General features: G+C 36.5%; 51 protein-coding genes (1 of these 51 running past the window's edge). 26 read left to right on the top strand and 25 right to left on the bottom strand.

The features are described 5' to 3' along the window. Together hemW and L2586_RS22185 are read left to right on the top strand one after the other, a co-directional pair. Positions 1-360, top strand: partial view of a radical SAM family heme chaperone HemW gene (gene hemW / locus L2586_RS22190; RefSeq protein WP_235295160.1) — the 3' end only. Its footprint begins 753 nt before the window's first position; only the last 360 of its 1113 coding nucleotides appear in the window; the start codon falls outside the window, past its left edge; it ends in the stop codon at positions 358-360. 452 nt (positions 361-812) lie between these two features. Then, positions 813-1331, top strand: a complete 519-nt coding sequence (locus L2586_RS22185) for a T9SS type A sorting domain-containing protein (protein WP_235295159.1) — start codon at positions 813-815, stop codon at positions 1329-1331. Positions 1332-1511: 180 nt separating this feature from the next. Here the strand turns inward: L2586_RS22185 and L2586_RS22180 are convergent, their stop codons facing one another. Continuing rightward, positions 1512-2279, bottom strand: coding sequence for an energy transducer TonB (locus L2586_RS22180; RefSeq protein WP_235295158.1), 768 nt, complete (start codon positions 2277-2279; stop codon positions 1512-1514). A 152-nt stretch (positions 2280-2431) separates the two neighbouring features. Between L2586_RS22180 and L2586_RS22175 the strand changes: the two genes are divergently transcribed. The 3 genes from L2586_RS22175 (at position 2432) to L2586_RS22170 (ending at position 6857) form a co-directional block, all read left to right on the top strand. Continuing rightward, the gene (locus L2586_RS22175; RefSeq protein ID WP_235295157.1) at positions 2432-3862 is read left to right on the top strand and encodes a hypothetical protein; all 1431 of its coding nucleotides are present in this window, start codon (positions 2432-2434) and stop codon (positions 3860-3862) included. Positions 3863-4271: 409 nt separating this feature from the next. After that, complete coding sequence (locus L2586_RS24890; protein ID WP_394804428.1) at positions 4272-4484, top strand: glycosyl-4,4'-diaponeurosporenoate acyltransferase CrtO family protein; 213 nt, start codon at positions 4272-4274, stop codon at positions 4482-4484. 66 nt (positions 4485-4550) lie between these two features. Beyond that, positions 4551-6857, top strand: coding sequence for a hypothetical protein (locus tag L2586_RS22170; protein ID WP_235295156.1), 2307 nt, complete (start codon positions 4551-4553; stop codon positions 6855-6857). Between the two features lie 117 nt (positions 6858-6974). On the opposite strand, the gene L2586_RS22165 is transcribed toward L2586_RS22170, so the two are convergent. Continuing rightward, complete coding sequence (locus L2586_RS22165) at positions 6975-8150, bottom strand: hypothetical protein (RefSeq protein WP_235295155.1); 1176 nt, start codon at positions 8148-8150, stop codon at positions 6975-6977. Positions 8151-8265: 115 nt separating this feature from the next. On the opposite strand from L2586_RS22165, the gene L2586_RS22160 reads away from it, so the two are divergent. The 7 genes from L2586_RS22160 to L2586_RS22130 all read left to right on the top strand — a co-directional run bounded on the left by L2586_RS22160 (position 8266) and on the right by L2586_RS22130 (position 17723). Then, the gene (locus L2586_RS22160; protein ID WP_235295154.1) at positions 8266-8721 is read left to right on the top strand and encodes a DUF1801 domain-containing protein; all 456 of its coding nucleotides are present in this window, start codon (positions 8266-8268) and stop codon (positions 8719-8721) included. A gap of 87 nt (positions 8722-8808) precedes the next feature. Next, positions 8809-9675 (top strand): type II CAAX endopeptidase family protein, encoded by an 867-nt coding sequence (locus tag L2586_RS22155; protein ID WP_235295153.1) that lies wholly within the window; start codon positions 8809-8811, stop codon positions 9673-9675. A 275-nt stretch (positions 9676-9950) separates the two neighbouring features. After that, the gene (locus L2586_RS22150; RefSeq protein ID WP_235295152.1) at positions 9951-12458 is read left to right on the top strand and encodes an alpha-amylase family glycosyl hydrolase; all 2508 of its coding nucleotides are present in this window, start codon (positions 9951-9953) and stop codon (positions 12456-12458) included. Positions 12459-12671: 213 nt separating this feature from the next. Then, on the top strand, positions 12672-13985 hold the full coding sequence (fucP, locus tag L2586_RS22145; RefSeq protein ID WP_235295151.1) for an L-fucose:H+ symporter permease: 1314 nt from the start codon (positions 12672-12674) through the stop codon (positions 13983-13985). Positions 13986-14184: 199 nt separating this feature from the next. After that, complete coding sequence (locus tag L2586_RS22140; protein WP_235295150.1) at positions 14185-14838, top strand: hypothetical protein; 654 nt, start codon at positions 14185-14187, stop codon at positions 14836-14838. Positions 14839-14842: 4 nt separating this feature from the next. Then, positions 14843-15205: a nuclear transport factor 2 family protein gene (locus L2586_RS22135; protein ID WP_235295149.1), complete on the top strand. Its 363-nt coding sequence runs from the start codon at positions 14843-14845 to the stop codon at positions 15203-15205. A 154-nt stretch (positions 15206-15359) separates the two neighbouring features. Further along, positions 15360-17723: a PDZ domain-containing protein gene (locus tag L2586_RS22130; protein ID WP_235295148.1), complete on the top strand. Its 2364-nt coding sequence runs from the start codon at positions 15360-15362 to the stop codon at positions 17721-17723. Positions 17724-17757: 34 nt separating this feature from the next. Here the strand turns inward: L2586_RS22130 and L2586_RS22125 are convergent, their stop codons facing one another. The 3 genes from L2586_RS22125 to L2586_RS22115 form a co-directional block, all read right to left on the bottom strand. Then, positions 17758-18447, bottom strand: a complete 690-nt coding sequence (locus L2586_RS22125; protein ID WP_235295147.1) for a hypothetical protein — start codon at positions 18445-18447, stop codon at positions 17758-17760. Positions 18448-18583: 136 nt separating this feature from the next. Next, entirely contained in the window at positions 18584-19240 is a 657-nt protein-coding gene (locus L2586_RS22120) for a LolA family protein (protein WP_235295146.1), read from the bottom strand. Between the two features lie 514 nt (positions 19241-19754). Continuing rightward, positions 19755-22232: an FtsK/SpoIIIE family DNA translocase gene (locus L2586_RS22115; RefSeq protein WP_235295145.1), complete on the bottom strand. Its 2478-nt coding sequence runs from the start codon at positions 22230-22232 to the stop codon at positions 19755-19757. Between the two features lie 344 nt (positions 22233-22576). On the opposite strand from L2586_RS22115, the gene L2586_RS22110 reads away from it, so the two are divergent. The 6 genes from L2586_RS22110 (at position 22577) to L2586_RS22085 (ending at position 27599) form a co-directional block, all read left to right on the top strand. Next, positions 22577-23719: a saccharopine dehydrogenase family protein gene (locus L2586_RS22110; RefSeq protein ID WP_235295144.1), complete on the top strand. Its 1143-nt coding sequence runs from the start codon at positions 22577-22579 to the stop codon at positions 23717-23719. A gap of 91 nt (positions 23720-23810) precedes the next feature. After that, complete coding sequence (locus tag L2586_RS22105) at positions 23811-24221, top strand: VOC family protein (RefSeq protein WP_235295143.1); 411 nt, start codon at positions 23811-23813, stop codon at positions 24219-24221. A gap of 56 nt (positions 24222-24277) precedes the next feature. Then, positions 24278-25048, top strand: a complete 771-nt coding sequence (locus L2586_RS22100) for a HipA family kinase (protein ID WP_235295142.1) — start codon at positions 24278-24280, stop codon at positions 25046-25048. Continuing rightward, positions 25026-25409, top strand: coding sequence for a DUF3037 domain-containing protein (locus tag L2586_RS22095; RefSeq protein ID WP_235295141.1), 384 nt, complete (start codon positions 25026-25028; stop codon positions 25407-25409). Before L2586_RS22100 ends, L2586_RS22095 begins: the two co-directional genes overlap by 23 nt. Beyond that, positions 25406-26554 carry an MFS transporter gene (locus L2586_RS22090; RefSeq protein ID WP_235295140.1) on the top strand — a complete coding sequence of 383 codons (1149 nt, stop codon included), beginning with the start codon at positions 25406-25408 and terminating at the stop codon, positions 26552-26554. Before L2586_RS22095 ends, L2586_RS22090 begins: the two co-directional genes overlap by 4 nt. Positions 26555-26591: 37 nt before the next feature. Next, entirely contained in the window at positions 26592-27599 is a 1008-nt protein-coding gene (locus tag L2586_RS22085) for a DUF3500 domain-containing protein (protein ID WP_235295139.1), read from the top strand. Between the two features lie 176 nt (positions 27600-27775). Here L2586_RS22085 and L2586_RS22080 read toward each other — a convergent pair whose 3' ends face one another. Then, positions 27776-28588, bottom strand: a complete 813-nt coding sequence (locus L2586_RS22080) for a phosphodiester glycosidase family protein (protein ID WP_235295138.1) — start codon at positions 28586-28588, stop codon at positions 27776-27778. 120 nt (positions 28589-28708) lie between these two features. Between L2586_RS22080 and L2586_RS22075 the strand changes: the two genes are divergently transcribed. Next, positions 28709-29251, top strand: a complete 543-nt coding sequence (locus L2586_RS22075; RefSeq protein WP_235295137.1) for a hypothetical protein — start codon at positions 28709-28711, stop codon at positions 29249-29251. 534 nt (positions 29252-29785) lie between these two features. On the opposite strand, the gene L2586_RS22070 is transcribed toward L2586_RS22075, so the two are convergent. Together L2586_RS22070 and L2586_RS22065 are read right to left on the bottom strand one after the other, a co-directional pair. Next, positions 29786-30700, bottom strand: a complete 915-nt coding sequence (locus L2586_RS22070) for a 3-keto-disaccharide hydrolase (RefSeq protein ID WP_235295136.1) — start codon at positions 30698-30700, stop codon at positions 29786-29788. 321 nt (positions 30701-31021) lie between these two features. Further along, complete coding sequence (locus L2586_RS22065) at positions 31022-31603, bottom strand: sigma-70 family RNA polymerase sigma factor (protein ID WP_348535556.1); 582 nt, start codon at positions 31601-31603, stop codon at positions 31022-31024. Between the two features lie 246 nt (positions 31604-31849). On the opposite strand from L2586_RS22065, the gene uvrA reads away from it, so the two are divergent. The 3 genes from uvrA to L2586_RS22050 are packed head-to-tail and all read left to right on the top strand — an operon-like array spanning position 31850 to position 36166. Further along, complete coding sequence (gene uvrA / locus L2586_RS22060) at positions 31850-34693, top strand: excinuclease ABC subunit UvrA (protein WP_235295134.1); 2844 nt, start codon at positions 31850-31852, stop codon at positions 34691-34693. Between the two features lie 20 nt (positions 34694-34713). After that, complete coding sequence (locus L2586_RS22055; protein ID WP_235295133.1) at positions 34714-35712, top strand: DUF6624 domain-containing protein; 999 nt, start codon at positions 34714-34716, stop codon at positions 35710-35712. Then, positions 35693-36166, top strand: coding sequence for a peptide-methionine (S)-S-oxide reductase (locus L2586_RS22050; RefSeq protein WP_235295132.1), 474 nt, complete (start codon positions 35693-35695; stop codon positions 36164-36166). The genes L2586_RS22055 and L2586_RS22050 overlap by 20 nt, the downstream gene beginning before the upstream one ends. A 15-nt stretch (positions 36167-36181) precedes the next feature. Here L2586_RS22050 and L2586_RS22045 read toward each other — a convergent pair whose 3' ends face one another. After that, the gene (locus L2586_RS22045) at positions 36182-37735 is read right to left on the bottom strand and encodes an FG-GAP repeat domain-containing protein (protein WP_235295131.1); all 1554 of its coding nucleotides are present in this window, start codon (positions 37733-37735) and stop codon (positions 36182-36184) included. Between the two features lie 385 nt (positions 37736-38120). Between L2586_RS22045 and L2586_RS22040 the strand changes: the two genes are divergently transcribed. Further along, positions 38121-38711, top strand: coding sequence for a TetR/AcrR family transcriptional regulator (locus L2586_RS22040; RefSeq protein ID WP_235295130.1), 591 nt, complete (start codon positions 38121-38123; stop codon positions 38709-38711). 50 nt (positions 38712-38761) lie between these two features. Continuing rightward, positions 38762-39604, top strand: coding sequence for an alpha/beta hydrolase (locus tag L2586_RS22035; RefSeq protein ID WP_235295129.1), 843 nt, complete (start codon positions 38762-38764; stop codon positions 39602-39604). Positions 39605-40088: 484 nt separating this feature from the next. Here L2586_RS22035 and L2586_RS22030 read toward each other — a convergent pair whose 3' ends face one another. The 5 genes from L2586_RS22030 to L2586_RS22010 are packed head-to-tail and all read right to left on the bottom strand — an operon-like array spanning position 40089 to position 44895. Further along, entirely contained in the window at positions 40089-40769 is a 681-nt protein-coding gene (locus L2586_RS22030) for a class I SAM-dependent methyltransferase (RefSeq protein WP_235295128.1), read from the bottom strand. Positions 40770-40792: 23 nt separating this feature from the next. Then, complete coding sequence (dacB, locus tag L2586_RS22025) at positions 40793-42211, bottom strand: D-alanyl-D-alanine carboxypeptidase/D-alanyl-D-alanine endopeptidase (protein WP_235295127.1); 1419 nt, start codon at positions 42209-42211, stop codon at positions 40793-40795. After that, positions 42189-43205: a succinylglutamate desuccinylase/aspartoacylase family protein gene (locus L2586_RS22020; RefSeq protein ID WP_235295126.1), complete on the bottom strand. Its 1017-nt coding sequence runs from the start codon at positions 43203-43205 to the stop codon at positions 42189-42191. Before L2586_RS22020 ends, dacB begins: the two co-directional genes overlap by 23 nt. After that, positions 43198-44088, bottom strand: a complete 891-nt coding sequence (locus tag L2586_RS22015) for a RimK family alpha-L-glutamate ligase (protein ID WP_235295125.1) — start codon at positions 44086-44088, stop codon at positions 43198-43200. Before L2586_RS22015 ends, L2586_RS22020 begins: the two co-directional genes overlap by 8 nt. Positions 44089-44115: 27 nt before the next feature. After that, positions 44116-44895 carry an SGNH/GDSL hydrolase family protein gene (locus tag L2586_RS22010; protein WP_235295124.1) on the bottom strand — a complete coding sequence of 260 codons (780 nt, stop codon included), beginning with the start codon at positions 44893-44895 and terminating at the stop codon, positions 44116-44118. Between the two features lie 39 nt (positions 44896-44934). Here L2586_RS22010 and L2586_RS22005 point away from each other — a divergent pair, with 39 nt between their 5' ends. Beyond that, on the top strand, positions 44935-46230 hold the full coding sequence (locus L2586_RS22005) for an MFS transporter (protein ID WP_235295123.1): 1296 nt from the start codon (positions 44935-44937) through the stop codon (positions 46228-46230). Here L2586_RS22005 and L2586_RS22000 read toward each other — a convergent pair. The 11 genes from L2586_RS22000 to L2586_RS21950 form a co-directional block, all read right to left on the bottom strand. Further along, positions 46227-46892 carry an NAD(P)H-binding protein gene (locus L2586_RS22000; RefSeq protein ID WP_235295122.1) on the bottom strand — a complete coding sequence of 222 codons (666 nt, stop codon included), beginning with the start codon at positions 46890-46892 and terminating at the stop codon, positions 46227-46229. The two genes, L2586_RS22005 and L2586_RS22000, sit on opposite strands and share 4 nt — an antisense overlap. Before the next feature lie 61 nt (positions 46893-46953). Further along, complete coding sequence (locus L2586_RS21995) at positions 46954-47319, bottom strand: hypothetical protein (RefSeq protein ID WP_235295121.1); 366 nt, start codon at positions 47317-47319, stop codon at positions 46954-46956. Positions 47320-47359: 40 nt separating this feature from the next. Then, positions 47360-48721, bottom strand: coding sequence for a vanadium-dependent haloperoxidase (locus L2586_RS21990; RefSeq protein WP_235295120.1), 1362 nt, complete (start codon positions 48719-48721; stop codon positions 47360-47362). A gap of 42 nt (positions 48722-48763) precedes the next feature. Further along, positions 48764-49252: a hypothetical protein gene (locus L2586_RS21985; RefSeq protein ID WP_235295119.1), complete on the bottom strand. Its 489-nt coding sequence runs from the start codon at positions 49250-49252 to the stop codon at positions 48764-48766. 26 nt (positions 49253-49278) lie between these two features. Beyond that, positions 49279-49674 carry a group III truncated hemoglobin gene (locus L2586_RS21980; protein WP_235295118.1) on the bottom strand — a complete coding sequence of 132 codons (396 nt, stop codon included), beginning with the start codon at positions 49672-49674 and terminating at the stop codon, positions 49279-49281. Between the two features lie 42 nt (positions 49675-49716). Then, positions 49717-50151 carry an RrF2 family transcriptional regulator gene (locus L2586_RS21975; RefSeq protein WP_235295117.1) on the bottom strand — a complete coding sequence of 145 codons (435 nt, stop codon included), beginning with the start codon at positions 50149-50151 and terminating at the stop codon, positions 49717-49719. Positions 50152-50276: 125 nt separating this feature from the next. Beyond that, a complete protein-coding gene (locus L2586_RS21970; protein ID WP_235295116.1) occupies positions 50277-50924 on the bottom strand; it encodes a hypothetical protein in 648 nt (215 codons plus the stop codon). A 4-nt stretch (positions 50925-50928) separates the two neighbouring features. Beyond that, on the bottom strand, positions 50929-51435 hold the full coding sequence (locus L2586_RS21965) for an RNA polymerase sigma factor (RefSeq protein ID WP_235295115.1): 507 nt from the start codon (positions 51433-51435) through the stop codon (positions 50929-50931). Between the two features lie 190 nt (positions 51436-51625). Continuing rightward, complete coding sequence (locus L2586_RS21960; RefSeq protein ID WP_235295114.1) at positions 51626-54079, bottom strand: outer membrane beta-barrel protein; 2454 nt, start codon at positions 54077-54079, stop codon at positions 51626-51628. Positions 54080-54157: 78 nt separating this feature from the next. Then, positions 54158-55909, bottom strand: a complete 1752-nt coding sequence (locus L2586_RS21955) for a S41 family peptidase (RefSeq protein WP_235295113.1) — start codon at positions 55907-55909, stop codon at positions 54158-54160. Between the two features lie 5 nt (positions 55910-55914). Then, complete coding sequence (locus L2586_RS21950) at positions 55915-56484, bottom strand: YceI family protein (protein WP_235295112.1); 570 nt, start codon at positions 56482-56484, stop codon at positions 55915-55917. Between the two features lie 195 nt (positions 56485-56679). Here L2586_RS21950 and L2586_RS21945 point away from each other — a divergent pair, with 195 nt between their 5' ends. Then, the gene (locus L2586_RS21945) at positions 56680-57534 is read left to right on the top strand and encodes a winged helix-turn-helix domain-containing protein (RefSeq protein ID WP_235295111.1); all 855 of its coding nucleotides are present in this window, start codon (positions 56680-56682) and stop codon (positions 57532-57534) included. Positions 57535-57671 lie beyond the last annotated feature (137 nt).

The raw sequence follows: 57671 nt of genomic DNA, 5'->3' as shown, positions 1-57671 counted from the left end.
TGGAAATCGAAGCCATACTTGGGAATCGGTCCTAGTGCGCATTCCTTTAATGTTGGTTCAAGGTCAATGAATATCGCTCATAATGCAAAGTACATCAGTGGAATTACGAGTGGAACTCCAGATTTGGAAACAGAAATAATTGATGCAACGACGAGATATAATGAGTATGTGATGACGCGTTTGAGGACGATTTGGGGAATTGACTTAGTTGACATAGAGGAGTTTAGAGATTACTTTTTAGAGAAGGTTGCAGTATTGTTGCGAAGGAACTGGGTAGAAGAGAAGGGAGGAGTCTATATTTTAACTTCAGAAGGAAAGCATTTTGCAGATGCAGCGGCGATGGAGTTGTTTGCGGAATAGCTGTGAGTTGTGAGCGAAAAAAACACTTCATGGTCTCACTTCCAGCTGAGGCTATGAAGTGTTTTTTATACAAGGTTTAGTAAGAAATTGTTTTCATTTGCTTCTTGAGAAAAAGACCAGTTATATTTCCGCCAGCAGCAAATTCATACTTGAAATGCAACAGATCTTAGCCCTAATTCATCTGAAATTTTCTTGTTCACACAATTTAGTTTGCTAATCTGGGTTTTATATCTAAACCAAAGAAACGCTATTATGCGCCGACTTTTCCTAATAATCACTTGTGCTTTTCTATGTTCTATTTCAGTAAAAGCTCAATGTTTCGTTAATATCCATTTTGTAAATTCTTTCGCAGGTAAAATATATAACCCAGGCGATACGGTTAAGCTAAATATGGGGTGTTTATTCATCCAATTTTAAATGATTTCGAAGGCCAATTGGATCTTTATTTTTCAATGAATAATGGAGAAGAATGGGTAATTCAAGATTCAATTTTGCATGGTCCTAATTTTCTAGTAAATACTTTAGATACCGCTAGTATGGAAACATTTGAAGAAATCTTAGCCAGCGGAAATTACGAGACTATGACTTATGATTTCATATGCCCTGTTACTATTTCTGATAGTTGTTTAATATTGTTCCATCCGAAAGAATATTTATGCGACAATGGGATAACCGAAATTTTCTCAATAAGTAATAGTTCATCTTTAAGACAAGTTTCTAAAATAATAACCAATGAAATTGAAATCTTTCCAAATCCTGCGAGGTCTGAGGAATACTTAAATATCAGAGCAGTTAGTCCCTCTTCTTATGATGAAGTTCAAGTCTTAAGTGTAACAGGCAGGGTATTAAAAGCTGTAAAGAGTGATAGTAGTAGAATCCCGTTAAGCGGATTTTCTAATGGAATTTATTTTGTCCGACTTCTTAAAGATAAGTACGTAATAAGCATACAGAAATTAATATTGACACAATAGGAGATAGTGGTTCTTAAGAAAAAGAACTGCAAACTTGTCCTCTAGCCAGCGGATTCTTATTTTTAATAATCCCAAAAAAACCACATTGATAGCCTCAACAGGAAGTGAGACCATCAAGTGGTTTTCAAAATTGATAACCTACAACTAGAAATGATACGATCTAGTGGTCTCGCCGTATTATTAATTCGTGCTCAACTTAAAATGTACAGGAATATACATCTTAACATTCACCTGCCTCTTATTCTGTTCACCAGGCACTAATTTCGGTAGCTTCTTAAATACTTTGAGAACTTCCAGGTCCAATATTTTTTCCGTAGACCTTTCTACTTTAATCTCAGAAATCTCTCCTTCTGATGTCACAATAAAAGAACCAATCACCGTCGCTTCTATCCCATTCTCACGCGCCAATGCTGGATATTTTAGATTATTGCGAATCGTAGTCATCAACTTTTCAGTAGTACATGCAAGCTGCTCTTCATAATTTTCAAACTTGTCCAAACAATCCTGAAATAAGGGCATTCTCTCAGCCATAGTTACAAAACCGCTGGCCTCGATTTCCGGCATCACTTCCCCCGCTTCTTCTGGCAATGGAAGTTGGACTGCTCGTTCCTGTTTGTAAGTAGTGATATCTTCGTCTGTAACATCATCGGAAATAATATCCGTATCGACGAGCTCGGGCTTAAAAATTTCTAATGGCTTTTCAAGGACAAGCTCACTCACTTTTTCTAAGGTCTGAAATTGTCTGAATTTCGGTGGCTTTTCAACGTATACTTCCACTAGCTGCTCGATTTCATCGGGTTCTATGGTGAACGAGTCTGGATCATAATGGACCGGCTGACTTTCATAATTAAATGCATAGATTACAAAAAGCAAAGCTATAATTATCCCAACTTGAAAACGTGCAAATCTGTTTTGTGACCATTCACGGCCTGTATAAATCTTCTTCATCTGATATGAGTTTATGGTTAAATAATGAAGAAGTCGCGACTTTCTTCTCAGATGAATTCTAGTTAAATTTTGGTGTGAACAAAACAACTCTAAGTGAAATGAGGTATTATTACTGAGGCTTTTATATTTTTAGGTCAATTTAATATTAAACTATGATTCGATTAATTTGTGCGCTTTCTTTAAGCTTAATAATATTCTCTTGTACACCGAAAGTGGCAAAGGTAGTAGAAGAAGCACCAGTGGAACAGAAGCCAGTGTATGAAGGAAATTGTCCAAGTTTTGCAGATATAACACCCGCAGAGAAAGATGAAGCAGAGACTGCATATGTATTATACAAGGATTTTTTGAGGACGAAGAACTACGACGAATCTTATAAGTACTGGCAGACAGCAATGAGGTTAGCGCCGAGATCTAATGGCCGTATTCAATATCAATTCGATGATGGACTTAAGATTTTTAAGCATTATCATGATACAGCTACAGATAGTGTGGTAAAGAAAGAATGGGCGGACAAGGCCATGGCACTTTATGACCAGCGTGTAGAGTGTTTTGGAGATGAATATTACTTGGCAGGAAGACAAGCCTTCGATATGTTTTATAATTATCGAGCATTTAATGATGATCAAGAAATTTATGAGCTATTCAAAAAAGCCATTGATGGCCAAGGAGATAGCACTGGATATTTCGTCGTTAATCCATTTACGAAATTACTGGTAGAGAATATTTTCAATGAAAAAATCACCATGGATGAAGGAAAGAAATATGCTAATAAGATTCTAGATATCATTGAATATGGAAATGCGAATTGTGAAAAAGATAAAATCTGTGATGCTTGGAAAATCATTAATGATTATTCACCAGCTCGATTGGAAGCATTAGAGGGATATAAAGGTTTCTATGATTGTGAATACTATACTAATAAATATTACCAAGAGTTTCTAGATAGTCCAGAAGATTGTGAAACGATCGTCGGGGTGTATGTGAAGCTTAAGTATGGTGGATGTTCGGAAAGTAGTGAAGCATTCCAAGCGGTAAGTGCAGCACGCCAAGCTTTGTGCATGAAACAACAAGAAGCTGTAGCGGCAGGACCACTAAGAAAAGCTTATGATGCTTATAATGAAGGTGATTTTAAAGCAGCCGTAGATTTATTTAAAGAATATGTAGATGGATCAGATGATCCAGAGAAGAGAGCAAAGTATAATCTATTAATTTCGAAACTTTACTATCGTGATTTAAAGAATTTTTCACAGGCAAGAAAATATGCATTGGCAGCAGCAGCTGATAAACCGAACTGGGGAGAACCATATGTTTTAATTGGTAAATTGTATGCGAGCAGTGGGCCACTTTGTGGTCCTGGAACTGGATTCGATAGCCAGATAGTAACATGGCCAGCTATTGATAAATGGCAATATGCGAAGAAAATAGATCCGACCGTTGCGGATGAAGCAAATAAGTTAATCAGAACTTATACTCAATATATGCCAAAGAAGGAGGATATTTTCTCGAGAAGCATAAAAGCTGGAAGTTCGTATAAAATTGGATGTTGGATTCAAGAAAGTACAATAGTTAGGACTGCCAACTAAGAACTAAATATTAAGTATTGTAACTTCATTATTTTTTAGGTCAATGTAGACGCCATCTCCGTTTCAGATATATAAATGAGCAAAATTAACCATTGCTTACCTAGTCTTCTCATTCTTACACTAAAGGACCCCGCATTGAATTTTAAATTAAAAAGTATGTTGCTAATCTTATTCTATGTAGAGAATAAAAGATACTTGACCGAGGCCTATTCTTAGCGAAGTCATCCCTATTTTGATCTGTGATTTCTAATTAAAATTCGGAATTAAATATTGACAAAGACCCCCATTCTGAAAAGCCAAGGAAATATTTCTTAAACTTACAGCATGATTAAAAAAGTCCTTCTCTCTTTAGCTTCGACCTTTTTGATATGGCAATCATACGGTCTTCTTATAAGTTTAGGACATATGGATGTGCAGTCCTGGGGAATTTGGACATTTAATTCCTTTCCTTTTAATTTGCCTTATCAGCATTTACTTATTAGTAATCGGTCTCATTAAATTAGCCGTCTTTACGCTTTTGATTAATATTGTAGGTAATCTTTATCCAATTATTCTCCAACGTCACCATCGAATGAGGATAGAAAAAATTAGAAAACGCCAGAAAAACAAAACTTTAGTTTAATGATATTTTCTATAATTTAAAAGATTGATTTTAGAAAAAGAAACTTAATATAGAAAACACGTTACCATGAAAAATAAAACACCATTGAATATAAAGGTGAGAAGTCAGTTTCTGCTGCTTTTCTTGCCATTTTTGATTTGCAATTGCTCGAATGAAAAGGGAATCAGTTTCAGTACAGATTACTTTAAAATCGAAATCAATGATGATGGCTTTATTACAAGTATGAAAAATATTTCCAAGGAGCTAAATAGAGAATTTAGTCCATTGGAAAAACCTTCACCATTAATGCAGCTTTATGATGGAAAAGAAAAAATTTACCACCAGCCCATTAGTGCCGACTTCAGTAAATTTAATAAAACGCTTACACTTGCCTATTCGAATGGTTCAGTAGCTGAGATTAACGTTTCTCCTGAAGAAAAATATTTCAAGTTTACCCTCAAGTCTCTCTCACCTCGAAATGGTATAGATGGCATACAATGGGGCCCATATCACACGAATATCACTAATTTATTCGGTGAAATAATTGGAGTTGCACGAGATACAAGTGAGGCTGTTAATTACAGCATCGGAATGTTAGCCCTCGATGATAATACCTTGGGCGGGACTTCAGAAACAATAGCAGATGCAGCTCCTTTTCAGTACGTCATACATTCTCCTGATTCAGAACTTTATCCGCTTCCAGATTCCTTACACGAAGGACAGGTTTTTACGCTGGGCGGAAATGGAATTAGCGATGTTGCCTTTTATGCACATAAAGAACCGTATTATAGAATTGTGTATGGTAATTCAGCGATCGTCGATGAGCAAGGAAGGATATCGATTAACTATCATTCTAGAGATAGAACTTTCGAAAGGGAAGTTTACTATTCCTTAATACCTAACATGGCTGCGAATACGCCGAATCACTTGGAAGTTCAACCATTACCTGGCATCGATTATATCGGATCTTCAATTGCTTTGTATGGAAGCCCAGATAGCACAGTTTTGATGGATGTGATTCATGACATTGTAAAGGCGGAAGACTTGCCTTATCCTACGATTAATGGAAAATGGGTAAAAGATCCGACTGCATTTGTTCCAGATGCTTTTACAAGTGGCAATCTGAATGACAGCATCATCTCATATACATCTAGGTTAGGTTTTAAAACGATTAGTTTATATGATCAAGGTTTTTTAAGACCAGATCGAGGTAATCAAGGCTATATCGATGGAAAGGATTTTGAGAATAAACCAATTAAGTTGACAGCTGGAAATAAATCACATAAGGAGTTTTCGGAGTTGGCCGCTGCCCATGGAATTAGTATAGGAAGAACGCCGATTACGAATGCGCTAGCGCCCGGAACCAAAGATGCAAGTCCAGTTCCTAGTGACAGTTTGTGTTATCAGCAAAAACGTATATTGACGAAGGATATGAGCACGACGGATACCTTGATTTTCGTGGATGATCCTACACACTTGGAAGAGATCGCGAGTTGGGAAGGGCACGCGGAGAATTTGAACATGATTAAAATCGGTAAAGAATTGATCTTCTACCTTGGTGTCTCAACAGAGGAACCGTATAGACTTTTAAATGTGAAGCGAGGATACTGGGGGACGACTCCTACGACTCACAAGGAAAATGATACCATCTATAAGTTACAAGTAACATTGAATTATGGGTACGATGGCCTAATTCCTAATATGGAACTGCAAGATAAAATCGCTGAGTATTATGCTGATGTTTGTTATCTGAATGGGTTAGGATACTATGATTTCGACGGGCAGGAATTTCTGTTTAACAACGGACATGGTTACTACTCTACGAAACGGTTTTTCCGCAAAATGTTTGAAAGAGCCGACGAATTAGGCTTGCCATCTATTCGATTTACTGGTGCAACCTTGTCAGAAGGTTCTTGGCACTACCAAAGTATCTGGAATGTCGGAGGTGGAAAAAACTTATATGATGCAGATACCAGAGAGTGGGGAAGTGCTACTAGTCAGGGTAAAGATTTACGTGATGTTACTTATGCTAATTTCTTTCCCGTGGGAATGGGAAGTAATTTCCCAATTAATTCGGATGCGACGGTGGAACAATATGAGCATATTCAGGCAATATCAGTTGGTATGGGAACAACTTACAGTCTGATTCTAAATCAAAAAGAAGTAGAAAGTTGCCCTCAGAAAGACGCGATCTTCGAAGTAATAAGAACATGGGAAGATGCTCGAGCTGCGGATGCATTTCCAAGGAATTTGAAAAGACGATTGGCCGATCCTTCTTTTACATGGAGATTGAAAGCTGGGAAAAGTAAAGATACTTGGGTACTCACTGAACTAAAAGATGGACAAATGGTGGAGGAAATTAACTTGTACAGGGGGAGTATTGAAATAAAATAAAAAGAATTATTTGAATCGCCATAGATTAAAGGCAGATGAGGAATAAGCTATGCGTTTATTTCTTATCTGCCTCTTTTGTTTCTATGAGCTATTGAGAAGAATTAACTAGCCCAATACTTAAGGGCAAGGTCTTGCTTCCGTAGTTAGAACTCCCATTTCGTTAATGTAGAGTAAATAACAATTTCCATCTCGACCTTTCATTAATATGCCTTCTGCATCTTCGGTATATAATACTCCTAGATCTACGATGACTTTATTTAATGGAGTATCGCATAAATCACCCACGCCATCGTTATCGTAATCTGCTTGATCTGGATTATATGTGTTGACACAATTATCAATGGAATCATCGACATTGTCATTATCTACATCACTTGTACTTGTTGGAGTTCCGAAGACCCTATTATTTCCATTGGCATCATTAAATGCAATAAAGTAGTCCCAGAATTCATCTATGATTGCTGAATAATTAGCGGAAATAAGCGGATGGATGCTGCTAGGGACGGTATAGGTATTAGGTGCTTTTTCACCAAATATACCCATGTAAGTAGCTAAGCCTGCTAGAAAATAGATGCTTTCTCGCCCGTGTGGAGCATTGTCTTCGTATAGCAAGTTAACTGTAATAGTGTCGTAAGGCGCAGAATTCATCAACTCTGCGATGACTGGTCCTACAGGGATCATTTTTACTTGGTCTGCAGGGTGTGAAGTAATAACGAGATCATGAAGATCTATCCACCAATCATGGAAGTCACCTAGCAGATAGGTGTTATATGCTGTGTATTCTGCAGCAGTGGGTTCGAAAGGTGTTTCAGCTGTAAAGGGAGCCATATCTGGCCAATTTTCATAGATGAAAATATCATCGCCTGGCTGGTAATTATGAATGGAATCAATTAGTCTTTCTGATGCTGTTAATACTGATGAAGGTAAGGTGTAGTAAACTTCATCTGGTGGTAGATCTTGGACATAATTAAAAACGGTGAACATGAAATTATTCAAATTTGCTGCTGCGAATGTTTCAGAAGAACTATCCCAAGAACTAGGAATGCCAGGACTGCCCCAATTCGATTGTGGATTAAAATTAGCAAAGTCCCAAATGGAACCAAATTGACCAGTTGACTCGTAGGTGTGACCTGCTTCTGTAGCAAACTGATGGATCCAGTAAGCTATTTTTGTTTGTTGAGTAGGAGATGAGTGGTCCATTAAGCTATGTCCTAGCATATGCGACTCAACGGTAGTTTGGGCGTAAGAATTAATAAAAAACAAAAAGATAGCAAAAGAGAATTGGAATTTCATTTCAGTAACTTTTGACGTTGAATGATTCATAACTACATTAAAAATCTAAAATATAAATAAAAATCCGTGCTGCAATGATTACCTTATTGTTCTGTCTTACTCTTTAACTCGAAAAATGAAAGCAAATCCGCAATTAAAAACATTTCTTAAGCCTTACAACAAGAAGATTCAGAACTTGACCTTAGCGTTAAGAGATTTTATGACAGAATTAATTCCGGAAGCAAATGAACTCATATGGGATAACTATAATGCGGTAGCTATAGCGTATGCTAAGTCTGAGAAATTAAAAGATGCTTTTTGTCATATTGCTGTTTATTCTAAGCATGTGAATTTTGGATTTAATCGGGGTGCTGAATTGAAGAATCCACCATTAAAATTAGAAGGAAAAGGTAAGTTGATCAGGCATATTAAAATAACAGACTTGGAAACATTTCCTAAAAGTGCATTGGAAAAGATGATATTAGAAGCGGTGGCAATTTCTGATAGCCGAAATGAACATCTTATTGCAGAACAAGGGAAACCAAAAAGTTTAGTCATGTCTATATCTCCAAAGAAAATTAGACCTCAATGAGATTTGAATTAAAATAAAAAGCAGCTTTCTGAATTGGAAAGACAAGTTAAAATTGATCCCAGTAAATAAGATATTCCAGAAAAATACATGAATAAAATCCTCAAAAAAGTACTTTACTTCCCCATCACCAAGATTGTTCTAGGAATCGGAATTTGCTTAGCGGTATTAATTGGTATTCAAGATTTCATATCAAAACCAATACTTCAGAGTCTAATCTCTTCTAAGCCTATATCAGATACAATTGTCAACTATTTCTCTGTCGTTGTCTTATTAACAAGCTACTATTTCTTATTTAAATTTTATGAGAAAAGAAAGATTACGGAGTTATCAAGAAAGAACCTCATCCTAGAATTGTTTGGAGGTTTTCTCTTAGGTTTTTCCATCTTATCCCTAGTTATCCTGATACTTTATGCGCTGGGCTACTATCAAGTAATCAGTTTTTCGGGGTTCTCCTATTTTCTAGCACCATTTTCATTCTTGGTTATTGCAGCATTAATAGAAGAGATATTTTTCAGAGCAATTCTCTATAGAATTTTAGAAAATTGGATCGGGACATATATCGCATTAGCAATAATCTCTGTATTATTCGAGTTGCCACACATTTTTAATGACAATGTAACCATCCTGTCTGTTCTACTTGGACTACTTTTCGGATTTGCACATGGAATCATGTATACTTATACTGGTCGTGTCTGGCTACCTTTCGCATTTCATTTGGGGTGGAATTTCGCACAGCCTTTTTACGGATCTAACTTGTCAGGATTAGAGGATATTGGCGCAATTCTAAAAGGCAAATTTGAGGGGCCAGAATTAATTACGGGCAGTATTTATGGGATAGAGGATTCCATTTTATCCATATCATTTTTATTCATCTTATGTACGGTCTTTTTGTATTTGTCCATTAAAGCCAATAAAATTAAGCCTTTTCAGAGTAAAAAGTCGTTACTAGAATAGTCGAGCCTCTTTGTAGATATTGCTGAATAATTCAAGTCATTCTATACATCTTAGTGATGTCAATGATAGAAGACTAAGCAGCAGAATAATCTTAACTGTAATGTAATCGCAAGAAATAGAGTATTTTTATTCCTTTAAAAATTGTCATTCATTTAGAATAGAAGAGTAAAAATTGACAATAATCATTATAAAATTTAGTCAGACGCATGTGTATTCCAATGTTCAGTAAAAGCTCTGTTTTCCTAGTGACGCTACTTTTCTTTACTTTAACTTCATTGGCTCAATCAGTCGCAGTAACCTTCCAGGTGGATATGAGCAAGGAAAGCATATCTAATGATGGCATTCACATAGCTGGCAGTTTTCAGTCGGTTGCTGGATTTGGTGATAATTGGAATCCAAGCACAACAAGGCTCGATGATACGGATGGTGACAAGGTCTATTCTTTAACGCTAGAAATGCCTTCTGGTACTTACGAGTACAAGTTTATTAATGGAAAAGAATGGGGGAAAGATGAAAATCCACCAGTTGAGTGTTCCGTAGGGAATACCAATAATAGAGTAATTACAGTAGGAGATAAGGACCTTGTAATTCCGTCGGTACCATTTAATGGCTGTGTAGGGATGATTAAATTGGCAGTTAATATGAATGGTGAAACCGTCTCTCCTGAAGGTGTTCACGTAATGGGAAATTTTCAGAAAGCAGCTGGCTATGAAACAGACTGGGACGCATCAAGCACAAAACTCGTGGATGTGAATGGTGATAATACTTACGAGGTCAACTTAATGCTGCCAGCAGGTAACTATGAATATCTATTTGTCAATGGAAATGAGTCATTAGATACGGAATCCTTGCCGCTTGATTGCTCAATAGAAGGTGAAAATGGGACGAACAACAGAACTTTAACAGTCGAATTAGGTTCTGCGAATCCACCAATTTATTGTTTTAATAGTTGTGATGAATGCAATCCCAATCTGAATACAGATTATGATACACATTGGTGGAACGATGCAGTCTTTTATGAATTATTTGTTCGTAGTTTTTATGATAGTGATGGAGATGGAATCGGTGATTTTCGAGGAATAATAGAAAAACTAGACTACTTAAATGACGGAGACCCCAATACTGATAAGGACTTAGGAATTACTGCTATCTGGTTAATGCCCATGATGGAGTCGCCAAGTTATCATGGATATGATGCTACGGATTATTATAAAACAGAACCAGACTATGGGACGATGGAAGATTTTACGGCATTTTTGGAAGAAGCACATAATCGAGGTATAAAAGTGATTATTGACTTGGTTCTGAATCATACTTCTAACCAGCATCCTTGGTTTACGCAATCAAAAACTAATTCGAATGGTTTCCGAGACTGGTACATTTGGTCAGAAGATAATCCCAATTTTTCAGGACCTTGGGGTCAAGGTGTATGGCATGGTAGCGGATCTGATTATTACTATGGACTATTCTGGAGCGGTATGCCAGATCTGAATTACAATCATCCAGACGTCAAGGAGGAGATGTTTAATGTGGCCAACTTTTGGTTGGATAAAGGCGTAGATGGTTTTCGGCTGGATGCAATTAAATACTTGATAGAAGATGGGACGGTTTTAGAGAATACATCAGGCACATTTTCATTACTAGAAGAATTTGATGAAGTGTACAAGTCTAATAATGCAGATGCTTTTAGCATCGGCGAGGTTTGGTCGAATACCGCTTCCATCATTCCATATGTACAAAATGAACGATTAGATGTTTGTTTTGAATTTGATTTAGCGGGTCATATTTTGAATGCGGTTATTAATGAAAATTCAGTTAGTGTTCGACAACAAATGCTGAACGTTAATGCCTCGTATCCTTCTTTGCAATATGGTACTTTTCTTTCCAACCATGATATGGACAGAGTCTATGACATATTGGGTTCGAGTGTTAGTAAACTAAAATTGGCGGCGTCTATATACCTGACTCTGCCTGGTATTCCTTTTTTGTATTACGGAGAGGAAGTTAATATGAGTGGAACAGGTGCCCATGAGAATATTCGTCGACCTATGCAATGGTCTGATGCTGCTAATGCTGGATTTTCCACATCCACTCCATGGAATAATGCAGGATCTAATTATGTGACGAATAACGTAGTGGTCATGGAGAATAATCCTAATTCTCTTCTGAACCATTACAAGAGATTAATCCGTATTAGGAATGAGCAAAAGGCATTAAGAAGAGGATATTATTTAGATGTTGAAAGCTCTGAAGCAAATGTGTATAGTTTTGCACGAATCTATGAAAATGAAGGAATTGTGGTGGTTTCAAATTTGGCAACACAACTATCGAATGCATCATTGTCACTAAAGGCTTCCACCTTATTACCTGGGAATTATAAGGTTACTGATCTATATAATGATGAGGAAATGGGAATGATTTCTATAAATGAAAAAGGAGGCTTTGAAAACTGGGAGTCAACAACAGAAATGAGTGCGCAATCTACTCGTGTGCTTTTAATTTCGGATGTCAATTCTGTAAGTACGAATAATATAAGTAAAGCTTTTTTTGATTTTAAACTGTCTCCTAATCCTACAATCGATGAAGTCAATATCTCGTGGGAATCTGCTCCAGAACCTCGAGCAAACGTGAAAGTTATATCAACAAATGGTGCCATAATTTATCAAGAAACATCAAGTGATAATGCTATGACCATTCAGACAAAGGGTTGGTCATCAGGCATTTACTTTGTACAAATAACGGTCGATGGAAAAATAGGATCTCAGCGTCTTGTGATATTGTAACAACAAGCTAGGTTAACCTAATTAGCTAGTTTTCAATTGTTAATTTATCTGTTGCTGTGTGAAAAATTATCAGCGAATTGCACTTGAATTCCTTATGAATACTATTAATCTTACCATTTTCAATTTATTTCTATATTTTAGTTGGTGATAAACTAAGCAATTGGTTAATATCACATAACAAACCTTTTTTATTTATACAAAACTTTAAACCAAATGAGCAAAAGTATTAAGATCCCCGTAGTGTCCAGAGAGGTACTCATTCCATTTATCCTTGTAACTTCTTTATTCGCACTTTGGGGTTTCGCTAATGCTGTAACAGATCCGATGGTTCAGGCATTCAAGAAAGTACTAGAACTTTCTAATTCTGAAGCGGCCTGGGTACAAATGGCTTTCTATGGAGGCTATTTCTGTATGGCATTACCGGCTGCCTTGTTCATGCGGAAGTATTCGTATAAAGTGGGAATCTTAATTGGACTGGCCTTATACGCGACGGGTGCACTGCTCTTTTATCCAGCGGCTCAGTCTGAGAGTTTTGTATTCTTCTGTCTAGGTCTGTATGTCCTCACTTTTGGTTTGGCATTCTTAGAAACCTCGGCGAATCCATATATTCTTGCTATGGGGGCGAAAGAAACCTCGACTCAGCGATTGAACCTAGCACAGTCATTCAATCCAGTCGGCCTTATGGCGGGCTTGTTTGTCGCACAACAATTTGTTTTAAAGAACTTGCAATCAGATGATATAGAGGATTTTAGTGCATTAGATGAGGCGTCGAAAATACTGATTAAGACATCAGATTTAATGGTCATCAGAAATCCTTACGTTATCTTAGGATTGGTGTTGATCGGTATTTTTGTACTATTCGTTGTCAGTAAAATGCCTCAGTCTAAGGAAGAAGGCGGTATGCCGAGTATTGGTGAAACCTTTGCAACATTAAGTAAAAACTCAAAATATGTACTAGGTGTTCTTGCCCAGATTCTATACGTAGGCGCACAGATTATGTGTTGGACATACATCTATCAATATGCAGAAGCAATAGGTATGGATAGTGTAACTGCTGGATATTATCAGATGGCTGCATTCGTATTGTTCACCGTAGGACGTGCAATTGGAACCTATTTACTTCGATTTTTAAGTCCAGGAAAACTACTAATGTACTTTGCATTACTTGCAGGTCTTTTTGTTGCAGGGACGATATTTATCCAAGGCATGACTGGACTTTATTGTCTAGTGGGTATTTCATTCTTCATGTCACTTATGTTCCCGACGATATATGGAATAGCGTTAGGTGATTTGACAGAAGAGCAATCTAAAGTAGGTTCAGCGGGATTAGTGATGGCGATCGTAGGTGGTGCTTTGATGCCTAAACTCCAAGGGATAATCATTGATGCTGGTGGAAATGGAGTAGCAGACACAACGATTATGGGTGTTACAGAGGTCAATTTTTCTTTCATTCTTCCATTAGTTTGTTTCCTTTATATTGCTTGGTACGGTTGGAATGTTTTCAAGAAGCACGAGCCAGCAACTTAATTTTTATTAGGTAAGTAGACGGTTTATTTTTAGGTCAATGTTGTAAGCAAGATTACGATTTTAATGTGCTTAATAGAAGTTTAGGCATTCTATGCCGAAAATAGGATGTAGCAGGATTTTTATAAGTTTTAAAAATAGATTATCTTGATAACTACAGCTTGTTAATCTTTTCAAATATTCAATATTTAAATTCTATCTTATGATCAGAGCATTGTTTTTATTCATGACCATTACCTTCTTGTTTTCATGCGAATCTTCGGTTCAAAATAAAACAGAAAAGGCTACTGAGGAAGTGACAGTTATAAATCCGAATTTACAAGAGATTAGTACAGATGAAGCTTTAATTGCAACTGCAGTAATGGCTGCACCTGCAGAGCATCGAGCTGAATGCACGGTTATAGGTTATAATATGGCTGGCGAGTTTGTTACCATGAAAGAAGGGAGTAATGAATTAATATGTCTTGCAGATGATCCTAAGAAGAAAGGATTCAGTGCAGCATGCTATCACCAGAGTCTTGAACCATTTATGGCAAGAGGTAGAGCGCTTAAGGCAGAAGGAAAATCAGCAACTGAAATATTCGATATTCGGGAAGAAGAAGTTAAATCAGGTAAATTATCGATGGGAGAAACTGGCTCAACCTTACATATTTATTATGGAGGAGAAACAATGTATGATCCAGAAACATCCATCGTAGATGGTGCAAAATACCGATATGTAGTCTACATGCCTTGGGCAACAGCTGCTTCTACAGGTTTGCCAGAAAGACCTATAGCTGCGAATCACCCTTGGATCATGAACCCTGGAACTCACAGAGCACACATCATGATTTCACCTGTTGCAGATGTAAATTAGAATGATGACTCATAAAGAAATTGCAAAATTATTCCTTGAGTTAGCTGGAAGTGGTAAGGTCGAAGAAGCATTTTCTAAATTTGTTGCATCAGATTTTATTCATCATAACCAATATTTCAAAGGAGATCGTGCTGCTTTAGAACAAGCAATGTCCGATGCTCATGAAAAGAGTCCAAATAAAGCAATTGTCATTAAATATTGCTACAAAGACGGTGATACCATTATTACCCATTCACTTGTTGAAAAAGAAGAGATGAACATTGCAGTTGTTCACATTTTTCGCTTCGTTGAAGATAAAATTGTTGAATTGTGGGATTTAGGTCAAGTTATTGAAAAGCATTCACCGAATGAAAATGGCTTGTTTTAGAGTATGAAAAATGGAAGTCCAAATAGTACGCTGAATTAGGAAGTTTTATTTCTCCATAGCTATGTCCCGCTTAACAATGAAAAGCATAAAATTCTTATATCTTTAAATCTGAATTTGATTTATTCTGAAAATTTAAGAACAAAAACATACCTGAATGCTTAAAATGATCATCTATCCTATACTGATCTTATTATCTGCCTTAATAAATAGTTTCACTAACCTAAACACCGATATCTATGTCAGTCCGTATGGGAATGATAGTCATATTGGTACTGTAGGTGCTCCTGTGAAAACCATTAAGAAAGCATTTGAATTAGTTGCTGGCTTTAGAGTTCATTCAGATCAAAATGTAACCGTCCACCTTCAAGAAGGAAGCTACCATTTAATGGAGCCATTGCAGATCACTCATGAACTTGGAAATCTTTCACTTGTGGGAGCAGGAGCGGATAAGGTCATTGTGAAAGGATCAAAAGTTCTGGATATCAATTGGAAAGTTTATAAAAATAATATCTGGGTTGCCGAGGTGTCTGAAGATCTTGATTTTAATCAATTATTTATCGATGGAAGCCAACAGGTTTTAGCAAGATATCCGAATTATAATGAGAATGGAGGCTATTGGCAAGGTTATGCGAAAGATGCAATAGATAAACAGCGTGTGGCAACTTGGAAGAATCCAGTAGGTGGATTTGTCCATGCAATGCATAATGGTCGATGGGGCGGATTTCATTTTGAAATAACTGGCGTTGATAGTGAAGGTGAGGTTGTTTTAAAAGGTGGTCATCAGAATAATAGACCATCTAAGATGCATCCAGAAATAAGAATGGTTGAAAATATTTTCGAGGAATTAGATGCAGAAAAGGAATGGTTTTATGATAAGTCTGAGAAGAAATTATACTTGATGGCTGAGCAAGGAGTTAACTTAAATAATGCAGTCGTAGAAGTATCTGTTTTGAAGCATCTTGTTAATCTTAGTGGTTCGCAGGATTCACCAGTCGAAAATGTGCACATCGAAGGTATCCGATTTGAACAGACGATGAGAACATTCATGGAGGATTACGACCAATTGTTACGTAGCGATTGGACAATCTATAGAGGAGGAGCAATAACAATGGATGGCGCAATGCATTGTTCAGTGGTAAACTGTGAGTTTACTAATTTAGGAGGGAACGTTATTTATGTCAATGGATACAATAGAGATGTGAAAATCAAAGGTAATCACATTTATAACTGTGGTGCTTCCGCTGTAAGTTTTGTAGGTGATACTTCCGCTGTTCGTTCTCCATCTTTCCAGTATGGAGAATTCGTACCTTTTGATCAAATGGACAAAGAAAGAGGTCCAGCGAATGATTTATATCCTTCAGATTGCACAGTCAGCGATAACCTGATTTATAGAATCGGACGTGTAGAGAAACAAGTTGCTGGTGTACAGATTTCTATGGCAATGAATATTCATGTGGATCATAATACGATCTATGATGTCCCTAGAGCCGGGATTAATGTTAGTGAGGGAACTTGGGGTGGACATTTGATAGAAAATAATGATGTTTTTAATACAGTTTTAGAAACCAGCGATCACGGTGCTTTTAATTCTTGGGGAAGAGATCGATTTTGGTATCCTAACAGAAGTATTACGGATAGTCTAGTACATGCGAATCCAGAAATGCCTTACTGGGATGCAGTGGAGACTACTATTATTCGGAACAACAGATTTCGTTGTGACCATGGTTGGGACATTGACCTAGATGACGGCTCTACTAATTATCATATCTATAATAATCTTTGCTTAAATGGGGGCATCAAACTTCGAGAAGGTTATTACAGAGTGGTAGAAAATAATATCATGGTCAATAATGGATTCCATCCACATGTTTGGTTTGATAATAGTGAGGATGTTTTCAAGCACAATATCATGATGACAAAGCACTTCGATATTAGACTGAAAGGCTGGGGCAAGGAAGTAGACTACAATTTATTTCCTGACGATGCCGCATTGCAGTTAGCCCAAAAGAATAAAACAGATCAGAATAGTGTAGCAGGAGATCCTATGTTTAAGCATCCGGCATCAGGCGATTTCTCTGTAGAATCTACATCTAAAGCGCTTGATATTGGTTTTAAGAATTTTAGAATGGATAATTTTGGAGTGCAAAAAGAAAGCTTAAAAGCCATTGCTAAACATCCAGATATTCCCAAACTAGTAAATAAATCTAGTGATGAAGAATCGAGTAATCTAGTGGAATGGCTTGGAGGAAGCCTTAAGAATGTCGAATCTTTAGCAGAACAGTCGGCATCAGGCTTGCCTAATATGGAAGGTGTAATTGTCTTAAGTGTACAGTATAGAAGTAAGTTAGGATCTTCAGGAATTCAGGCTGGTGATGCTATTGTTGGGCTAGGGGAGGAGCGAATCAGAAACATATCAGAGTTGATCAAACAGTATGACAAGAATCTTTCTGGTGATTCTATGACGCTGGATATTTTTAGACACCAGAAAAGAATGACACTCAAGTTAAAGAACAAATAAACATTGATCCTTAGCATTAGGAGAAGGAGGTCGCTTATTCTGAAACTTCGTAAATTTTTAATTTGTTGAAATATCCATCTTTAACTTTTAACATTGGGATGGTTGGTTTTCCTTTGTCATCTACTAAGACCATAGACAAAGTAAATCTTCCAGAGATTTCTCCTGTTTCTTTATTGAATTCATTGATCTTAAAAGTAGAACCTGAACAGTCCACTTTTCCGATCTGTGCAGCGGAAGCAAGGTCAGAAGAAATGGTGGAGTGAGGATCCATTATAACAGGCAATACAGAACCATCAGCTGGCTCAGCAATTTTACCTGACAGTAAAAAGTCGAAAATGTCTAAGGATACATAATTGTAAGTTCTCTCTTCGATATTCCCGAAAATCGTGAAGCCAACAAAGCTGGTATCACTACCCGTAATCTGAGAGGCTCCTATTGAGTAGGTAGTATCTCCTTCAGCAATTCGCATAACACCGTAACCGAAACCTTCATAGAATGCTTCTTCATCAAACTCCATTTCCGTGGGAGTGTCCCATTCTATATCGATGCTTTTCGGAAGAGAGTCATGCGTAATTTCAAAGTACTCTAATAGTTCTGGTTGCCATACTAAAGTGGATTTGAATAAAGATGGGCTAACCTCTTCTGCTAGAATAGGATCATCTTTCTCACACGACGAAATCAATAGGACAAATAGCGCCATTAGCAATATCTTGTCTGATTTCATATAGTTTGATTTTGTTTGGTTATATATATAAGACTCGGATTATCAGGTCTTCCTCTATTCATTAACCAAAAAAAACATTTTTAACATAAAAAAAAGGCGATGAGACTCCTCCCATCGCCTTTACTTCTAACCAAACTCAATCTATTCTTAAGTCTTCCACATGTACTCCTGGATATTTCGATTTGTTGAATACGAAAGTCTCGTCAGGATATGTTTTATTTGAAATGATCTCTTTTATTTTCATTGTATATTTAGATGCATCCTTTGCAAATACGGTCATCTGTTTCACTTCGTTTTTGCCTTTTACCACTTCTAATCTCATTTTAGAATACGGTGAAGAACTATCTAATGGTTTGAATTCTATACTTTGAACTCCACTAGCTTCTCCAGTAATGGCATAAGCATATTCTCCTGTTTTATACATATTAAGCAATGAGCTAGGGTCCATAAAACCTCCAGCTGCTGCAGATTCTGCATTAGACCATTGTACCTCATTATTGTTTTTCATATGTAACCAAAGTGAGGTTCCATCCGAATATACAGATTGCATATCCATATTTACATAGTACTTATCACCTTGTTGGATAATTTTACCTGTTTGAATCTCAGCTTCCATTCCTGGGAATGAAATTTCTAATTCGAAATCCATCTCTACACTTGAATAGGATTCTAAAGTCTTAGAAATCTTATCAAGTATAACTTTGGCTTGAGGATCTTTAATGTCTACGCTGCTTTGCGAATTCATGTTGAATCCTAATAATACGAATAGTACTGATGCTATATAATACTTCATTGTTGTTTCTGTTTGTTATAATTAAGACGAAAGTTAAGTCTAATTAGTTTTAATTTACATTTTAATGTTTTGTTAAATCGGAGCGAACAAGTCCTCTATTGTTATTGAATTCTGAATAACTGTACCTGAATATGCGTTAGATTTAACACCATAGGTGGTATTTATTGCCAATAATACTGCTTTTTTCAATGGATTTCTTTTTGAAAGTAAGCAATTTTTATTTCTGAGCTAATCTGGGAGTATTAACCTAATTTTGGTCTCTCAAAAGGTAGCCTCTTGGAAAGATGTTTTAAACATTATAAAACTCAGAATTAGAATCTAATTGGATTGGAGAAAAGGCAATGATGTTAAAGTCTCTGAAACGAATAATTGGGAAAGTTTTTCATATATAACCGAAAAAGCCCTCAGATACTACACCAGAGGGCTTTATTCAATTATCATTCCTTGCTTTGCGAGAGCAAGAGGTCAAAAATACTACTCTAAAATCACGCAGTTCATGTGATTCTAGATAAAATTATTTCTTTAATTTTTCCATAAATGAATCCAATTCAGGCTCACTGAAGAAGAACACTTCTCTTGGTTTAGAACCTTGAGCACCGCCCACTATACCTAGTGATTCCATCTGATCCATAATTCTACCCGCTCGATTATATCCAAGCGATAACTTTCTTTGTATCATAGAAGTTGACCCTGACTGATTACCCACTACTAACTTTGCAGCTTCCTCGAACATAGGATCGAGATCAGAGTAACTAATTGCTTTTCCATTTCCATCTTCATTCTCTCCCTGGAATTCAGGAAGCATATATGGAGTCTCATATCCTTGTTGGCCCGCAATATGGCTAATCACTTCCTCTACTTCAGGAGTATCGACAAATGCGCATTGAATCCGAACATTATTTCCTCCGATTGATAGAAGCATATCTCCTCTTCCGATCAGTTGATCTGCACCTTTCGCATCTAGAATCGTTCTTGAATCCACTACAGATGTTACTTTGAAAGCTAATCTTGCTGGGAAGTTGGCTTTAATCAAACCAGTGATAATCTTAACCGAAGGTCGCTGAGTTGCAATAATCAAGTGAATTCCTACTGCTCTCGCTAACTGTGCTAATCTTCCGATAGGCATTTCTACTTCCTTACCTGCAGTCATTATTAAATCTGCAAACTCATCAATTACCAATACGATGAATGGTAAAAACTTATGTCCTTCTAATGGATTTAACTTCCTATCCTGGAACTTCTTATTGTACTCCTTTATGTTTCTTACTCTTGCTTTCTGAAGCAATTCATAACGATTATCCATCTCGATACACAAAGAATTCAGTGTGTGAATAACTTTCGTGGTATCTGTAATAATGGCTTCGTCTTCTCCTGGTAACTTCGCTAAGTAGTGCTTCGCAATGTCATTATAAATAGGAAGCTCTACACGTTTAGGATCGACTAGAACCAATTTTAATTCTGATGGATGCTTCTTGTAAAGCAAGGACATTAAAATGGTATTGATACCCACAGACTTACCTTGACCTGTCGCACCTGCTATCAGCAAGTGAGGCATTTTCGCAAGATCCGCGATGAATACTTCATTCGCAATGGTTTTACCTAATGCAATAGGTAATTGCATTTTAGTGTCTCTATATTTTTCAGATTTCAGTAACTCTTTTAGAGATACAATCTGGCTTTTCTTATTTGGAACCTCAATACCGATCGTTCCTTTACCAGGAATCGGAGCAATAATTCTTATTCCTAATGCTGCAAGACTCAAGGCGATATCGTCTTCTAAGTTTTTAATTTTAGAGATTTTCACGCCTGGCGCAGGTACTATTTCATATAAAGTAACAGTAGGTCCTATCGTTGCTCGTATCTTTACAATTTTGATGTTGTAATGAAGCAAAGTTTCGATAATCTGGTCCTTGTTTGCCTCTAATTCACCTCGATCAATTTCTACATTATTCTCATCATGATCATTTAAGTAATCAAGAACAGGCATTTTATAATTAGAAAGATCTAGCGTGTGGTCATAAGGATCCATTTTGTTAGGAACCCCAGGTGTGCTTCGTGAATCATCAGTGAGCTGACCTATTGCAGAATGCGCATTTAAGCCTTCACCGTTTGCTGCTGTAATTTCAAGTTCCGAATCCATTTCAATTTTTGGCTTCGGACTGGAGTTCTGTTGAATAACATCAAACTCCAGTCCTGATCCAAAATTCTTGGAAGTGTCTTCAGGTAAATCGGTTTCTGAAACGACCTCGAAATCATTACTCTTTGTTTTTTTGGAAGATAGATCAGGTCTGAGGTAATCCTCAGCCTGATCTCCTTCTTGCGCCAGTTTCTGGGATGGAACTGCTTTCGCTTCTTTTGTATTTTTAAATTTAATATTTGTCAATTTGTCAAGTGGATTTCCCACTTTAAAAGGAAGATCTAATCCCGCTAATGAAAACGATGGATTAAAATTCCATATTACATATGCTGCCGTAATAAAAATAATCATTACTAAAAGCCCTAGATTTCCTAAGAAATTACTAAGCCATATGTAAGAACTTTCACCGAATGCGCCTCCCCAAGTAAACTCAGAGTTGTTAAATACGAATTCTAAACATAAAGAAAGAAACAAGGAAATCATGATCACATTACCAGTCAATTTCCAAAACGGTCCTAATCTTCTTTTCTTTATTAAATCATACCCAAGTCTAAACAGTAAAAACACAGTCGTTACTGATGGCAAGCCAAATCCCCAGTAGAAAAAAGCATTGGAAACAACTGCGCCTAATCTACCTAGCCAGTTATTAACACCTAATTCTCCTTCAAAAAGCACCATCCAAGAAAATTTCAACACCTTGTCTTGATCCATCTTCCAGGTAAATAAATAGGAAGCAAATGCGATTGCTAAATAAATTGCAACCAGCCAGCAGAAAAGTCCAGTGAACCTTCTCCATCTCTCATCTTTAAGGTTAAGCGTTCTTTTTCGTTTGGAAACGCGCTTCTTACGTGCCATAATCAATTTTTGGAATGGGAACTATAACTACATTACTTAATACTTGTCATTGGGACGATGTAAAGGTAATCTTAATTTTTAAATATTAAAGTTTTTTAACAATTGTTTTTAACTATTAATTAACAATTTACATATAATAAATAATCGTAATATGTCTTGATGATACATTTTCACCATGATTTTAAATCGTTTAGAAATTTTGATTTTTATCATATGTTCGGTTTATGGATCATAAAAAAAATCTATTTTTTTAATTGTATCATTGAAAAGTATACATTTGGTATATTCTAAATCTTAGCATTAGAGACCCTTATCTCTTAATGTGATAAAAAAAGCCACAAGTAATGAATCCTACCATAGTAATATGCGGTGCAGGAGGTATCGGTCGTGCTGCCGCTCTAATATTGGCCTGTAATTCTGCCATGAAGCCAACCATTTATATAGGTGATATCAATGAACGATCCCTGAGGGAATCTATGAACTGGATCATAGAAGGGAAAACTCGTGACCTTAGCATTAAATCTTTTTTAATGCCGCTAGAACATTCTAACGAGGAAATGGATACTGTATTTAGTGAAGCAGATGTTATTTTAGACTGTCTTCCAGGGAGCCAGGCACCTAGAATTGCTAAACTAGCAACAGATAACAACGCGCATTATGCGAATTTGACGGAGTATGTGAAAGAAACAGATGATATCATTAAGCTTGCTGAAAATGCTGAACAAGGCTTTTTGCTACAGACTGGAATTGCACCTGGATACGTGAATGTATTGGGATGCGCATTATACAATGAATTCAAGGAATGCTATGGAAATGATAAGCTTGAACGAATGAAGATGAGAGTTGGAGCCCTTTCCCAAAGTGCGAATGCTCCTTCTTACTATGCTTATACTTGGAGTCCAATAGGTGTAGCTACAGAATATGTGAAGGATGCTATTGTAGTTATCGATCATCAAAAAAAGTTAATTCCTTCTTTGACAGGAGTGGAGCGGATTATTATTAACGGAGAGACTTTCGAAGATAGTTATACTTCTGGCGGTGCAGCTAATCTTCCAAATGCTCTTGCTACCAAGGTTAGAAATTTGGATTATAAAACCTTAAGATTTCCAGGTCACTATGATTGGGTTAAGGAAAGTCTAGGAAAATTAAGTGACTCGAAAGATAAGTCTCTAGCGTTAGATGAATTCATGCGTGCTAATATTCCAAGTGTGGAAAATGATCGGATCGTAATGTATTCCTATGTATCGGGTTATGATCGAGATGGTGTTCTTCGGGCTATAGATCGTGCATATGACATTCCCCCAACAGTTATCGGAAACCAGACTTTAAGGGCTATTCAAGCAACGACAGCTTCTGCATTGTGCGAAGCGGCTTATTACTTATTAAAAAATAAACCGAAAGGAGTCGTGGTGCAAAGCGATCTCGATCCTATAGATTTTCTGAATGGACCTTATGTTTCAGGTGTTTATGGGAAATTCACAAAATAGATTAGAATTTTGATAAAACTACACTATTTTAGTATTTACAGTAAGTGATTAATTCTGAAACACTATTATTCTTTCGCTAACCTAATATTCAGTGGTAGACTTTAAAATTGATTTTTTGGATCATGTTGCAATCAGAGTAAAGGATATTGACCTATCTGCGAAATGGTATACTAAAGTTTTAGGTCTAAAAGAATGCAAGTTTAAGGAATGGGGAGCCTTCCCAGTTTTTATGCTCGCTGGAAAAACAGGAATAGCATTATTTCCTGCGAATGGAAAAGATACGTCACAAAATGCTAACTCTAGAAATATAAAAATTGACCATTTCGCATTCAATGTTTCATCAGATAGTTTTCAAAAAGCTAAGGAGCATTTAAACTTATTAGGAATTGAATTTCAAGAGCAAGATCACCACTACTTTAGATCAATTTATTTCGAAGATCCTGATGGACATTCGGTAGAACTTACCAATTTAGTTGTTCCTGATTATGAGTTTTATAAATAAAGGGACATGTTTTCAGATGTATAAAAAAACACTTAATTTTTTAATACCTTGCGTGCATGTCAACTTTAGATATAAGAACGGTAAATGTGACTAGATATGTGACTCCACTAAGAGAAGGTGGGTCGCTCCCTGCAATAGTAGAGGCAGATGATGGCTTTCTGTATGTGATCAAATTTCGTGGTGCAGGCCAAGGAACGAAAGCATTAATTGCGGAATTAATCGGAGGAGAATTAGCGCGAGCGATAGATCTAAAGATGCCTGAACTGGTATTTATGAACTTGGATAATTCCTTCAGTCAATCGGAAGGTGACGAGGAAATTCAAGACTTATTGAAATTTAGTGTAGGGCTTAATCTAGGATTGCATTTCCTATCAGGATCAATTACCTATGATCCACTTGTGAGTGAAGTAGATGCGCTTACAGCTTCTAAGATAGTATTACTTGATTCCATCATTACAAACATTGACCGAACAGCAAAAAATACCAACATGCTATCATGGCATAAGGAGTTGTGGTTAATCGATCATGGTGCGAGTTTGTACTTTCACCATAATTGGGAACATTGGGAGCAACATTTAAGTCGAACATTCCCGATGATAAAAGATCATGTACTATTAAATCAAGCTAAGGAATTAGACACTGCTTTGACGGAAATAAAGGAAAAAATAACAAATACTAAAGTAAATGAAATCGTCCAGCTCATCCCTGCAGATTGGCTAGGAGAAGGACAAGATAAACTGGTATATGCCCAATTTCTGCAGAGCAAGTTGGAGAAAATTGATTTACTAAAGAAAGAAATTGAAGATGCCCAAGCAGGAAACATTTGAGTATGCCATCATTCGGTTGGTGCCTAGGGTAGAGCGTGAAGAATTTCTCAATATAGGAGTGATTGTTTTTTCCAAAAGACTTAAGTATCTCAATGTAAAATATAATCTCAACGCCGAGCGCCTCCGAGTATTTTCAGAAGAAGTAGACCTTGATGAAGTAGCGGAATACCTTAATTCCTGGTCGTTGATATGTGAGGGAAGTTCTGCAGGAGGACCAATAGCTCAATGTGACATGCCATATCGATTCAGATGGTTGACCGCAAATAGAAGTACTATAATACAGTCTTCGAAAGTACATTCTGGAATAAGCGATTCGCCGGAAACGGTTTTAGAACAGTTATTTGCGAAGTACGTTTTATGAAAACACGTGTCCTGATCATTATCGTTCTTGCTCAGTTTCTGTGCACTTCATTGTGGTTTGCTGGAAATGCGGTAGTCGATGATCTGATTCTTACTTTCGGATTTCCTGAAAACGCGGTTGGGAATTTGACTTCCGTTATCCAACTGGGGTTTATAGTAGGTACGTTATTTTATGCTTTATTGAATATTGCAGATCGATTTTCACCTTCCAAGGTGTTTTTTATTAGTGCGATTCTAGCTGCGGGATCTAATCTCTTAATTTTAGGTGGTGATGGAAATTATAGTGTGGCTTTGGTTTCAAGGTTTTTGACAGGATTTTTTCTTGCGGGAATATACCCAGTTGGGATGAAAATTGCTGCGGACTATTATGATAAGGATCTAGGGAAATCATTAGGACTTTTAGTTGGAGCATTGGTTCTCGGAACTGCATTTCCACATTTGATCAAAAGTTTGATGGGAGAACTTTCTTTTCGATACGTTATCATTGCAACTTCGGCATTGGCATTGATAGGCGGTATATTAATCTTTACTTTAGTACCAGACGGCCCATTTCGAAGACCTTCTCAGAAAATTCAAATGAGAAAGGCTTTTGCTGCTTTTAGTAAATCTGAATTTAGGGCCGCAGCTTTTGGTTACTTCGGTCATATGTGGGAGCTTTATGCTGTGTTGGCCTTTTTTCCAGCGATGTTATTGTATCATCAAGATATTTGTAATGTAAATCTGGATACTTCGTTTTGGAGTTTCATAATTATAGCAGCCGGAGGGGTAGGCTGTGCTATATCAGGGATCTTAAGTCAGCGATTCCAACCTAAAGTAATAGCGACAGTTGCATTAGCGACATCAGGAGCAATCTGCTTGTTATCTCCTTTTATTTTTTCTATGTCAATTTTTTTCATTCCGATTATGATTGTTTGGGGCGTGAGTATCTCATCTGACTCGCCTATGTTTTCTACATTGGTTGCAAAACATGCGATTCCTGAATTAAAAGGAACAGCATTGACCCTAGTTAATTGCATAGGTTTTGCATTAACAGTTGTCAGTATTCAATTGATGGGTTATGTCGCGGAAATCATCACTTTTAAGTATTTGTTTGTATTTCTTGGAATTGGTCCGTTGTTTGGATTATGGTCAATGTGGAGAAAATAGGATTCACATCATTTTTTTTTCTTAAATTACTTGGAATATGAAATATTTAATAATAGCCTCCATTGCATTTTTTAGTTACAGTTTAGTGTCCCCTAATTGGGATCAAAAAGCAAACACTCCAGTTGTTGAATTTATAAATGCATTAAACCCATCTCAGAAAGAGAAAGTCATGATGGATTTCGATCATGAAAACCGAACGAATTGGCATTTTCTTCCAGCGAAATCTTTTCCTAGAAAAGGACTTTCATTGGCAGAATTAAACGAAGATCAAAAAGCAAAATTTGATCAATTGTTAAGATCTACACTTTCAGAAAGTGGTTATCATAAAACGCATGCTATTATTGATCTGGAAAATGTCCTTGCTGAAATAGAAGGGAAGCCTGATTATCGAGACCCGCTAAAGTATTTCATTTCTATTTTTGGAACACCAGGCGAAAGTGAATGGTCATGGAGTTTTACAGGGCATCACGTATTTCTACACTTTACCTATGTGGATAATAAGGTAAGTATGAGTCCTAGATTTTTCGGAGCGAATCCAGGAGTCGTTAGAACAGGTGCGAAAAAAGGAACTGCAGTTTTAATGCAAGAAGAACAAGCAGGTCTTGCGCTAATTAATTCTATGGACGAAGAACAACGTGATGTTGCTATCATTCAAGAAGAAGCATTTTATGAGATACTCACAACGAATACTTCTGAAGCGAAACCTCTTCCAGCATTGGGAATAAGAATGAGCGCCTTGAATGAAGTCCAAATTATCATCATGGAAGACCTTATAAAACTTTACTTAAGTGCTATGCCTGAGGAATTAGCTGAAAAAAGATACAAGCAACTAGAAGGAGAGGATTTTGATCAAATATTATTTGCCTGGGCAGGCGCAACAGAACAAACGAAAGCACATTATTATAGAGTTCAAGGAAAGACTTTTTTAATTGAATTCGATAATGCCCAAAATAATGCGAACCACGTTCACACAGTATGGCGTGATTTTGATGGAGATTTTGGTCGTGATCTAATCAGGGAACACAGGGCAGAACATAAACATTAGTCGTGAGCTATAAGCTATAAGCTATGAGCTATGAGCTATGAGCTATGAGCTGTGAGCAAAAAATGTAGGATATAGCATTCAGTTACCTGTCCACTTACCAGCAGACGCTATAAATATTTTTTTTCGCTTATCAAGTTGGATGAATAATATCCAAAATCCAGAATCGTAACTCTAACTCAAAAATTTCTGATATAAAGAATATTCGAAACTGGTCTTTCTCCTGTTTTGTCACTTGGATTATTAACAATTCCTGACTCTTTATTCCATAAAGTTGTCGATCCACCACCATCTAAGTTGATCGCATCCTTACATCCTAAGGTCAATAGAAATTCTTGTGTTTCTTTCAAGTTCATACCTTCTGCAACATCACTTCTCCCATCTATTGCGATTAAAAATATAGATTGGTCATTTGTGCACAGACAACTTCGTGGATGTCTTTTAGTAACAAAAGATGTTTCTTTTAATTTCAATGCGGTTCCGTTTTCGAGCAGTATCGGTCCCGTAACCAATACCGCTAATTCATCAGGAGAATCTATGTAATGTTGGTCATCATTAAATTCTTCCATGACTAAGTTGTGCTCATTGTCAATAACAATAGCTCCATTGAGAACATAGGTATCACTTTTTCGATCAGCGGCTGGAGTTGTCGATTCGCTAATTACCTGGTCGTTTTTTTCGAAGTAAGTAACGCTTCCTCCTTTTTTCATGTTGAAGAACCCACCATTAATGGCTGCAAGGGCATTATTCGTCTGAGCTAATTCACTGGTTTTGATTAATTCATTTCCTGCATGAGCAAAATCCAATTCGTAGTTTTTAGAATTTTTAGGAATGGAAATATAGGTAATGATTTGCTTGCTATTGAAAAATCGGTCTGTTGACATTTGCTTAGTTGTCAATTCGTCCTGAATATCTACTAACTTCTTAGAGGAGCTGCAACTAGAAAATGAAAAGTAGAAAAGAAGTAAGAGCGTTAATAGGCTGAATTTCATAAGTGTTAAATTTAATAGCCAAGGTAGTTATCAAAAATTTAAATGCTTGTTAAATTATCTTAATTTTAAGCATGTAAATTTTTAATACTTTAATTTGTCAAAGGAAAAAGAAAATAAATTATGCAAAATAAAATCTTAATACTCGCAGGATTATTCATGATGGTGATGAGTTCTTGTAGTCCGAGGTTGACACCATTTACTCAGAAGTTATACAAAGAGAACGGTTGGTCTGAAAGAGATCTGCAATCCATTCAGTTTTACTTATCGCAAGATATTGTTTTAACAAGGCAAATGAGAGAAGGTGAGTCAGCAATTAAAGACGGGAAAGTTAAAGTTGTTGCAGGTAGAGAAATCGAAGAAGTGCGTTTTCCAAAAGGAACTCCGGGAGTGCTCTTGTTTATTCCAAAGATTAATAGGTTTGCGATCAGTTTCGAGGAAGGAGGTGATGATAAATATATGATGTTCGGACCTAACCAGAAATATAGTGGTAAGTATATGATGCTTGCTGCGGACTGGGATAGGGATTATGGTACGGTAAGTTATAATGATAGAGTATATCGTACGGATAGTAATAGTGCGTATTCTGCGTTATTAATTGATTTAAAAGCGATTCGAAAAACGACGATCAAGAAGAAGACGGCGAAAGGTCGAACAGTAAATTAGGATAATATTAATTAATTGATATTGTTATTGAGGGATACCCGTTATATCATTTCGGGTATCTTTTTTTTTGGGAGTAACGTTTAGATCTGTAAGCCGAGGGAGGGAGGATTAAAGTCGTAAGTCTGGAGTCGAAAGTCTTTAGTCTGGAGTTCTATTAAAGTTTAGATCTGTAAGCCGAGGGAGGGAGGATTAAAGTCAGGAGTCGTAAGTCTTTAGTCAGAAGTCATGAGTCTTTAGTCTGGAGTCTTTAGTCCGGAATTCTATTAACGTTTAGATCTGTAAGCCGAGGGAGTAAGTGTGTGAATGGGAGGATTGCAGAGCTGAATGTGGTAGGTTTATAGTCAGAAGTCTTTAGTCGTAAGTCGGGAGTCAGGTGTCTTATGAGAGCTAAAAAAACTAACAGCAATTAGCTCGGCGATCCCTGCAATACCATTTCGGCTCGACGATCTGGTTCCGAGTTCCGTAAGGATTCGCTAAAAATAAAAACTAAAATCCTTTTTTTGCTAACCGCTAACCGCTAACCGCTAACCGCTCTTAAATTCTAGGCGTTACAATGATATTTCTGAATTCAACTGGTCCATGGTCTCCCTGAATCATAAACGGTCCGGCTTCTCCTTCATTACTATCTAAAGCTCCTCCTGTAATCCCTGGAATCGCACGATCAATAATAATCGGTTTTCCATTAGCAATAATCGTAACTCTATTTCCAATTAGTGTAATGTCAAAAGACTGCCACTCACCTGCTGCTTTAGCAACCATTTCTGTTGGCGTTAAGAATCCATAAATGCCACCAAATAATATATTCGATGGATCTGATCCAGCATTGTCTGCGATCTGTGTTTCATATCGTCCTCTTAAATAAATTCCACTGTTGCTTCCTTTAGGATATCTGAATTCAATGTGTAGTTTGAAATCATCGAATTTCTGATTAGAAACCAGATTAGCTCCAGCCTTTTCACTTGTCAATACACCATCGATCACTTTCCACTGATTTTCTCCCATTGGTGTCCAACCTGTAAAGTCTTTACCATTGAAAAGATTAATCGGTTCTCCCCAAGTTGGGTTATAAGTATATGCTAATTTAGGCGCTCTTACTCCTGTGAATGGTTGCTTTGTCCCATCCGTATAAATCAATGTTCCTGAAATTGAATTTTGATTCACTGTTCCAGTGAATTGCATGTCTTGACCTTCTGGCTCCCATTGACGAGGAATAGAAAAGCTAAATTTATTTCCATCCATCTTCACTTCTGAAATAGGTCTTGCACTTCCGAAAGCATAGACAAATTGACCTACATAAGTATTAACTCCTGAGTGACTAACGGATAACCATGAAGGTTTCTCTTTCCCTTCCGCACTTACGGTTAAATCCCACTTTCCTTCTATAAGGTTAGACTGACTATTAGCTGAAAAAAAGAAAATTGACAATAATAGAATAAGTATTGAACGCATGTTTTTTGTTTATTTTTTAGATAGGGCAGTAATATAGTAAAAATGTTAAAATCTGATATGTGATCAAGCGATTCTATTTAAGCAATTTCTATCAATGACTTAAATTATTGTCGATCTGTTACTGATTGTATAGTATTATTGAAAGGATGAAAAGTGAAAGAGCTGGGATTTTTCGGTTGAAGATAAAACCTTACATTTTCCATCCACGCTAGCCTGCTCTTCAAAAAATGTCAGGTTGAATTCGTCCTGAAATAGAAAAAGGGAACAACCATGTGATTGTTCCCTTTTATAACTTACTAACTTAAACTCAATCTTTTCTTTTTATTGGAATACTACTTCTTTATCACCAATTAATTTTCTCATATTAATCAATGCGTAACGCATTCTTCCTAAAGCTGTATTAATACTCACACTAGTAAGAGCCGCAATTTCTTTAAAGCTCATATCAGCGTAGTGTCTCAATATAACTACTTCTTTTTGTTCTGGAGGTAATTGATCTACTAAAGCTTTGATTTTGCCATATGCCTGACTTTTAATCATCGCATCTTCCATATTTTCGTCCGGAGATTCTAATACATCGAAGATATCGAATGTCTCAGAGGCAGAAACTTTACTTCTTCTCTTAGATCTTCTAAAGTGATCCACACACATATTGTATGAAATCCTTAACGCCCACTGTAGGAATTTCCCTTCATGGTTGTATTTACCTTTTCTTAAGGTATCAATAATTTTTATGAAAACATCTTGGAAAATATCATCAGCAAGCTCATGATCTTTTACAAATAGATATATAGACGTATAAATCTTTTGCTTGTGTCTTGTCAGTAAAACTTCGAAAGCTTTATCATTACCATCGAGATATTGTAGAATTAAATCTCTGTCTTCTAGCTGTTGTACGTTCATCATATTTAACTAAACTTATAAAGTCGATTATGGAAAAAAAATTATTTTTAGTTCAGTGTAGATGTACGTATCTTATATGCTATTATTTTATGTAATGATTAAAATGAAACCCAAATATAGGGTATTAATTTAAATATCAAAATATTATTCCTCAAATATATTATAAACTTTTTATTCTTTCTATTATTTAATATTGATTAACATAAAATTAACTGAGTTGTTAACTTTGCTAATTAATGCTTTTCAATGATTAAAGAACAAGAATTGCCAGTAACTAATAATGATAATATCGATTATCAAAAATATATACACATAAAAGGTGCCAAATCTAACAACCTCAAAGATATAGAGATCGTACTTCCTAAAGAAAAGTTGATCGTCGTAACAGGTTTGAGTGGATCTGGTAAGTCATCTCTTATCATGGATACCCTTTATGCAGAGGGCCAGAGAAGGTATGTGGAATCACTTTCTTCCTATGCTCGACAGTTCTTGAGTAGGATGAAAAAACCTAAAGTAGATTTTATAAAAGGAATTAGTCCAGCGATTGCTATTGAACAAAGAGTAAGTTCTTCGAACGCTAGATCCACGGTAGGAACCTTGACAGAAGTGTATGATTACTTGCGATTGTTGTTCGCTAGGATAGGAAAGACCATTTCGCCCATATCTGGAAATATCGTAACAAAACATCAAGTAAGTGATGTCGTTGATTTTATTCTAAGTAAAAAAGATGGGACGAAAATTTCCATTTATATTCCATTTCAGGCTAAATACGATGATAGAAATATCAAGACTGAGCTAGAAATGTTATTGCAACGCGGATATTCTAGAGTAAATCACAACAATGAACTCCAATACATTGAGGAAATCCTAGAAAGTGATATGGATCTGGATGTAAGTGTAGTTTCTGAGGAAGCAACGAAGTATCGTGTCCTTATAGATCGTTTTTCTGTGAGTCAAGAAGATGACAACATGAAGAGAATTGCAGATTCAGTTCTTACTGCTTTCGCAGAAAGTGAGGGAAACTGTATCGTTTTGGATCATGAGTCAGAGGAAGAGACCAAATTTAATAATCGATTCGAGTTAGACGGGATAGAATTCTTAGAACCAAGTCATCAGCTTTTCAACTTTAATAATCCATATGGCGCATGTAAAGTATGCGAAGGATATGGCAAGATACTAGGAATCGATCCTAAAAAAGTCATTCCGAATGAAAGCCTTTCTGTATATGAAGGGGCAATTGCCGCATGGAAGGGTGAAAAGAATGGGTTATGGTTAGATCAATTGATTAGCGCTGCTCATCTTTTTGATTTTCCAATCCATCGTCCGTATTTTGAATTAACAAAGCAGCAAAAGGAGACCTTATGGAAGGGGAATAATTATTTTCTTGGGATTAATGCTTTTTTCGAAGAACTACAAGAAAAAACTTACAAGATTCAGAATCGAGTAATGCTTGCAAGGTATCGTGGTAAAACAGAATGTACGAATTGTGGTGGAGGAAGACTTAGAAAAGAAGCTTCCTATGTAAAGATTGGCGGTCGAGATATTATGGAGGTGGTGGATCTGCCGATTACTGACCTGAAGATATTCTTTGATGGATTAGAACTTTCAGAGAATGATGCGATCATAGCGAAAAGAATCCTTTTCGAGGTAAATAATCGCCTGGAGATCATGGATAATATTGGATTAGGTTACCTTTCTATGAATCGATTGTCGAACACCTTAAGTGGAGGTGAAACCCAAAGGATTAATTTGACGAGAACAATTGGTAGCAACTTGACGAATTCGCTTTATATTCTAGATGAGCCGAGTATTGGATTGCATCCGAAAGATACTGCGAGATTGGTGGAAGTGCTGAAGCAATTACGAGATTTAGACAATACCGTGATTGTAGTAGAGCATGAGGAGGAAGTCATTACGAACGCGGATTATATTGTAGACATCGGTCCTCTTGCAGGTGTAAATGGTGGTGAAGTTGTTTTCGCTGGTGATTATAAGAGTTTTAGAAAAGGAGGGAATGGAAGTTTGACAGCTGCCTATCTTAATGGAGTTAAGAAAATTGCTGTGCCTGCTTCTAAGCGAAAAGTGATTAATAAGCTAATGATTACGGGTGCGCGCCAGCATAACCTTAAGAATATAGACGTAACGATTCCACTTAATGCGATCACCGTGATTACAGGTGTTTCTGGGTCGGGGAAAACGAGTTTGGTGAAACACATCATCTATCCAGCACTTAAGAAACATCTTGATGAACCGGTCGGTAGTATGATGGGAGATTTCAACGAATTAACGGGAGATCTAAGTCAGGTGACGGCTGTGGAAATGATCAACCAGAATCCAATCGGTCGATCTTCTAGGTCCAATCCAGTTACGTATGTTAAAGCCTATGATGCAATCAGGAAGGTATATGCGGATCAGCAAGCCTCTAAAATTAAAGGTTTAGCGCCTAAGCATTTTTCATTCAATGTGGATGGTGGCCGATGTGATAATTGTAAAGGTGATGGAGAGATTACTGTCGAGATGCAGTTTCTAGCAGATGTGAAATTGGTTTGCGAAGATTGTAAAGGAAAAAGATTTAAGCAAGATATCTTAGAAGTGGAGTATAAAGGAAAGAATATCGCTGATGTGCTGGATATGACCATCGATGAGGCGATCGATTTCTTCGAGGATAATAGAGAAATACTAAGTAAGATCGGGCCTTTGAGTCAAGTAGGCTTGGGATATGTTCAGTTAGGTCAATCTTCAAGTACACTTTCAGGTGGTGAAGCACAGCGGATCAAGTTAGCTTCTTACCTAGGGAAGGATCGAGCATCAGAAAGGATCTTTTTTATCTTCGATGAGCCGACGACTGGGTTGCACTTTCATGATATTGAGAAGTTGATGATTGCGATGAATGGCTTAGTGGAAAATGGGCATACTGTTCTGATCGTAGAACACAATATGGACGTGATCAAATGTGCTGATTGGGCTGTAGACTTAGGTCCAGTGGGTGGAAATGATGGTGGATATCTGATTTTTCAGGGACCGCCTGAAGATCTAGCGAAAGTGGAAGAGTCTTTTACAGGTCAATTTTTGAAGGAGAAATTTGAATGATTTGTTAACCATTGCAGACTATGAAAGACAAAAAGGAAAAAATGTCAATGAAGTATTTTCTCATCGTTGTTATCTTCTTCCTTTTAAGTTGGTCTTCAGTTTATGCGCAAAGTGATTATGATTTTAAAGTCGCGGAAGCTTGGGATTTCTTTAAAGAAAACCAATGGAAAGAAGCTGGTATAAAGTATTTGGAAGCTTTTGAAATTGAGAAAAGTTATTATTCAGTTAATGATAAATACAATGCAGGGAAGGCCTTAGCAGAAGCAGGAATGCTTGATGAAGCATTTGACCAATTTTTTTATCTAGCCAATCATAGAAAATATTTTAATTATCACTTTATTTTAGAAAGTGACGACCTCTTGGCTCTAAAGAAAGATCCAAGGTGGGGTGAATTAGTTGAGTTGGTTAAAAAGAATAAGGAGTATAATGAGGTGGGTATGGATGCCGATGCAGTTTATATTCTTGATAAGATACGAATAGAATATGACCTTCAAAATGCTGAAAGAATAAAGCTAGGTAAAGAGAAAGGCTATCAGTCTCAGGAAATGGTAGCATTACGGGCTGCCCATCAACCTTTAAAGGAAGCTCATCTAAAGCAAATTTTAGAATTACTTGATGAAAAAGGATTTTTAGGTCCTGAAGAGATTGGTGTTAAGAATAGAAATACGGTATTTAATATTCTGAGAAGGGCAAGGATTGAAACACATGATGAGTATCTACCTATTTTCGAAGAGGCATTCAGCAAAGATAAATTAACGCCAAACCAATATGCTTCAATAATTGATAGGATTTCACTATTTCACGAAAATCGACAGGTGTACGGGACTATTTTTGATTATGACAAAGAATCGGAAATCTATTATTTACTTCCTATAAAAAATCCAGAAAATGTTAATCTGAAAAGAGCAGAGATAGGTGCAATGTCGATTGAAGAGCGATGCGAATCTTCAAACATGAAATGGGATTTGGAAGAGCATAAAAAAATGACAATTGAATACGATGGAAGTCATTCAAAATAAGATTGGGTTCGGCGGCGGATGCCATTGGTGTACGGAAGCTGTATTTCAGCACGTGGATGGTGTGGTCAATGTGCAGCAAGGTTGGATTGCTTCTGAAAGTCCTAATGATGCATTATCTGAGGCAGTAATCGTGCATTTTGATGAAGGAGTTGTTTCTAGGCAAGAACTTATCAGAATTCATATTCACACGCATAGCTCTACGGCCTCTCATCCTATGCGAGGGAAGTACCGATCAGCCGTTTACTACTTTCAAGATTCAGACTCAGATGAAATCACCCGCACTCTGCAAATAGCAGCCAAAGAATTTTCTGAGGATTTAATAACGCAGGTTTTACCGTTTAAATCATTCAAGGAGAATTCTGAAAACTACCAAAGTTATTTCTTGAAGAATCCTGATAAAGCATTCTGTCAAAGGTATATTCTTCCTAAACTGAAAAAGCTTGAGACACTTTAGTATTTCGATTTTATACTATTTCAATTTATTTTCAAGGATAACAACAGCTCCTCCTTTACTTTGCCATTCTATAAGTTTGCCAGCTATTTCTTGATTAGTCATTAAAGAAGTAGAAGCTCCTAGAATCAAGTCTTGATCTCCATCTCCGTCTATATCGCCAGCATCCATCACTAGATAACTGCTTTGGGAGGCATCTGTAAAGGAGAAAGTTTTAAACTGAACTTGTTTTTTCTTCACGCCTGTATTCTCAAGATAGAGAAAGCTTTCTTGCGCAAGAGAGGTGCCATGAGCGAAAAATCCAATCGAAGCGATATCCAGATCTCCATCTTGATCGAAATCCAATGCGATAGACTTGTAGGCTCCTTGCTGAGGATAGAACCATTCTTCTTCAAAAATTTGATTTCCCTTATTCTTAAAACAGCGTATGCCATGAAATGATTTTTCTGGATTTCCAAAATCACCACTATCTCCATTCGTTAGGAGAATATCTTCTAGACCATCCTGATCGAAATCCACTAAGTCAATAAAGACTGAACCATAATATGGCGGAAGATTGATGACTTTTTTAGATTCAAATTTTCCACTTCCTTGGTTCAAGAATAGATGCACTCCTTCAGTTCCTTGAGATATTAACGCATAAAAATCTGGTAAACCATCATTGTTTATGTCTCTTATAACGATCGAATTTGCCCCTGGTCCTGAAAACAAAGTAGTCTTTTCATATCCGCCTGATTCGTTTTGCAAGTACAAATTCAAACCTCCTAAGAACTTGCCAAATTCTGAGGCTATAATGTCAACTTTATGATCTCCATTGACATCCAGCGCTTTTACAACTACTGGTCTTTCTTTTTTAGCTAAAACATTTTCCAGTGGCGCTGTGAATTCATAATTGCTATCGACTTCGACTTTTCCGATACTTCCAGTAGGCGTATCATCTGCAGCAAAGGCGCCCATAAATGCCATATACATTTCATTGCCCACTTGTGAGACACTGGCCAGCGCGGATGGTATTTTCTTGCTTTGCAGTACACTTCCTTCTAAGTTTATAATCTTAAACTCATTAACATCTTTCACTTGACTGAAACCAACTGCAATATTCTTGTTTTCTAACATCTGAATAAAAGTAGGACCCTTAAGTTCCGTCTTCCACGGTATCGTCTTAACTTCAAATTGTTTCATGTCGAAATCAATCACTGGCCTATTACTTATATCTAAATTTTCTGGTGAATGATCAAGATAGAAAACCACAATTTTTAGCCAATCTTCTTTGCTGATGATCTGTTCTGATGGAAAGACTTTGGCAGAGTCAAGTCGGTCTATAGCAACTTGGGTATTCCCATAGAATCGCCTCTTGGTATCGAATCCCATATACCTAGACATCTTCGAGAGTACAACTTCCCAGTACTTTGTAGGTAATTTATCTGGGGAGACATATTCATGGCAAGCAGCACAATATTGCTTAGCTAGCAAAATTGCTTCCTTGTTTTTCTCAGAAACAGCTATTTCACTTGCCGAACTTTTTTCTGAAAATTCACAAGAAAACGTAATACAAGCAGCTACTAGGAACATTAACGCGACTAGATATTTTCTTGTTGAGAGTGAAATTAATCTGGGGGTGTGTATTTTATCTGAGTCCATTTTTCCTAGCCGAATTAACTGAGTTATTCATTGTGTACCCAATATAATGGTAAAACTAGAAAAGAAGTAATTCATGTTCCTACATAACTGAGACTGCATGTTGGCGTCTTTATCATTTTCAATTGTTCTAAGCGGTACTTGATAATGATGTCCTTTGGGAAATGTGGAGTGATTAATTATAAATATCGTCCAGATGAAGGGGCGAGAGTATTGAGCATTTAATAATCTCAACCACTAATATTCTCATCGCGTTTATCTAAATTATAAATTTACATAGAATTCTTGCTATTGTAAATACCAATCGGTATCTTCGATTATGCGTAATCCTGAATTAACAAGATTAACTATACTAGAAAAATCGAGTATCCTATTTAATACCCAAGGATATAAGGCAACTTCATTAAGTGATATCTGCAAGGCATCTAAGCTTACAAAAGGAGCAATATATAAGAATTTCAAAGATAAATCTGAACTAGAGAAGGAAGCATTGCTATTCATGAGTACTAAGTTACTTACAGATGTAGCAGACAGAATCTCTGAGGCTCCAGATGCAGAGAATAAACTATATGCAATCCTGAAATATTTTGAAAATTATCATGCTTGTCCTCCATTCGAAGGTGGATGTCCATTGATGAATGCTTCGATAGAAGCGGATGATAGCAATGCAGAATTGAAATCTGTTGTGAAGCACGTCATGAATTTGATGCATGAACATTTATGTAGAGTTATTCGTAATGGGATTAAGCATGGACAAGTAAAGGAAGACACAGATATTTCAGGTTTATCGTCTATCATCATTTCCTCGTTAGAAGGGTCGGTGATGATGTTGAAAGTCATGGATACGAATAAACATATGATGGCAACGAGTAAGTTTTTGAAAAGTGAAATTGCTAGAAACTTGATTTGATTTTTTTTGAATATGTAGATACCGAATGGTATCTTAAATGAACTGAAACTATGAAGATTTTATTGAATTTTATCTCTGTATATTTTAATGGACTATCGTGGATAAGTCCCAAAACATCTGCAAGACATGCTTTTAATTTGTTTGCCTTTCCTTTCAAGGCGAAATTGCGTGATGAGCATCAAGAATTCCTGGATACAAGCGAAAAATTTAAACTTAACGTCTTAGGAAAGGTTATTCAATGTTATGCTTGGGGACAAGGAGATGAATCCATTTTGCTTGTCCACGGATGGCAAAGTAATACTTATCGATGGAAATCTTACATCAACGCATTTGATAAGTCTCGTTTCACCGTCTATGCCTTTGATGCTCCAGGGCATGGGAATTCTGAAGGAAGAATATGTACGATCCCATTGTATGAAAAAGTGATGGAGGTGCTGATAGAAGATAAAGGTCCTATCGATCATTTCGTGGGACATTCATTAGGGAGTTTCGCTTGCGCCAGTTTTATCTATCATCATAATTATCCTGTCCAAAGCTATACCTCACTTGCTTCTCCTTTTCATGCTGAAGAGTTTTTCGATAATTTTGAATCGAAGATTAATCTGTCGAAAAGGTCTAAAAATCATCTTGTAGAATTTTTTCAGAATTATACAAGCTACCCTATAAAGCATTATAGTTTGGAGACTTTTTCTCAAAGGAAAATAGCTGAAAGAACCTTAATTATCCATGATAAGAAAGACGAAGCGACTTCCTATCAGAATGCTAATAAAATGAAAACCTTGCTTGAGAACTCTAACCAAGAAGTAAAAGTGGTAATAACTGACGGATTGCGCCACAAGTTGAGAAGCAGAAAAGTTGAAGAAATGGTTGTTGATTTTGTGGGGATGCATTAACGGTTCATACAAGATTGATAGATCATTGAGAAGTGCTGTCATCAGGAGTACTTGCAAGATTGATAACATCACTAAAAGTGCTGTCATCAAGAGTACTTGCAAGATTGATAACATCACTAAAAAAGTGCTGTCATCAAGAGTTAGTACTAAATTGATAACATCACTGAGAAGTGCTGTCATCAAGAGTACTTGCAAGATTGATAACATCACTAAAAAAGTGCTGTCATCAAGAGTTCGTACTAAATTGATAACATCACTGAGAAGTGCTGTCATCAAGAGTACTTGCAAGATTGATAACATCACTAAAAAAGTGCTGTCATCAAGAGTTCGCACTATATTGATAAGATCACTAAAAAAGTGCTGTCATCAAGAGTTCATACTATATTGATAACATCACTGAAAATAGTGCTGTCATCAGGAGTACTTGCAAGATTGATAACATCACTGAAAATAGTGCTGTCATCAGGAGTTAACCTTCAGTTCCTTATTTCTTCGCCCTAATAATATATTGGTAATCCAAGGTTCTATCATCTGAAGAAAATACAGTGTAGCCTGCATTTGCTAAATCATTTTCTAAAGTACTAAGTGGAACCCTATATTTCATCTCTGGAGCATTTATAGGAATATTCTTTGCTTTGAAATCCAAGATGAATATCTCACCATTTTCTTTAAGTCCAGCTCTAATTTTTTTCAAGTATGCAAGCCGATTTTCGATGTAACCTATGGTATTTATAATAGTTATGATATCCGCTTCTTCCTTTTGGATCAGTGGATCGCTAGGAATTGCAAGCCTCGTTTCTATTTTGGATTGAATATCTTTAGGTAATTGCTGTTTGAAAGTTTCTACGATTTTAATCATAGACGGATCGATGTCAATTGCAATTACCTTCTTCGCTTTTAATGCGAATCTAAAAGTAAAATATCCAGACCCTGATCCAATATCCGCAATCGTTTTCTCAGAAATATCGCCTAGAATTTTGACAACCTCTTCTGGTTTCTGCCAGACGATTCGACCACTATCATCCACTTCATCCACCACTTCGATAAGAGGTTTAGAATCCGGATATGCTACCTCTTCTGGCCTTTTTGTTTCCGCTGTATTACAAGCTGAAAAAAGGAAAATGATCATTAAAACTGAAACGAATGTTTTTTGGAGCTTTTTCATTAACGTCAAAATTAAACTATTTTTTAACCATCAGTATATATGGCATTCATAATTTCTTCATGAATAGCTCGTATTTTTCTATTACTGACTTGATGTCTATTAGCAATAATGCAAAAAGAGAGCCATCGACCTGATTTTGATTTCGTAAAACCTGCATAGTTCATCACTTGCTGCATGGAGCCTGTTTTCGCCCATAACTTTCCGTTGGCCTCCTTTTCTTTAAACATATATGAAAGGGTTCCGGACCTTCCTGCCTGTGGAAAGTAGTTGCTCAGCTTAGTCCCATGTTTAGCATGCATTTTATGAAGTAAGTGTGCGAAGTCTGAAGGACTAATATTATTCCATACAGATAAACCACTTCCATCATCTATATACAAGTTAGTCGTGTCTATTCCATTAGCACCTAAAAACTGCTTCGTTCTTGAAATGCCTCTTTCTCTAGATCCTTTTCCAAGTGCGACTAGAAAACTTTCACAATACAAATTGATGCTTTCTAGGTTAGCTGACTTTACGAGATCCTTTAACATTGGAGATTTTATCTGTGCAATCCGCTCTTGCATTTTAATTTCCTGATCGAATTCTGCCTGTCCACCATTATTCGAAATGCCGTTTTCTTTTAGATTATTTGAAATTAACATCGCAAAGTATTCCGGACTATTCGGAATCGAACCTTTGATTTTGAAAGTCCTACTTCCAGCTGGAAGGCTTCCTCTTATGATTCGATTATAGGTGTAAGGTGCTCCAAAAATATAGCTTTGGTCACCTGAATTAGAAGATCCTGAGGTTAATTCGTTTTTAAAGGTAAGCTTGGGGATGTAGGGAGAGTGACTTATTATTTTTGGCTGATTGCTACGGTTATTTTGTAATTGGAAATAAAGATTATAATAATTCTCGTGCAAGTTGATAGACCACGTATTACAAGCATAGTAATTTCCGATGTCATTCCATGCCCAAGAATGAATGGTTCCATCTGTTCCATAGTAGGATGCATCGCAGATAACTTGACCATCGATGCAAGTGATCCCTTTTCGCTTAATAAATCCAGTAATATCTGCGATAAGCTTATTGATCTGTGGGCGCTTCTGATATCTTTCAGAACCAAGTGATGGATCGCCATTCCCAAATATAACAAGGTCTCCAGTCAGATTGCCATCTGGTAGAATGTGTCCTGTGTATCCTATTTGAGTTGTAAATTGATAATCATCTCCCAGTACTTCCAGTGCGGCAAAATTGGTCACTATTTTTTGTAACGAAGCTGGAATCATATTGCGATTAGCATCTTTACTGAAGACTTGTTTCCCATTTTCGTCTAAGATACTGATGCCCACTTCTGTATTAGCAGGAAACTTCTTAACGATCTGGTTAAGTTTCAGATCTAATTGACCAAAACTCCAGAATGTCAGGAAACAGGCAACGGCACTAAGAAATTTCTTCTTGTTCATATGTTATGTGAAATAAAGCATCTCCTTGATTGACGACGGATGCATTGTTGTGTCCAATAATATAACCAGTTCGATTAGCGAATATAGTTACACTTTTTAAACCTTGAGGATCTTTGATGTAACCTAGTGGTTCTCCTTTTGATACTTTTTGTCCGCTTGCTTTAGACCAGATGAAAAGTCCCGAATTAGGAGAGCGAATCCAACTGGTCTTCGTGACATGAAACATTCGAATATCAAATGAAATATTTGAAACGGAAATCATTCCCGCATTTGATAAAATCCGCTTTATTCCTTTTACGCCTAAATCTATCGAATAACCATCAAAACGAATAGACTCACCTGCTTCATAGACGATCGTTGGAATTTTCATTTCGAAGGCAACCTTTCTAAGAGACTTCGAAATAAAAGGTTTTTGAATTAAGAATGGAGCTCCGAATTGCCGACCAAGTTCTTTCGCTAGTGGATCTGACTTGGCGTATCTGATTTGTGGATAGTTGAATCTGGAAGAACCTCCTGTGTGCAGATCTATAATGAAATCGACCATAGGCATTACTTTTTTGGTCAATGTTCTGGCCACTCTAGATGCAAGTGAACCTGCAGTTGATCCAGGAAATGAACGGTTAACATCTTTTCCATCTGGAACTGATCTGCTAAAATTAATAAATCCGTAAATATTGACAATAGGAATAGCGATGATGGTTCCTTTCGTGATACCATCAAATACTTCCTCTTCTAAGCATCTTCTTACGATCTCGATACCGTTAATTTCATCTCCATGAACTCCGCCGAGAATTAGCGCTGTTGGTCCATCTTCTTTACCTCTGAAAACATGTGCGTCTATCGATATTCTTGTGCCTGAAGGTAGTCTTCCTACATTAAGTTTGATCAACGTAGATTCTCCCGGCAGAACTGTTGAATTGCTGATGATAAATTCATCTAACTCTGCTTCTTTTCTAAATTTTTTAAATATTCCTTTCCCCTTTCGATCAAGCATTCCCTCGTTTTTTTACATTTCGCTCCGCAAATTGAATGATTTTCGAAGCGATGTCAATATTTGTCGTTGTTTCTATTCCTTCTAACCCTGGAGAAGCATTGACTTCTAAAATCAGCGGTCCTCGTTTAGAACGAAGCATGTCCACGCCACATACACTAAGGCCCATTAATTTTGCAGCCTTCTTCGCTACTTTTATCTCTTCTTCCGATAGTGCGACAACAAATGAATGTCCTCCTCGATGAAGATTCGAACGGAATTCACCTTCTTTAGCTTGCCGCTGCATTACACCTACTATTTCATTGTCCACTATAAAAACTCTTACGTCTGCACCTTTAGCTTCGGAAATAAATTCCTGCAATAATACTCGTTGCTTTAATCTCTGAAAGGTTTCAATGATGGTTTCTGCAGCAACGGGATCATCTGCTTTCAGCACACCTATTCCATGTGTACCACTGATCAGTTTTATGATCATCGGCATAGAATTCAATTCATCAATCAGCTCAGGTGTCATGTAGCTATTATTCGAGATAATGGTATCAGGGACTCCGATGCCATTCGCTGCTAATATCTGAAGTGAACACAATTTATCTCTAGTCCTAAGTAAGGCTTCATGATCAAGTGTAGAAAAAAGCCCCATTAACTGGAACTGACGAACCACCGCTGACCCATAAGAAGTAGCTGTTGTACCTATTCTAGGAATAATTATGTCAAAATTTCCGATTACTTCATCTTCATAGAAGACTTCTAATTCTCCATTACTCATCTTTAGATCACAATACATATGGTCTAATACACGTACGTAGTGACCTCGTTCTTTTGCTGCTTTATACAAACTCTGTGTGCTGTATAGTGCAGCGTTCCGGGAAAGGATGATTATGTTCATTTTGTCTTGTAATTCTGTTTCAATATATTAATTTTGAATTACATTATTGATAACAATAAAGTTTGCAAAATCTTTTCCCCATTCTTGGTAGGTCAATTCAGAAGGATGGACGCCATCACTAAAGAAATCTTTATACGTATAATTTCCTCCCAACTTCTCTATCCATTCTGGCACATCTAATATTGCTGGGTTATAATATACGCCGTCCATTTTAGCCACTAAGCGCTCTAATTCTACACCATGTATCTCAACTAAGTTTCCGATCGTAAACTTTATTAATGGAGTAAATGCTGGAAACTCTTTAATAGGAGGCATGTTGGTAAATGCTATAGGCGTTCCAGGGAATTTAGATTTTAAATCTTGAATAAGTGCTTCTACTTCTTTTTTCCACTTCCAGGGTTTATTTAATGTAAATGCATCATTCCCGCCTAAGCCAACGACCAATAGATCGACTTGATCCTCTGTGATTTTTGGGATTATTTTCGATTTCACTCTTTTCGCCGTGTATCCACTTCGAGCGTAAACCTTCCAGTGAACATTGACCAAAAGCAACTCAGAAAGTCTTTTTGCGAGTAATCCTGTGAATCCATTTTCATGCTTATCGACACCAACTCCTGCGATTGTACTCTCACCAATGGTTAGGATGTTCAAAGTACGATCACTTCCAGAATCAACGATTCCCTCTATCCCTTCAGCCTCAGGTAATAACGGGACTGATTTACGAACCTTCTTACCTTGTAAGTATAAAAGAGGCAGCAATGGAATGGAGACGACAGCTCCTAAAAGATATCTAAGTTTTAAAATCATGGCTCAAAGTTAATTCAAAACTATTATATTGATGGCTATATGACTGCAGTTTCAAGTACGATTAAAGTAAATGATAAGAAGACCATTAATGGTTGGGCGATTTATGATTGGGCGAATTCAGCCTATTTCTTAGTAATATCAACGGCAATTTTCCCTGCCTATTTCTTGTCGAATACGCCTGAAATAGTAAGTTTGTTAGGGATGGAAATGACGAATAGTAGTCTTTATTCTTACGCGGTTTCATTTTCTTATATCGTGATTGTGTTGCTTTCTCCCTTGTTATCTGGGATTGCTGATTTCGGAAATAAGCGAATGTATTTTCTGAAACTGTTTACCATTTTTGGCTCCTTGGCGTGTATTGCCTTATATTTCTTTGCTGGGGTAGGGCAGATGTGGCTCGGAGTAACTGCTTTTATTCTAGCGACGATCGGATGTGCTGGAGGAATTGTGTTCTACAATGCCTACTTACCTGAAATTGTAACAGAAGATAGATTCGATGCGGTGAGTGCTAAAGGATATTCCTTTGGCTACATTGGTTCTGTCTTGTTATTAGTGATGATACTAGTGCTGGCGATGAAGCCCGATTGGTTTGGAATTACAAGTGAAACCTTGCCTTATAGAATTGGATTTGTGATGGTGGGATTATGGTGGATTGGGTTCGCGCAGATTACTTTTAAGCGGTTGCCAGGTAGTGGGTTAGGGAAGATTACCAAGGAAATGATGTCGAAAGGAGTGGGGGAGATCAAAGGTGTCTATCAGAAATTGAAACAACAACCCAATATTTTAAGATTCCTGACGTCGTTCTTTTTTTACAGTGCTGGAGTGCAGACCGTTATTTATTTAGCATCCGCATTTGGTTCTAAGGAGTTAGGATTCGATACAATTAATCTGATAACGGTTATACTTATACTTCAATTCTTGGCCATGATCGGCGCATATTTATTTGCTCAAGTTTCGAAAAGAATCGGCAACAAGTGGGCGTTAATAATAATGAATACAATATGGATTGCCATCTGTTTCGCTGCATTCTTTGTGGTAAGTCACATGCAATTTTATGTTATAGCTGGATTTGTGGGCTTAGTTATGGGAGGAATTCAATCACTAAGTAGATCCACCTACTCTAAGATGGTAGATGAAAACAAAGAAGACTTAACTTCCTATTTTAGTTTCTACGATATTGTTTATAAATTATCGGTAGTAGTAGGGACTTTTGTTTTCGGATTGATAGAGCATTTGACTTCGAATATGCGTTACAGTATACTAGGTCTCGCGATATTTTTTATCATCGGAATTTTACTCTTAACAACAGTAAAAGTAAAGTTCAAGGCAGCTTAGTCTTGAACTAGCTTCATGAAATCGATCCAAGTTAGTTCTTCGTAACCTTCCCCGGTTGTTTCAATATTTTTCGCCATCGCCATACCTAAGTTTTCCACTTTTATTCCTCTGTATTTTTTCATTGACCCAAAGAAAACTGGATTTAATATGGGCCATAGGACAAGAGTTAATCCTTGCATTAATCCATATCTATTTTCAGGAGTTAGGATCATAGATGGCATGAAAATACTTAGTCGCTTGAAGTTGAGTTTTTTTAATTCTTCGACTAATTGGCCTTTAGATTTTATATAATAATTCTTGGCATTGGGATCGATTCCCACGGAAGCAAGAAGTTGGAAATGGTCCACACCAGCTGCCTTACAAGCTTTGGCAAATTCGAGTACAGCGGTATAATCTACTTTTCTGAAATCCTCACGGCTAACCTTAGATGGCTGGCCTACACCTAAAGTACAAAACGCGGTATCATGGTTAGGAAGGTATTCTTTGTAAGAATCTGGTTGATGTATGTCAATGTTATATTGTACTAGTTTTGTTTGCTCTATACCATCAATCTTTCTTCTTCCAAGTGTTGTGATTTTCTCTACATTGGACATCGGAAGTAAAGCGAGAAGGGCTTGATTACCTACAGCGCCGGTTGCTCCTAAAAAGATGATTGATTTCATGGTTCTGAATTAAATATTGATTTGCAAAATGGTAAAGATAGCATTCACATAGAAAACGCTCCTATTTGTTTTCTAGTGAGTCATAGATCCTGCGGCCTAAAGCTACTTGTTTCCAGAAGCCGGTTACATCTCTTGTAATTCTTAACTTATTCGTTGGGTTGATTATAGCATTGGAATAAAAAGAAAGTAAATAGCAGATGATGTCCAGTTTATGAAATGTCGTTCTGTAGGCTGGGTTCAGTTCAGGATCATCAGCGAAACATACTTTACCTTCTGAGATGTAATTTTCTTGATAGACTAAATGTAGGTTTTTGCTAACTAAGGAAATGAAAGTAGGTTTCAGTTCAGTTTTTAACAAGAATTGAATCGAGCACTCACTAATATCAGGATCAAGGTTAAAGATGTCATAGATGATTAATTGATCCATTATTTAATGTCAGTAAGTGCTCGTTTCTATGTTTAAAATATTATCTCCAAGGTAACTCGTTGACTCGTTGGCCAATGATGAATCCCATTTCCGTTGCTGCATTAGAATCCGAAACGAAATGAACGCCAAGTGGAACTCTACTATAGGCATTTTCTAGTGCCATTTCTCTAAAGGAATTAAACGATCGTGGTTTGCTTAGAAATTCAGTTCTTCCTTCGTGACTTCGATCGGTGAAGTTATAATTTTGGCCAAAAATGCTTTCTAGTACTACGGAGGCAGAAGAGCCGAAAGTGGCATGCCCTGAAGGGTAAGAAGGAAAATTAGGCGTATAAAATCCACCAGATCCATCTGGACACATGATGGTATTCCAGTCTGGCGCACCCATGTGTGTTCTTATGAAATCGATAGGTCTTAGGGTATTAAATCGATATTTTTCTCCCCAACATCTAACACCAGCATCGGACAATGCCATTCCTACTTTCGCGTAAGCAACGACAGATTCTAACATATCGCTTCGCTCTATAGCAATGACTTGATTCGTAATACTTATCCATCGGCCTGCTGGGCTGAAAGTCAGAATCGGGCAGTCGTCACTCCAGAATTCTCCGATCCAATAATCCTCGTGTTTTTCACCGTTTCTAATTTGATTGACCAAGTTGAACGTTTGGTATGCTTCTTTGAACAGTTTAGAATTTGAATCTCCACTATATGCTGGTGGCGGAGGAACTCCTACAGACTGGACTGCAGAGAATGTTCTGACATTTCCCCATCTCGGTAGCAGTGCTGGAATATAGTCAGGATAAGTTGGTTTCCAAAGTCCTTCACCTGCTGGTGGAATGTAGGTAGGGTCATTGTTGTATAAGTAGGCCTCATGTCCGAATTGGTCTTGTGCTGACCATTCGTAAATAGCCTCAGCTACTTGCTGGCCATATGATGACGACCGAGCATATATTTCTGGTGAGCTGGTTGACTGAAGATCGTCTTTTAATGCATGACTGATGTCTAACATTAAAAATTGTTGTTCTGCTGGAGCTGTAGGGAAAAACAATTCAAATGCTCTTTCATAAGCTGCATTAACGGCAACTTCGTAATTGTACTCTTCGTTAGGATCAGGATCGTCTACGATTAAGTTATTAAAATGCCCAGCGAGACTTTTGTATTTTCCATTGCTTCCATGGACAATGGTTTCATAGGCAATTAAGTTGATATAGGCATTATTTCGAGCAGACACAGGCGGTTTATATCCTGGTGTGAATCTTTCCATAACTAGAAAGAGTTGATTCCATTTTAGAGGAATATTATGTGAATATTCAGATGCAGGTGTGTCTACGGTTTGAATTTCATCTTTCTGACAAGCACCGACCAACAAAATCAGCGCAAAAATTAAGTAATAGTTCTTCATAACAATTAGAAATGCATGGTTTTATAAATAGATGTTAAGTTTTTAATGACAATCTGCATTTAGGGTCTTTTTTCTTAATGCTCTTAACTCATTAAGTGTTTTTTCATCACTTTCTTCAACAGATTTTTCGAAAAAAATCATCCTTTCGGATTCGATTCGTTTTAATTCTTTTTTAAGGTTTATAATTTGGGCACCCATCTCTTGATCCCTTTTTTCTGTTTCGGTTAATTTTTCCTTTATGTCATCACTCATGGATTGGTACGATTCGAACATTCGAATCAGATCTGCATTTCTTACTTTGAGCATGTTGTTTTTTTCTTCCGCAGGCATGTCTTCTGGTACTTGCTCATTAAGCAGAATATTAATTTGGGCCCAGTCATTATTAATGCTGTCTTTCATGGATTCAAGTAAACAGAGCAATTCTTTTTCTTGGTTTATCAGTTGGTGAAATTCGTTATATGGAGCTTCGCTTTGTGTACAATTCATAACCAAAACAAAAACGAATAATAAGTAAATGGGTTTGTTTTTCATGGTGTTTAATATATTTTATGACATATTTATAACAATGGGTTAGTTTGGCTTTTCTTATAATGTGCAATTTTCATTTGAAACATTTCAGCCATTTTACTAGCTCTCCATTTTGCTTCTTTTGCTTTTTCTCCACTGAATTTTTCATCTATGGTTTCATAGAATAAAGCTTGCCATCGATCAAAGTGTTTTCCTTCGACTGGAAGTTTCATATGTGGAGCAAATGGAGCACCGAGGTAGGTGTGTTCTTTTAATAAAACGGTCTGCCAGAATCTATACATTTTGTCCAAGTGAATGTCCCATTTATCACCGATTACTCTATTAAAAATAGGAGATAGTAAATCATCTTGTCTGACTTTTCCGTAGAATGTATCGACTAGATTTTTAACATCGTCTAATACTAGTATGTCTGTTTGTTCTATCATATTCTATATCGGATAAATTTATCCGAGTTTGTTTAAAATTTTTTAACGTACTAAAAATGAAGTCCCTTCGTTTATATCATCAGCAAGTTCTTGGAGGGTAGTAGTTTCCAGCATTTTTTTCAGATCGTCCCTAATACTTTTGAACTGAAAGTGCATCGGACAAGGTTTCTTCGCGTTACAATTCTTATAACCTAGTCCACATCCATTATAGATGTTATCTCCATCGATTGCTTTCACAATATCTAATAGGGTGATTTTATTAAAATTGTCTTCTGACATTTCATAGCCGCCTTTCGCACCTTTAGAAGAATTAATAATATCATTTTTAGCTAAAGATTGTAGTATTTTCGCAGTGAATGCTATCGGGGAATCTATTTTTTCTGCGATGTTCTTTAAGCTTACGCGCTCATGTTGCTGAGAGCGAATGCATATATGAACGGTTGCTTTTATTCCGTATTCACAAGCCTTGGAAAACATTTAATCTTTATACTGTTCAGCGCAAATATAATATTTATTTTTAATTTGGATAAATTTGTCCGCTTTAAAAAAAGTGGATATTAAGATAGCTTGATTAGACTTTTAAACAACGCTGAGAAAGCAAATTATTTTGATTCATATTCCTTGAGTTGGTCAAGTATTTCCGTTGACTTAATTATCGGATCCCACTCGATTCCACTAAAAAAGAATTGATTCACTTTATTTTCCATTTTGTCAATGTTTAGGTTTCTATAAAGCCAAACAGTAACGGCACAGAAAGCAAGAAAAACAAGCAAGTTTACACCGCCGTAAACAAAGGTCGATGTTCTTAATGCATTGATACTTATCCAGCAAACTGACCAGAATGGAATCTGCAGGATTGCTAGTTTTGTAGTATTAAATGTTGAAATTTTAAGAGCAGAGAGTTTGGCTTGTACATTGATCACATCATCATCTTTATTGATTTGTCCGATAAGGAATCGTTGATAGATATAAGCGATCATCACAATAGACATGATGATAGAAATGGCACCGAATCCAGCAGCGACAAAGTATCCACCTGCTTTGATGGCTATTGCTGTAATAGCATAAAGTAATACTAAATAGGGGATTCCTAAAAAGATGACAGAAGTCTTAAATGTTCTAAGCTGATTGATGGTTTTATTTAGTTTGTCTTTGGTCAAGTTAAAGGTCAGTTTTTTATTCAATGTAAGTACCTGATCTAATTTTTGATCATATGATTTCCAGATGTTTATTAATTCGTTATCGTTCATTTTTCTATTTTTTTGTGGCTTGGAATTTATCTTTTAATATGGTTTTGATTCTGTTAATCTTGGTCGAAATATTAGTGGGCGTGATTCCCATTATATTAGAAATTTCTTTGTGACTTAATCCATCTAGATGCAGCAATATCAGGGCGCGATCTATTTCTCTTAATTCTTTGATGAATTGCTGTAAAAGCAGCAAATTTGAGTCTTGCTGAAATACGTTAATTCCTTCAGAACTGGTTTCTATGATTGTAGAAAGGTCTTCGGTTCTTTCATTTCTTTTTCGATTCTTCCTGTAAAATGAAATGGAAACGTTAAGCGCTATCCGATATATCCAAGTGGAATATTTATACTTCGGATCATACTTATGGAAAGATAGCCAAAGTTGCAAGGTGATCTCTTGAACAAGATCTTTTTGGTCCTCAGCATTTTTGCAATAAGAGGTTGCGATCTTGTAGATAATACCTTTATGGTCTTCGATTACCTTAAGAAACTGTTCTCTATTTTGTGTTGCCAATGTGAAATCTGTTTACTTCATTATTCGCACGGATTGCTATAATGTCACAAAAATTAAACACATTTTCAGAAAAACATGAATTTTATTACCGTTTGGTAGCAGAATCTATAATCTGGAACATGAAACAAAGAGCTTAGATGATAGGTCCATTGGAACCGGAACTATAAAATTGACATCAATAAAAATGACCTTAGCCCTGTACTCGATTTTGCTCTTCACTTGATCCTTTACTATTATACTTTTGCTTTTTCAAAGTTGATTTTCCAAACCTCCATGCAAATGTCAGGGAAGCAACTCTTGAGTCATATTTACTATCCCAATTTGCGTCCGTTAGCCTAAGGTTGTTAATGACTCCTGAGCCACGTCTTGTGTAGAATATATCATTTACGGCAAATCTTATAGAGCCTTTATCATTCAAGATTTTCTTTCTGATTCCAAAATTCATTTGTCCCCAACTTTTTAATAACAACTGCGCATACACCACATCACTGCTGTAATTTCCAGAAATTTCTCCACTCCATCCTTTGCCGAAAGTAAAGCTATTCGTCGCAGATAAGTAATAATTGATTCCGCTTGAATTCAATTGTTCTGTGTACAATTGGCTTTCAAAATTCACATAAGACATGGATAGATAAGTGTTGAGATTATACCATTTTGTAACGGGAATGCTTCCTTCTAAGGACAGTGTCATGGACTGATTGCTAGCAATATTTCCAGGTCTGCTGTAGTAAATGCCGTCTCTGATTTCTAGCGTTTCTTGTATACCGTCTATCGTTTTAGAATAATTTAAAGTAGTCGTGATGTAGCTTTTCCACGAATGAGAAAGTGAAAAATTGTGTGAGTATGTCGGAAGTAAATTTGGGTTTCCAGAGTAAAATGTAAATTTATCTAGAGGGCTAATAAAAGGATTTAGGTCTTGGAAGTAAGGTCTGTCTATTCGTCTTCCATAGGAGAAGGTCAAAACATTGTTCGATAATGAATCGAGCTTGTAAGTAGAATAGAATGTTGGAAATGCAGTTGTATAATTTCTTGTGAAATCCGAAGCAGCAACTTCTTGGTTTCCCAGTTGTTCTCCTATGAGCTTCGTAGATTCAAGTCTGACGCCGGCCTGAATACTTATATCGCCAAATGTTCTAGCATAATTTAAGTAGGCGGCATTGATCCATTCTTTGTAAAGGAATCTGTTGCTTAAGCTGTAGTCAGGACTTGTTACGTTGTCTATGGTTGTTGAATAAATGGCTTCATTATCGGTATTCGTATATGCACTTTTTAATCCTGCTTCGAATTTAGATTCATCTTTAAACTGTTTAGTATAATCTGTCTTTGCGCCTAAAATGTTGATTTGTGATGGTATTTCACCATTGATCTGATCTTGATAAATAAGTACCTCATTATTGTCATGAAGTGTATTTTCAAACAGTTGAATCGCTCTAGAAAAATAACTAGCGTAATCAGCGTCCAGCGTTATAGAAGAACCAATAGTATCTAAAAGATGCTTGGTATAAAAATTATAGACATGATTCTGGAATTTCCGATTGGTCTCATTTGCAGCTCCTACGGTTTGTAATAATGAATTGTTTGAATCTGTAATTAATGCGGTGCTTTCATTGTTTCTTAGCATTGGATTTGAATTCACCCTATAGGATATCCCGATAGTTGTTTGCTCTGTAGCATAGAAGTCAAGACCAACATTGGAAGATGCATATTTTCCAGCTCCGAAATTGAAAGAGTTTTGTTCAAAAGAGGTTAATCGTTCGTTATTTTGATTTTTGTAATACCTGTTAATGTTCAAGTCTTGGAAAAAATTAAAAAAGCCAGCAGATGAATTGGCGTAGAGGCTAATTTTATTTTTGTTGTAATTTAGGTTTAGACTATTGTTACTAGATGTATACCTAGTCTGTCTTAAGCCTGAGATAATATTGCCATTGAAGCCTTGAAGTTTGTTCTTTTTAAGATTGATATTGATAATTCCGGAATTTCCTGCAGCATCGTATTTAGCAGGTGGATTCGTCATGATTTCTATGTTTTTGACACTTCCTGCTGGCAGAGACTTAAGATAGCTTTCTAATTCAGTTCCGGATAAATTAGATGGTTTATCATTGATGTATATCGCGACACCAGCTCGACCCTTTAAAAGAATAGAACCGTTATTGTCCAGTGAAATTCCAGGTGCACGTTCTAGTACTTCCAAAATGTCTTTGCCAGCGTTAGATATTAATGCATCCACATTGACAACCGTTCGATCTATTTTTCTTTCGATATATGGTTTCTTAGCAGTAATGGTTACTTCCCCTAACAAATTCACAGCTGGGCTAAGAGAAATAGGTGCTGGTAACTTGATTATTGCACCTTGATCAATGGATATATTTTGTTGGTGTTCCTCATATCCAATGATATTGACCTGAAGGATATAATTTCCTGCCTTAATTTTAACAATGCTAAAGCTGCCATCTACATCTGTGAATTCAGATTTCACAAAAGTTGAATCTGGTAATTGCTGCAGCGAAACCATGGCTAAGTCCATACCTTTCTGATGCTCGTCTACGATGACCCCAGAAATTTCACTTAGTTGTTGAGCCTGGAGACTTTTGAAACCAATGAAACTAAAGGTTAATAGGCATATAATGGAAATAGATAATTTCATATTGATCATTTTGACTTAATGAGTTGTCAAATTATTTAAATTATTAATTATCAGCGATTGTTTTCGACTAACGAGGACTTATTTCTTGATTAAATTCAGTGTAAATGCTTTAACTGCATCCTTTCTTTTCAAATATTCATCTATGCTTTGAGTGACGTAGTAATCTGGTAATACACCGGTTTCATCATTATCAGAAGAGGTCATTGAAACATGAGTATTGTTGGCCACGTAATAAACCAGTCTAGTATTTTTCAGCCTGCATACTTCTTGGCCAGCTGAGCAAAAGTGGTTAGAACCTAACTCCTCACCGACGATTGTTCCTAATTTTAGGGCTTTTGCAATGGACATGAAATGACCTGTAGTTGAATTTCCTATACCGTCAATGATAAAGAAAACGTTGCCTTTATATCTATTTTCAAATGGAGTGATGTTTAATTTGTCAAGCTCTTTATCTTCTCCTTTCGAGTCAATATGTGTATGGTATGAAAATGTTTTGTCCGCAAGATACCTTAGTAAAAAGATACTTGATTCCATAGACCCTCCTCCATTGAAACGAAGATCAATAACTAGATCCGTTATTCCTTTATTGCTAATCTGCTTAAAACTGCTATCTATGAATTCTTGGAAAACAGTAAGGTTGTTCCAGGGGTAGTAGTTAAAAGTTGAAATAGTCATTATCGCTACATCCTCCTCGAAGTCAAGGCATAAATCATCCTTGCATCTTTTGATCGATGAGTCTTTTACTGGTGGTAAATAACTTTCTGCTTTCTTAAGGGTAACAACATCCGAATGGTCTTTAATCTCTAAATTATATGTTTCTGGAAAGTCTAGGGCAAATGGGATAAGGACACTTGACAATTGATTAAATGTATGTTTTTTAGTAGTCTCAATGTAGCCTTGAGATGGAATATGTTTGTATATACCGCTGATGATGTTTGCGACTTTAATACCATTAATACTTAAGATTTCATCTTTTGCCGAAACGAGATCGTTGTTTTTCAGTGGATCTGTTATGAATAGCTGCTGATCAACCCACCGAACGATAACAGGAACTCTTAAGGGTACTGGTAACATTTCATCTTCAAAGTAGAAATCACCTGATGAAGTGTGTGAGCAATTTAAGCTCGCTATGATTTCATTGCAATGCCATCGAAACTGACTAAATGTTGTTTTTGCGGTTATCTGATCTTGTTTTTCCTTTATAATATTCCAGAAGTCTTCCTCTGAAATAAATTTCAGTGCATTAGGATGAACTTCTAAGAGCCTATTTCCCAGTTGTTCTAAATCATCTTGATATTCTTGGATGGAGTAGACCTTTTCGAATTTCTCAGCATTGGTTTCGAATTTCGTGTCTGGAAATTTAAGGAGCATTATTTGATCCTCAGCGATAAAATTATTCGGATTCATAGAGAATGATTTCTCATAGTTTGCTAGTGCTTTTTTCTTTTGCCCATGTTGCAAATAAGCTTCACCCAGACTATCATAAGCGTTAGCAGACTCTGGGAATTCTTGGACGATTAACTTGAAGATTTTTATGGCTTCATCGACCATGTCACTCCACAAATAAGAATAGCCGAACATCGTTAATTCATCTTCATTGCTAAAATCGTACTGGTCGAAACTTTCTAGTTTCAACTTCTGATAAAGGTCTATTCTATCTTGAACTGATAATTTGGGATTCTCCTTTATTCGTTCTACGATGGATATTTTCTGACTTGCTGAAACGGAAGTGCTTTCTGAATGATTCGAGGGTATACTGCTTTGCTGACCGCAAGAAGTGAGAAAACACAATGCTATAATGCAAAGGTATTTATTGATTATTTTTTTCATCTTTATTATTTTGTAATTATTGCAACTTCGAATTGAATGGCATCGGATATTATATTGTCTTGAACATTGGTAATACTAGGAGACCCGAAATTGATACCCCAAAGTACACGATTTATAATAAATTTAGCCAAAAGCTTATTTGGGTTTTCGTTATTTGCTTGGAATTCGATGGGTAATGTAATGCCTTTTATGGTTAGATCTGCAGTAATATTTAGTTGATGAGGGTGTTGGTCTTTTTCGATTTTTTTAATTTTTAATGTTGCTGTTGGAAATTGATTAACGTCGAAAAAATCTTCATTCTTAAGATGGTCTACAAGCATTTCGCTATAATCTCCATCGGTATTTGCAATGGTATTCATATCGATCGTAAAGCTTCCACCTACTAAATTTCCATCTGTTTTGATGATTCCGCCAGATTTTAATTTGACTATTCCGTAGTGATTTCCGAAACTAAAGAGGTGTGAACCTTTCCATTTGACTTCACTTTTTTCTAGGTCAATGTTAATTTCTTCCTGTCCTGTTATCGAAAAAAGAACAAGGAATAAACACGCTAGAGATAACAATAATTTTTTCATCTTTCTAAGTTTTGAGTAAATCTAGCTTGGATGTCTGTTAAGAGTGTCAAATAAATGTGAAAGAAGTGTCAACACTTGTAAAATTTGGATTTATTATCATTAATTTGTTTCAAATAGGAAATGCGAATCGTTGTAATAGAGTGAAAATTGACATGTCATGATCACATTATTTTAAATTTTAAATGAGAATATATTTTGAGAAAACCTGGATTACAATTTATTTTTCTGAAGTTGATCGCAGTCTTGTTGTTATTAAATCTTTTGTCTTGTTCAAAAGTGGATGATGAATATTCAGAAATTGTGAAAATTGCATTAAGGGATGCAGGGAATAAATTATTGTTAACTAATCAGGATTCTACATCTCGTGTTTTACCGATTACAAAAATTGGAAATAATAGATATCAGTTAAGTTTCCAAAATACACTTTCGATTCAGCCAGACAGTCTTGTATCTATAATGGAATCAAGTTTGGCGAAATTAGGAATTCCAGAGCATTATCGGGTTGAAGTTTTGCAATGTGAGGATAGTGAAGTTGCCTACAGTTATGAGATGATGTCGGTTATAGATAATTCAGAAATTCCATGTGCGGAAAGAGACTTGCCCGATGCCTGTTATATTCTCCAAGTTCGATTTCTTAATGGGCCGGATTTGGTTTCGATCACCTACTTGATTTTACTCGCTATCGTTATTCTTAGTTTTGGCTTCGCATTTAGAAAGAAAGAAGATCCTGAACTCGCTGCAGTAGAACGGAATTATGCAATGATTGGTAACTATGAGTTTCACTTAGAACAAAGCAAACTGGTGTTCAATCAGGAAGAATCTAACCTAACAAAGAAAGAATGCGAATTACTAGAAATACTAAATGAGCGTATTAATGAGACGGTGAAAAGAGATGAACTTATGAAAAGGATATGGGAGGATAATGGTGTTTTTGTGGGAAGGAGTTTAGATACGTATATTTCGAAATTGAGAAAAAAGTTGAAATTAGATTCTTCGATTAAGATTTCTAATGTTCATGGGGTGGGGTATAAATTAGAGGTTCAAGTATAATGGGGGTGATTGTCCTTTTTCCTTTGATGAAAAAGAACGAAAAAATCATCGCTGTGAAATTTAATCTAAAATTGATGCTTCCACCCGCTGCCAATAAAACTCCTCCCGCTGGTCGTCAAACAGTTATTTGCATTTTT

Source organism: Portibacter lacus (assembly GCF_021533215.1).
GTDB lineage: Bacteria > Bacteroidota > Bacteroidia > Chitinophagales > Saprospiraceae > Portibacter > Portibacter lacus.
This window is presented reverse-complemented; position numbering and strand designations above follow the sequence as displayed.

Excerpts from the sequence above, each read along its gene's own strand:
- L2586_RS22000 (WP_235295122.1), bottom strand. The coding sequence starts at position 46,892 with ATGAAATCAATCATCTTTTTAGGAGCAACCGGCGCTGTAGGTAATCAA.
- L2586_RS22175 (WP_235295157.1), top strand. The coding sequence starts at position 2,432 with ATGATTCGATTAATTTGTGCGCTTTCTTTAAGCTTAATAATATTCTCT.
- L2586_RS21975 (WP_235295117.1), bottom strand. The coding sequence starts at position 50,151 with ATGTTTTCCAAGGCTTGTGAATACGGAATAAAAGCAACCGTTCATATA.
- L2586_RS22070 (WP_235295136.1), bottom strand. The coding sequence starts at position 30,700 with ATGCGTTCAATACTTATTCTATTATTGTCAATTTTCTTTTTTTCAGCT.
- L2586_RS22075 (WP_235295137.1), top strand. The coding sequence starts at position 28,709 with ATGCAAAATAAAATCTTAATACTCGCAGGATTATTCATGATGGTGATG.
- L2586_RS22115 (WP_235295145.1), bottom strand. The coding sequence starts at position 22,232 with ATGGCACGTAAGAAGCGCGTTTCCAAACGAAAAAGAACGCTTAACCTT.
- L2586_RS22085 (WP_235295139.1), top strand. The coding sequence starts at position 26,592 with ATGAAATATTTAATAATAGCCTCCATTGCATTTTTTAGTTACAGTTTA.
- L2586_RS22040 (WP_235295130.1), top strand. The coding sequence starts at position 38,121 with ATGCGTAATCCTGAATTAACAAGATTAACTATACTAGAAAAATCGAGT.
- L2586_RS21955 (WP_235295113.1), bottom strand. The coding sequence starts at position 55,909 with ATGAAAAAAATAATCAATAAATACCTTTGCATTATAGCATTGTGTTTT.
- fucP (WP_235295151.1), top strand. The coding sequence starts at position 12,672 with ATGAGCAAAAGTATTAAGATCCCCGTAGTGTCCAGAGAGGTACTCATT.
- L2586_RS21990 (WP_235295120.1), bottom strand. The coding sequence starts at position 48,721 with ATGAAGAACTATTACTTAATTTTTGCGCTGATTTTGTTGGTCGGTGCT.
- L2586_RS22110 (WP_235295144.1), top strand. The coding sequence starts at position 22,577 with ATGAATCCTACCATAGTAATATGCGGTGCAGGAGGTATCGGTCGTGCT.
- L2586_RS22055 (WP_235295133.1), top strand. The coding sequence starts at position 34,714 with ATGAAAGACAAAAAGGAAAAAATGTCAATGAAGTATTTTCTCATCGTT.
- L2586_RS22050 (WP_235295132.1), top strand. The coding sequence starts at position 35,693 with ATGGAAGTCATTCAAAATAAGATTGGGTTCGGCGGCGGATGCCATTGG.
- L2586_RS22170 (WP_235295156.1), top strand. The coding sequence starts at position 4,551 with ATGAAAAATAAAACACCATTGAATATAAAGGTGAGAAGTCAGTTTCTG.
- dacB (WP_235295127.1), bottom strand. The coding sequence starts at position 42,211 with ATGAACAAGAAGAAATTTCTTAGTGCCGTTGCCTGTTTCCTGACATTC.
- L2586_RS22140 (WP_235295150.1), top strand. The coding sequence starts at position 14,185 with ATGATCAGAGCATTGTTTTTATTCATGACCATTACCTTCTTGTTTTCA.
- L2586_RS22080 (WP_235295138.1), bottom strand. The coding sequence starts at position 28,588 with ATGAAATTCAGCCTATTAACGCTCTTACTTCTTTTCTACTTTTCATTT.
- L2586_RS22185 (WP_235295159.1), top strand. The coding sequence starts at position 813 with ATGAATAATGGAGAAGAATGGGTAATTCAAGATTCAATTTTGCATGGT.
- L2586_RS24890 (WP_394804428.1), top strand. The coding sequence starts at position 4,272 with ATGTGCAGTCCTGGGGAATTTGGACATTTAATTCCTTTCCTTTTAATT.
- L2586_RS22180 (WP_235295158.1), bottom strand. The coding sequence starts at position 2,279 with ATGAAGAAGATTTATACAGGCCGTGAATGGTCACAAAACAGATTTGCA.
- L2586_RS22120 (WP_235295146.1), bottom strand. The coding sequence starts at position 19,240 with ATGAAGTATTATATAGCATCAGTACTATTCGTATTATTAGGATTCAAC.
- L2586_RS22130 (WP_235295148.1), top strand. The coding sequence starts at position 15,360 with ATGCTTAAAATGATCATCTATCCTATACTGATCTTATTATCTGCCTTA.
- L2586_RS22095 (WP_235295141.1), top strand. The coding sequence starts at position 25,026 with ATGCCCAAGCAGGAAACATTTGAGTATGCCATCATTCGGTTGGTGCCT.
- L2586_RS21950 (WP_235295112.1), bottom strand. The coding sequence starts at position 56,484 with ATGAAAAAATTATTGTTATCTCTAGCGTGTTTATTCCTTGTTCTTTTT.
- L2586_RS22155 (WP_235295153.1), top strand. The coding sequence starts at position 8,809 with ATGAATAAAATCCTCAAAAAAGTACTTTACTTCCCCATCACCAAGATT.
- L2586_RS21970 (WP_235295116.1), bottom strand. The coding sequence starts at position 50,924 with ATGAACGATAACGAATTAATAAACATCTGGAAATCATATGATCAAAAA.
- L2586_RS22160 (WP_235295154.1), top strand. The coding sequence starts at position 8,266 with ATGAAAGCAAATCCGCAATTAAAAACATTTCTTAAGCCTTACAACAAG.
- L2586_RS22030 (WP_235295128.1), bottom strand. The coding sequence starts at position 40,769 with ATGAAAAAGCTCCAAAAAACATTCGTTTCAGTTTTAATGATCATTTTC.
- L2586_RS22020 (WP_235295126.1), bottom strand. The coding sequence starts at position 43,205 with ATGCTTGATCGAAAGGGGAAAGGAATATTTAAAAAATTTAGAAAAGAA.
- L2586_RS21960 (WP_235295114.1), bottom strand. The coding sequence starts at position 54,079 with ATGAAATTATCTATTTCCATTATATGCCTATTAACCTTTAGTTTCATT.
- L2586_RS22135 (WP_235295149.1), top strand. The coding sequence starts at position 14,843 with ATGACTCATAAAGAAATTGCAAAATTATTCCTTGAGTTAGCTGGAAGT.
- L2586_RS22090 (WP_235295140.1), top strand. The coding sequence starts at position 25,406 with ATGAAAACACGTGTCCTGATCATTATCGTTCTTGCTCAGTTTCTGTGC.
- L2586_RS22045 (WP_235295131.1), bottom strand. The coding sequence starts at position 37,735 with ATGTTCCTAGTAGCTGCTTGTATTACGTTTTCTTGTGAATTTTCAGAA.
- L2586_RS21995 (WP_235295121.1), bottom strand. The coding sequence starts at position 47,319 with ATGGATCAATTAATCATCTATGACATCTTTAACCTTGATCCTGATATT.
- L2586_RS22005 (WP_235295123.1), top strand. The coding sequence starts at position 44,935 with ATGACTGCAGTTTCAAGTACGATTAAAGTAAATGATAAGAAGACCATT.
- uvrA (WP_235295134.1), top strand. The coding sequence starts at position 31,850 with ATGATTAAAGAACAAGAATTGCCAGTAACTAATAATGATAATATCGAT.
- L2586_RS22010 (WP_235295124.1), bottom strand. The coding sequence starts at position 44,895 with ATGATTTTAAAACTTAGATATCTTTTAGGAGCTGTCGTCTCCATTCCA.
- L2586_RS22015 (WP_235295125.1), bottom strand. The coding sequence starts at position 44,088 with ATGAACATAATCATCCTTTCCCGGAACGCTGCACTATACAGCACACAG.
- L2586_RS22125 (WP_235295147.1), bottom strand. The coding sequence starts at position 18,447 with ATGAAATCAGACAAGATATTGCTAATGGCGCTATTTGTCCTATTGATT.
- L2586_RS22165 (WP_235295155.1), bottom strand. The coding sequence starts at position 8,150 with ATGAAATTCCAATTCTCTTTTGCTATCTTTTTGTTTTTTATTAATTCT.
- L2586_RS22100 (WP_235295142.1), top strand. The coding sequence starts at position 24,278 with ATGTCAACTTTAGATATAAGAACGGTAAATGTGACTAGATATGTGACT.
- L2586_RS21985 (WP_235295119.1), bottom strand. The coding sequence starts at position 49,252 with ATGAAAAACAAACCCATTTACTTATTATTCGTTTTTGTTTTGGTTATG.
- L2586_RS22035 (WP_235295129.1), top strand. The coding sequence starts at position 38,762 with ATGAAGATTTTATTGAATTTTATCTCTGTATATTTTAATGGACTATCG.
- L2586_RS21980 (WP_235295118.1), bottom strand. The coding sequence starts at position 49,674 with ATGATAGAACAAACAGACATACTAGTATTAGACGATGTTAAAAATCTA.
- L2586_RS22065 (WP_348535556.1), bottom strand. The coding sequence starts at position 31,603 with ATGAACGTACAACAGCTAGAAGACAGAGATTTAATTCTACAATATCTC.